The 57,671-nt window shown below is 48.9% G+C and carries 46 protein-coding genes and 3 tRNA genes (2 of these 49 cut by a window edge); 17 read left to right on the top strand and 32 right to left on the bottom strand.

Annotated elements, in window-relative coordinates; genetic code table 11:
• The 7 genes in view from DESPODRAFT_RS03960 to DESPODRAFT_RS03930 are tightly spaced (at most 47 nt apart) and all read right to left on the bottom strand, a layout consistent with a single transcriptional unit that may run on beyond the window.
• Positions 1-274, bottom strand: partial view of a hypothetical protein gene (locus tag DESPODRAFT_RS03960; protein WP_004071514.1) — the 5' end (the start) only. 656 nt of this gene lie to the left of the window's left edge; the window shows 274 of its 930 coding nt (coding positions 1-274); the start codon lies at positions 272-274; its stop codon lies beyond the left edge, outside the window.
• Positions 274-1,947: an AAA family ATPase gene (locus tag DESPODRAFT_RS03955; protein WP_004071511.1), complete on the bottom strand. Its 1,674-nt coding sequence runs from the start codon at positions 1,945-1,947 to the stop codon at positions 274-276. Before DESPODRAFT_RS03955 ends, DESPODRAFT_RS03960 begins: the two co-directional genes overlap by 1 nt.
• A gap of 10 nt (positions 1,948-1,957) precedes the next feature.
• Positions 1,958-3,148, bottom strand: coding sequence for a restriction endonuclease subunit S (locus DESPODRAFT_RS18530; protein ID WP_004071509.1), 1,191 nt, complete (start codon positions 3,146-3,148; stop codon positions 1,958-1,960).
• Complete coding sequence (locus DESPODRAFT_RS03945) at positions 3,145-4,797, bottom strand: type I restriction-modification system subunit M (RefSeq protein ID WP_004071507.1); 1,653 nt, start codon at positions 4,795-4,797, stop codon at positions 3,145-3,147. The genes DESPODRAFT_RS18530 and DESPODRAFT_RS03945 overlap by 4 nt, the downstream gene beginning before the upstream one ends.
• A gap of 20 nt (positions 4,798-4,817) precedes the next feature.
• On the bottom strand, positions 4,818-5,657 hold the full coding sequence (gene dinD / locus DESPODRAFT_RS03940) for a DNA damage-inducible protein D (RefSeq protein ID WP_004071505.1): 840 nt from the start codon (positions 5,655-5,657) through the stop codon (positions 4,818-4,820).
• A gap of 20 nt (positions 5,658-5,677) precedes the next feature.
• Complete coding sequence (locus DESPODRAFT_RS03935) at positions 5,678-7,969, bottom strand: type I restriction endonuclease subunit R (RefSeq protein ID WP_004071502.1); 2,292 nt, start codon at positions 7,967-7,969, stop codon at positions 5,678-5,680.
• 47 nt (positions 7,970-8,016) lie between these two features.
• Positions 8,017-9,525, bottom strand: a complete 1,509-nt coding sequence (locus DESPODRAFT_RS03930) for a sigma-54 interaction domain-containing protein (RefSeq protein ID WP_040016173.1) — start codon at positions 9,523-9,525, stop codon at positions 8,017-8,019.
• A gap of 418 nt (positions 9,526-9,943) precedes the next feature.
• Between DESPODRAFT_RS03930 and DESPODRAFT_RS19265 the strand changes: the two genes are divergently transcribed.
• Complete coding sequence (locus tag DESPODRAFT_RS19265) at positions 9,944-10,150, top strand: hypothetical protein (protein WP_004071497.1); 207 nt, start codon at positions 9,944-9,946, stop codon at positions 10,148-10,150.
• Positions 10,151-10,603: 453 nt separating this feature from the next.
• On the opposite strand, the gene DESPODRAFT_RS03915 is transcribed toward DESPODRAFT_RS19265, so the two are convergent.
• The 15 genes from DESPODRAFT_RS03915 to DESPODRAFT_RS03845 form a co-directional block, all read right to left on the bottom strand.
• Positions 10,604-11,392, bottom strand: coding sequence for an MBL fold metallo-hydrolase (locus DESPODRAFT_RS03915; protein WP_004071495.1), 789 nt, complete (start codon positions 11,390-11,392; stop codon positions 10,604-10,606).
• Positions 11,370-13,472: a polyribonucleotide nucleotidyltransferase gene (pnp, locus tag DESPODRAFT_RS03910; protein WP_004071494.1), complete on the bottom strand. Its 2,103-nt coding sequence runs from the start codon at positions 13,470-13,472 to the stop codon at positions 11,370-11,372. Before pnp ends, DESPODRAFT_RS03915 begins: the two co-directional genes overlap by 23 nt.
• A gap of 226 nt (positions 13,473-13,698) precedes the next feature.
• On the bottom strand, positions 13,699-13,968 hold the full coding sequence (gene rpsO, locus DESPODRAFT_RS03905; RefSeq protein WP_004071493.1) for a 30S ribosomal protein S15: 270 nt from the start codon (positions 13,966-13,968) through the stop codon (positions 13,699-13,701).
• Positions 13,969-14,117: 149 nt separating this feature from the next.
• Positions 14,118-15,071, bottom strand: coding sequence for a tRNA pseudouridine(55) synthase TruB (gene truB, locus DESPODRAFT_RS03900; protein ID WP_004071492.1), 954 nt, complete (start codon positions 15,069-15,071; stop codon positions 14,118-14,120).
• Positions 15,068-15,478 carry a 30S ribosome-binding factor RbfA gene (gene rbfA, locus DESPODRAFT_RS03895; protein ID WP_004071491.1) on the bottom strand — a complete coding sequence of 137 codons (411 nt, stop codon included), beginning with the start codon at positions 15,476-15,478 and terminating at the stop codon, positions 15,068-15,070. Before rbfA ends, truB begins: the two co-directional genes overlap by 4 nt.
• A gap of 12 nt (positions 15,479-15,490) precedes the next feature.
• The gene (gene infB, locus DESPODRAFT_RS03890; RefSeq protein ID WP_004071489.1) at positions 15,491-18,460 is read right to left on the bottom strand and encodes a translation initiation factor IF-2; all 2,970 of its coding nucleotides are present in this window, start codon (positions 18,458-18,460) and stop codon (positions 15,491-15,493) included.
• 72 nt (positions 18,461-18,532) lie between these two features.
• The gene (gene nusA, locus DESPODRAFT_RS03885; RefSeq protein ID WP_004071488.1) at positions 18,533-19,906 is read right to left on the bottom strand and encodes a transcription termination factor NusA; all 1,374 of its coding nucleotides are present in this window, start codon (positions 19,904-19,906) and stop codon (positions 18,533-18,535) included.
• Positions 19,907-19,923: 17 nt separating this feature from the next.
• Positions 19,924-20,484: a ribosome maturation factor RimP gene (gene rimP, locus DESPODRAFT_RS03880; protein ID WP_157488405.1), complete on the bottom strand. Its 561-nt coding sequence runs from the start codon at positions 20,482-20,484 to the stop codon at positions 19,924-19,926.
• A 73-nt stretch (positions 20,485-20,557) separates the two neighbouring features.
• A tRNA-Gly gene (locus tag DESPODRAFT_RS03875) sits at positions 20,558-20,633 on the bottom strand.
• A 121-nt stretch (positions 20,634-20,754) separates the two neighbouring features.
• Entirely contained in the window at positions 20,755-23,205 is a 2,451-nt protein-coding gene (gene pheT / locus DESPODRAFT_RS03870) for a phenylalanine--tRNA ligase subunit beta (protein WP_004071484.1), read from the bottom strand.
• A 2-nt stretch (positions 23,206-23,207) separates the two neighbouring features.
• Positions 23,208-24,215, bottom strand: a complete 1,008-nt coding sequence (pheS, locus tag DESPODRAFT_RS03865) for a phenylalanine--tRNA ligase subunit alpha (RefSeq protein WP_004071483.1) — start codon at positions 24,213-24,215, stop codon at positions 23,208-23,210.
• Between the two features lie 20 nt (positions 24,216-24,235).
• Positions 24,236-24,589: a 50S ribosomal protein L20 gene (rplT, locus tag DESPODRAFT_RS03860; RefSeq protein ID WP_004071482.1), complete on the bottom strand. Its 354-nt coding sequence runs from the start codon at positions 24,587-24,589 to the stop codon at positions 24,236-24,238.
• A gap of 84 nt (positions 24,590-24,673) precedes the next feature.
• On the bottom strand, positions 24,674-24,871 hold the full coding sequence (gene rpmI, locus DESPODRAFT_RS03855) for a 50S ribosomal protein L35 (RefSeq protein WP_004071481.1): 198 nt from the start codon (positions 24,869-24,871) through the stop codon (positions 24,674-24,676).
• 130 nt (positions 24,872-25,001) lie between these two features.
• Entirely contained in the window at positions 25,002-25,547 is a 546-nt protein-coding gene (gene infC, locus DESPODRAFT_RS03850; RefSeq protein WP_004071480.1) for a translation initiation factor IF-3, read from the bottom strand.
• Between the two features lie 76 nt (positions 25,548-25,623).
• Positions 25,624-26,175 carry a nucleoside deaminase gene (locus tag DESPODRAFT_RS03845; protein ID WP_004071478.1) on the bottom strand — a complete coding sequence of 184 codons (552 nt, stop codon included), beginning with the start codon at positions 26,173-26,175 and terminating at the stop codon, positions 25,624-25,626.
• A 74-nt stretch (positions 26,176-26,249) separates the two neighbouring features.
• On the opposite strand from DESPODRAFT_RS03845, the gene DESPODRAFT_RS03840 reads away from it, so the two are divergent.
• The 3 genes from DESPODRAFT_RS03840 to pta are packed head-to-tail and all read left to right on the top strand — an operon-like array spanning position 26,250 to position 30,068.
• Positions 26,250-27,338 carry a deoxyguanosinetriphosphate triphosphohydrolase gene (locus DESPODRAFT_RS03840; protein ID WP_004071477.1) on the top strand — a complete coding sequence of 363 codons (1,089 nt, stop codon included), beginning with the start codon at positions 26,250-26,252 and terminating at the stop codon, positions 27,336-27,338.
• Positions 27,339-27,360: 22 nt separating this feature from the next.
• Positions 27,361-27,966, top strand: a complete 606-nt coding sequence (locus tag DESPODRAFT_RS03835) for a YkgJ family cysteine cluster protein (RefSeq protein WP_004071475.1) — start codon at positions 27,361-27,363, stop codon at positions 27,964-27,966.
• Positions 27,966-30,068, top strand: coding sequence for a phosphate acetyltransferase (gene pta / locus DESPODRAFT_RS03830; RefSeq protein ID WP_004071473.1), 2,103 nt, complete (start codon positions 27,966-27,968; stop codon positions 30,066-30,068). The genes DESPODRAFT_RS03835 and pta overlap by 1 nt, the downstream gene beginning before the upstream one ends.
• A gap of 2 nt (positions 30,069-30,070) precedes the next feature.
• Here pta and DESPODRAFT_RS03825 read toward each other — a convergent pair whose 3' ends face one another.
• Genes DESPODRAFT_RS03825 through DESPODRAFT_RS03815 form a run of 3 tightly spaced genes read right to left on the bottom strand, consistent with a single transcriptional unit; the run spans position 30,071 to position 32,566 of the window.
• Entirely contained in the window at positions 30,071-30,976 is a 906-nt protein-coding gene (locus DESPODRAFT_RS03825; protein WP_004071471.1) for a LysR substrate-binding domain-containing protein, read from the bottom strand.
• Between the two features lie 22 nt (positions 30,977-30,998).
• Positions 30,999-31,817, bottom strand: coding sequence for an SDR family NAD(P)-dependent oxidoreductase (locus tag DESPODRAFT_RS03820; protein WP_004071469.1), 819 nt, complete (start codon positions 31,815-31,817; stop codon positions 30,999-31,001).
• A gap of 5 nt (positions 31,818-31,822) precedes the next feature.
• Positions 31,823-32,566 carry a YkgJ family cysteine cluster protein gene (locus DESPODRAFT_RS03815; protein ID WP_004071467.1) on the bottom strand — a complete coding sequence of 248 codons (744 nt, stop codon included), beginning with the start codon at positions 32,564-32,566 and terminating at the stop codon, positions 31,823-31,825.
• A 444-nt stretch (positions 32,567-33,010) separates the two neighbouring features.
• Between DESPODRAFT_RS03815 and aprB the strand changes: the two genes are divergently transcribed.
• The 5 genes from aprB (at position 33,011) to qmoC (ending at position 40,599) form a co-directional block, all read left to right on the top strand.
• Complete coding sequence (aprB, locus tag DESPODRAFT_RS03805) at positions 33,011-33,448, top strand: adenylyl-sulfate reductase subunit beta (protein WP_004071465.1); 438 nt, start codon at positions 33,011-33,013, stop codon at positions 33,446-33,448.
• A gap of 48 nt (positions 33,449-33,496) precedes the next feature.
• Positions 33,497-35,458, top strand: a complete 1,962-nt coding sequence (aprA, locus tag DESPODRAFT_RS03800) for an adenylyl-sulfate reductase subunit alpha (RefSeq protein ID WP_004071463.1) — start codon at positions 33,497-33,499, stop codon at positions 35,456-35,458.
• A gap of 284 nt (positions 35,459-35,742) precedes the next feature.
• A complete protein-coding gene (locus tag DESPODRAFT_RS03795) occupies positions 35,743-37,014 on the top strand; it encodes a CoB--CoM heterodisulfide reductase iron-sulfur subunit A family protein (protein WP_004071461.1) in 1,272 nt (423 codons plus the stop codon).
• A gap of 6 nt (positions 37,015-37,020) precedes the next feature.
• The gene (locus DESPODRAFT_RS03790; protein WP_004071458.1) at positions 37,021-39,357 is read left to right on the top strand and encodes an FAD-dependent oxidoreductase; all 2,337 of its coding nucleotides are present in this window, start codon (positions 37,021-37,023) and stop codon (positions 39,355-39,357) included.
• A 36-nt stretch (positions 39,358-39,393) separates the two neighbouring features.
• On the top strand, positions 39,394-40,599 hold the full coding sequence (gene qmoC, locus DESPODRAFT_RS03785; protein WP_004071456.1) for a quinone-interacting membrane-bound oxidoreductase complex subunit QmoC: 1,206 nt from the start codon (positions 39,394-39,396) through the stop codon (positions 40,597-40,599).
• Positions 40,600-40,738: 139 nt separating this feature from the next.
• Here the strand turns inward: qmoC and DESPODRAFT_RS03780 are convergent.
• From DESPODRAFT_RS03780 to DESPODRAFT_RS03770, 3 genes are all read right to left on the bottom strand, one after another.
• A tRNA-Thr gene (locus DESPODRAFT_RS03780) sits at positions 40,739-40,814 on the bottom strand.
• A 66-nt stretch (positions 40,815-40,880) separates the two neighbouring features.
• Positions 40,881-42,287 carry a DUF3482 domain-containing protein gene (locus DESPODRAFT_RS03775; RefSeq protein ID WP_004071455.1) on the bottom strand — a complete coding sequence of 469 codons (1,407 nt, stop codon included), beginning with the start codon at positions 42,285-42,287 and terminating at the stop codon, positions 40,881-40,883.
• The gene (locus DESPODRAFT_RS03770; RefSeq protein ID WP_004071454.1) at positions 42,284-43,993 is read right to left on the bottom strand and encodes a DUF2868 domain-containing protein; all 1,710 of its coding nucleotides are present in this window, start codon (positions 43,991-43,993) and stop codon (positions 42,284-42,286) included. Before DESPODRAFT_RS03770 ends, DESPODRAFT_RS03775 begins: the two co-directional genes overlap by 4 nt.
• A 119-nt stretch (positions 43,994-44,112) precedes the next feature.
• On the opposite strand from DESPODRAFT_RS03770, the gene DESPODRAFT_RS03765 reads away from it, so the two are divergent.
• Positions 44,113-46,815 carry an ATP-binding protein gene (locus DESPODRAFT_RS03765; RefSeq protein ID WP_004071453.1) on the top strand — a complete coding sequence of 901 codons (2,703 nt, stop codon included), beginning with the start codon at positions 44,113-44,115 and terminating at the stop codon, positions 46,813-46,815.
• A gap of 46 nt (positions 46,816-46,861) precedes the next feature.
• Here DESPODRAFT_RS03765 and DESPODRAFT_RS03760 read toward each other — a convergent pair whose 3' ends face one another.
• Together DESPODRAFT_RS03760 and DESPODRAFT_RS03755 are read right to left on the bottom strand one after the other, a co-directional pair.
• Complete coding sequence (locus DESPODRAFT_RS03760) at positions 46,862-47,581, bottom strand: acyltransferase (protein WP_004071452.1); 720 nt, start codon at positions 47,579-47,581, stop codon at positions 46,862-46,864.
• Between the two features lie 3 nt (positions 47,582-47,584).
• Positions 47,585-48,625, bottom strand: a complete 1,041-nt coding sequence (locus DESPODRAFT_RS03755) for a hypothetical protein (RefSeq protein WP_004071451.1) — start codon at positions 48,623-48,625, stop codon at positions 47,585-47,587.
• Positions 48,626-48,746: 121 nt separating this feature from the next.
• Here DESPODRAFT_RS03755 and DESPODRAFT_RS03750 point away from each other — a divergent pair, with 121 nt between their 5' ends.
• Together DESPODRAFT_RS03750 and DESPODRAFT_RS03745 are read left to right on the top strand one after the other, a co-directional pair.
• Complete coding sequence (locus DESPODRAFT_RS03750; protein ID WP_004071450.1) at positions 48,747-51,155, top strand: 3-hydroxyacyl-CoA dehydrogenase/enoyl-CoA hydratase family protein; 2,409 nt, start codon at positions 48,747-48,749, stop codon at positions 51,153-51,155.
• A gap of 12 nt (positions 51,156-51,167) precedes the next feature.
• The gene (locus tag DESPODRAFT_RS03745; protein ID WP_004071448.1) at positions 51,168-52,346 is read left to right on the top strand and encodes a thiolase family protein; all 1,179 of its coding nucleotides are present in this window, start codon (positions 51,168-51,170) and stop codon (positions 52,344-52,346) included.
• Positions 52,347-52,850: 504 nt separating this feature from the next.
• Here DESPODRAFT_RS03745 and DESPODRAFT_RS03740 read toward each other — a convergent pair.
• A tRNA-Sec gene (locus DESPODRAFT_RS03740) sits at positions 52,851-52,948 on the bottom strand.
• 117 nt (positions 52,949-53,065) lie between these two features.
• On the bottom strand, positions 53,066-53,695 hold the full coding sequence (locus DESPODRAFT_RS03735; protein ID WP_004071444.1) for a 5' nucleotidase, NT5C type: 630 nt from the start codon (positions 53,693-53,695) through the stop codon (positions 53,066-53,068).
• Positions 53,696-53,872: 177 nt separating this feature from the next.
• On the opposite strand from DESPODRAFT_RS03735, the gene DESPODRAFT_RS03730 reads away from it, so the two are divergent.
• From DESPODRAFT_RS03730 to DESPODRAFT_RS03710, 5 genes are all read left to right on the top strand, one after another.
• Complete coding sequence (locus DESPODRAFT_RS03730) at positions 53,873-55,273, top strand: ATP-binding cassette domain-containing protein (protein ID WP_004071442.1); 1,401 nt, start codon at positions 53,873-53,875, stop codon at positions 55,271-55,273.
• 176 nt (positions 55,274-55,449) lie between these two features.
• The gene (locus tag DESPODRAFT_RS03725) at positions 55,450-55,806 is read left to right on the top strand and encodes a cytochrome c3 family protein (protein WP_004071433.1); all 357 of its coding nucleotides are present in this window, start codon (positions 55,450-55,452) and stop codon (positions 55,804-55,806) included.
• Between the two features lie 46 nt (positions 55,807-55,852).
• On the top strand, positions 55,853-56,431 hold the full coding sequence (locus DESPODRAFT_RS03720; protein ID WP_004071431.1) for a lipid-binding SYLF domain-containing protein: 579 nt from the start codon (positions 55,853-55,855) through the stop codon (positions 56,429-56,431).
• A 42-nt stretch (positions 56,432-56,473) separates the two neighbouring features.
• Positions 56,474-57,073, top strand: coding sequence for a transcriptional repressor LexA (lexA, locus tag DESPODRAFT_RS03715; protein WP_004071429.1), 600 nt, complete (start codon positions 56,474-56,476; stop codon positions 57,071-57,073).
• A 4-nt stretch (positions 57,074-57,077) separates the two neighbouring features.
• Positions 57,078-57,671, top strand: partial view of a DUF72 domain-containing protein gene (locus DESPODRAFT_RS03710; RefSeq protein WP_004071427.1) — the 5' portion only. 201 nt of this gene lie beyond the right edge of the window; 594 of the gene's 795 nt are visible here — the first part of the coding sequence; the start codon lies at positions 57,078-57,080; its stop codon lies beyond the right edge, outside the window.

The following is a 57,671-nucleotide window of genomic DNA, read 5'->3' as shown; positions in this document are numbered from 1 at the left end:
GCCAAGAAAGTGTGCCGTCATACGCTGCCCCTTCCCGGCGGATAAGCCTTTCTTTGAGCAGGTCAAACAGGGCTGTTATCATGGGCAGCTCGTTGGTTGAATCAGCGCTTGCAGCCGCCTGTCTGAATAATCTCCTCCAGTTTTTGAGTTTCGGGAACTCCGCCATCATCCTGGATGTCCCCAGGCCGAACTGTTCATAAAAGTATCTGAATTCAGCACGATCCCTTCCCCAGGCCACCACAAGTTCAGGCTCAATCGCATATTCGTAAATCATCAGAACAGCTCCCTGGCGCGCTCGGCAAAGAACCCCTGGGGCCAGGGCCGTTCAAATTCCCCCTCCTCATTGACCGGGATGTGCAGGATTGCAGACCCCTTTTTGCCTGGTTGCACATACAGCACGGCGACCTGATCCGGTTTGATTGGTGTGGCACCTTCCTCCAGTTCATTCTCGGAAGTTTCCCGGATACGGCGCAGAATACGCAGGATGAGATGTTCGGAATGGGTTTCCAACAAAAAAGTGTTGTTATTATTTCCGGCCAGAGCGGATTCGATGAAGATATCGCCAAGTTCGGCCTGCAGGGCCGGGTGAAGATGAATCTCCGGCTGTTCGATGGCAATGATCTTTTCCCGGGCCGCAAAGGCCGAGACCAGGACAGGCAGAACCTGGCTGACGCCGATGCCGACATCACGGTGGGAAACCTGGGTTTCGGTGCGGCGGTCATAAAGGATTAATTCCTGGAAAGCTGCGAATTTTTCTTCTGATTTTTTCAGCCTGCCAAGGATACCATAAAGCTCTCCAAAGTGATCGCCGGAAACGGTCTCACCCACGGCGGTTTCAAAGTCGCTCCAGTCATCATCTATCATGGCGGTTTCAACACCGCTGACAAGATGCTCGTAATCCGCCTCAAGATCTTCAATGGTCAAGAGATTCTTGATGACGAGTTCGTAAGGCGTGCTGAGTCTTTTTGCATCACTGAGCCAGGCGTTGACCTTGTCCCGGACCTCTTTATTGCGGCGGACCACATCCCAGGCATACCCGCCGCCCGCATACCAGTTGATATCGTCATGTTCGGCAAATGCCAGGTGCCGGGCCGGGTAGGAACGAAGGGGCCCAAGATACTGGAGACGATTTATTTCAGAACCCATTACCGTGTTCAATTCCTGTATCAGTTCGTCCAGGGTACGGGGCAGGAAAAACCGCAGCGCCTTTGCCAGATCTTCCTGCCGGTTGCCGCGGCTGACCGGAAACAGGTTCAATTGGCTGCCGGATTGGTCTTCATCACGCCCCTCATCCTTGATACCTTTGGGGAATAAGGTGCCCATGGGGCTGCGCAGGCCTGCGATGATTTCTGCCATGGGCTGTTCCAGAGATTTCAAATCTTCCCCGGAAACAGCCCCGGTGGTGGTAAATCCTTCGAGCAGGGCGCTGATGATTCTTTGCAGCACCGGGTGTTTATATGGAAGTAAATCAAGGGCCATCTGATTGCCGGGCCGCCGGCTCATGCGAAGCAGGGTTTGCCCGTCACTTTCAAGCTCATAGGTCATTACATGGGGAGCGGCTCCCGGTTCAGGCTCATCGGTTTTAGGATCAAGGGGCATGCCCATGGTGAGGGTCATAGTGATGTCGGCCATGGGTTCCATAATCTCCCTGAGACGGCCGGTGAATCTGCCGGTTCCCAGGGTCAGGCCCCATTCCAGACGGCGGGTGATCTCACGGCGGTGAATGTACTGCTTAAAACCGCCAAGATCAATGGAGCTGCCGCCGATATCCGTGCGGAAAAGATCCAGCTCTCCTGTTCGCATGGCCTCATGAGCCATGGCCAGGCTGTGGATGATGGAAGATTTCCCGGCGCTGTTGGCTCCGAAAATCAGGGTCAGCGGTTTGACAGGAATGTTCTGGGTCTTGGCAAACGCTTTGAAATTCCCCAGATGAAGTGATGTGATCATAGCCTATCTCCTATCCGGCCAGAGCCCTGGCCTGGATTTCCATTTCCTGCAGCAGTTCTTTCATATGCGCCTGCCGCCAGGAGGCGGTGAGGTCGCCGGTGAAGGCGCGGTGGAGAAGATTGTTAAATAATCTTTCAAATGTATTAGTGCAATTTTCTCTCGGCATCCTGCTACTCTCTATTTGTTCAATTTTGTTCAAAAAGTGGGCTTGTAAGGGTAATGGAGGTAAAATGATAGGGATTTGCCTTAACCCTTCTTGGTTAATATTTGATTGCCCTGCCGTAGTCCTTATATATTGTTCCATAGACTTTCGTCCGATGGGTGTATTTAAGATTGTGGCCAGGAACTTTGAATATGCTTTTGTTTTATTAATTCGTGCCCTAATTAAATAAGAAGCATAAAGGTATGGATCAGATAGATCAAAAACAGCACAGCGCCCAACGTAATTCCGGTTGCCATTTGTTCTGACGAACAAAATATCGCCTTTTTCAAGCAATAGAGGTTTTGCTTGTTTGTCGCTAATTTTTGCATACTTTAAATCACTAATCGTTATTTGACCGCTGAGGACATTTGGAATACGAAGCACAGGAAAACCCTGAACATAGGTTTCGCATCGTATAGATGTACCATATCGTAAATCCAGTGTCACATCACCAAGGGTACCGGTCTTCCACCCCATCGGATTCGAAGCAGGATCACCGAACATCTTTATAAACAGAGCGGGAAGGATACGCTCTGCCTTTTTGTCCGCTTCGGCCCGCAGTTTTCTCAGCCGGTCTGCCTGGTCAAGGATTTCCACAATTTTACGTTGTTCGGAGGGGGGAGGAAGGGGGATGTGCACTGGTTTTAAAAATTTAAAATGCCTGCTGTACCCATTAGAAGGGATATTAACGGTTTGACAAAAGTAAAAAAAGAATTTTGGGTATAGGAAATCTTTTGTTTGAAGTGCCTTAACTCCATCTGCACCGAGGGCAAAAGGGAAATCAATGTATTTGAATATTCTTGTATGATCTCCAAATAGCACTATCGGGATTTTTCCTTTAAAATATGCCTCATCATTTGTGTAGCCAGCTATCAAATCATGCCCCTGGTCAACAACAGGGACCTTTCCTCGTAATGAAAGAGCCTTCTTCTGTATTTTTGTATTGCCCCCAGTAACATCAGAAATTGCTTTTGAAAAAGGAAGGGTAACCCACTTCATCCTGCTGCCTCCACATCCTTCAACAGTTTATTCAGACCATCCACGATTTTCTGCTCAATTTTCAACACGCCTCGGATCAGATCCGCCGGGTCTTCCTCCGGGACTGCCTCAGCAATCTGGGGTTTATAACGGTTGGCAGTAAGATTGTAATCCGCAGCCTCGATGGTCTCAAATTCAGCCCACCAGTATTTGGGCTCCTGTGAGCCTGGCGGCAGCATGACACCGGCCTGTTTGCCGGGCGGATTCTGAAACTCGGATTCCCTGTATTCAGTCCAGGCGTTCAACAGGCCGGGGATATCATTCTTGTCCGGGGTCTCGGGACGGCCGCCGCCCTGGATCTTGTCCGGGTCATAACCGTCGTTCTTGATCTCATAGAACCAGACTTTCCGGGTGGCCGCCTGTCCCTTTTTGGGTGGGGTTACCGGTTTCCTGAACACCAGGACCGAGGTCTTGACGCCGGCATAGGGCTTGAACACCCCGGCCGGAAGCGACACCACGGCTATGATTTCAAAATCCGTGGCCAGTTTTTTACGCAGATCCTTGTGGGCACCTGTTGACCCGAACAACGCCCCTTCAGGCACGACTACCGCACATCGGCCGCCAGGGGCAAGCGATTCCATCATCAGGGCCAGAAAGAGCAGTTCGCTTTTCTTGGAACTGGTGGGCAGGTCATGGCGGATGGAATCTTTGGGCAGCACCCCGGCAAAGGGCGGGTTGGAAAGGATTACCTTATACCGGCGGTTCAGGTCGTCCTCGGTGAGGCCGCCCATCTCGGACAGGACATTGGCCCGTTTAATAGGGGACTTGCCGATGCCGTGAAGCACCAGGTTCATCATGGAAATCCGCATCATCTGACGGGAGACATCGGTGCCGAAAATGGATGCCTCAAGCAGGCCCCAGTCCGGGATTTTTTCACCGGCCCCTTTTCTGAAGGTCTGGAGATTGGGCATTTCCTTTCTGGCTTCGGCCAGGGTCTGACCCCTTTTTTCCAGCCAGTCCTCCCCATAGATCGGAAGCTCCTGGGGCGTTTCACTGTATCTGGCCAGAAGATAATCCACGGTATCGATCAGAAAGCCGGCCGTACCGCAGGCCGGATCAAACACGGTGTCGCCGATATCCGGGTCGGTCATGGCCACCATAAAGGCCCGGATCTGTTTGGGGGTCCGGAACTGTCCATTCAAGGCAGACTGCCCCAGATGGGTGAGCAGGTATTCAAAGATGTCGCCCTTGACATCGGGCCCGAGTTTCCTGAAATCAATGGTGTCCAGCTCGTCCACCACCTGTTTGAGGACATTGGGGTCGGTGATCTCCAGGACCGCATCCCTGAAGTATTCAGCCACCTGGGGCTCATCCTTGACCAGGGAGGCCATATAGGGAAAGACCTCGTCGCGGATAAAGTCACGCAACTTGTTGCCGCTGTAAAACCTCCATTTGATCCAGCGAAAGCGTTCGGCCTGATCCGGGAAAAGACGCTTGCCGTTCCCTGCTTTGAGTCGGGCCCGTAGCTCGCGGCTCATCTCTTCCTCGTCAAGAAGTTTCAGATAAATGAGATAGGATATCTGCTCGATATAGGTCACGGGGTTGGTCACCCCGCCTGCCCAGAGGATGTTGGTGATCCGGCTGAGTTTTTTTCTTATTTCCTGGTCCAATGAGTTCTCCGGTTTGAAATTTATTTTTCTTCGAGTTTTTTCTGTTCACGTTCCAACTGGCCGATTCCCTTTTGAGGAGAAGGAAGATCTTCCGGCATGGTGCCGCCCAGTTCCTTAATGGTCTGACGAACCTTTGCCCCGACCTCGTAATGGGTCAGATTGGCTTTGGCTTTCCCCTGGGTGTTTTCCCGGCGCAGTTTCTCTTCGGTCTGGGTGGCCCGGAACAGGTTGGCGGCCAGTTCGGTACTGCCCATGTGGTCCAATATCTTCTGGCTTTTCTTCAATTTTTTCCGCTGGTGGATGCCCTTGGCATCCAATCCGCCATACAGTCCTTTGTAACCGTGATTCTGAAAAACGGCAAAATCCAGGGTGGTTTCAACCCCGGCCTGCTGGGCTGCCTCCACCAGTTGTTTATTGTGTTCCTTTAATTCGTTTCTGAGAAAAAGCCGTTTTTCATCTTCTTTGAGTTTTTGAAATACCTCGTCATCCGCCAGCTCCTGCCGCCGAGTCTGAATGGCAAAATAGGTCTGGCCGTTGGCAATTATCGGTTTGGAAGGATCTGCGTTCTGGACGATCAGGTAACAGGCGTAACGGGAAAGTTGATGATCTTCAATCTCTCTTTCAGCTCCGGAACCAATAGAGACCATTTTTACCACTTGGGAAAAATGGTTTTCAGGTCGCTGACCAGAGTTGGCGCAGGATTTAATCGCCTTGTTTATGACCCGTTTAAACTTGTCCCAACTACTGTAATCCAGAACGGCTTGAAGATCACGGGCAAACCAGAATTCCATACCGTCAGTATTCGTTTGTTTCAGGTTTTCAAACGTCTGATGATGCTGTTTCTCAATGTTTTTTTTCATTTTCCCCTCCAGGCCATGAATCAGGCCGTTATACTGAAAACATGGTTGTTAAGATCTTCCACGATTTCCTGCAAGCCCTTCTCACCGAACAGCTCGATACCGATACCCGCGGCATTGAGAATGGACAGCGGCGGTTTGAATAAATCATCCAGTTGCACTTTGCCGGTGGCAATCCCCCGGTTCTTGAGAAGTGACAGATACTGAGCCTGGTCCGGAGCCAGGGATTTGGAGACGAGCCAGGCTCTGAACAATTCTTCGAGTTTTTCATCCCGGCTTTTAATTTTCAAGAGACCGAGTGCGGCCTTTATAAAATCGACCAGACTGCCCACCGGGTTTTTGTATGCCTTACGCAGGTTTTCTTCATTGAAATAGTGCCGGGGACTGTTGAGACGGCGGGCCAGGTTTTCTTCTTCCTGTTCGGAAAGCGGTGTCCCTGTTTTAACCTTTTCGATGACGGGGTCTTCTTCGCTCATTTCCCTGACCATCTTTTCCCAATGGGTCTGATATTCCTTTTTGTCGATCCTCTCGCCTTCGGGTCCCACCTCAATATAGCTTACGGCTTCCAGCCATTCATCATCAACACCCAGCTCGATCAATTCCTTTGGTTCCGGCTTGCCGCCTGATCCGCCCGGCGCTGTAATGCCCTTGCTTCCGCCTGTGAACACGTCGGTGTCCGTATCGTTCCAGCGCTTATGGTTGTTGAAAAAATCGTATATGACAAATTTCTTTTTCTGGATATGCGGTGCCAACCGTGTACCCCTGCCGCGCATCTGCTGATAGAGAATGGGACTCATCACCCGTCGGCACATAACCAGATGCAGGATTTCACGGCAGTCGAATCCAGTATCCAGCATGCCCACGCTGACCGCCACCATGGGGTAGGTTTCCTTCTTGAATTGCCGGATCAATGCATCCGGGTCTGACACGTCTGAGGTGATAACCACGGCATAGTTGCCTTTGTGCTCAGGGTGAAGTTCATTGAGATATTGGGTCAGCCGGGTTGCATGATGCTTGGTAATGGCAAAAACAACGGCTTTCCCGGGACCGGTTTTCTGGCCGGGGGCCAGTTCCTTATAGGACTCCCAGGCCAGGCGGTCAAATTCTTCCATCATAATCCGGTTGGTTTTTTCATTGGTCCACTCCCGCTCGAATTTGGCCGGCTCATAATGTTCTTCATCCACATCCACCCCTTCGGCGATCACCTCGGTAATTCCGGTGGCAAACTTGTATCTGGATAAAAAGCCTGCATCAAAGGCCTCCTGTATGCTGTAGGAAAAATCAGGCTGACCTGCCTTGCAATGATAGAACTCATAGGTGTTGCGGTCGATGTAATTGGCCGGGGTAGCGGTAAGGCCGATATGGAGCGCATCAAACCGGGTCAGGGAGGCCTGCCAGGCTCCATAGATGGAACGGTGGCTTTCGTCCATGACCACCACATCAAAATAACCGCTGGTGTATTCTTGGCAACGGTTGATCATGGTCTGCAAGAGACAAACGGTGATCTGCTTTTCCTGCCTGGCCATGCCGGGCTTGAGCCAGTAACTGCCGTACTGGCTTCCCAGAAGATCCTGAATGGCTTCAATGGCTTGTTTGGCAAGTTGCTCACGGTCTACTAAAAAAAGAACCCTCTCAGCCCAACCGGCCTCAATCAGTCTTTTGATATAGAGCGTCGTCAGATCCGTCTTTCCGGTTCCTGTTGGAAGCTCAATAAGGAATCGCTTTTTCCCAAGCTCAACCGCATGATCAAGTGCACGCATGGCTTCCTTTTGATAGGGCCTTAAAGCACGGGTTTCTCCCTGGCGGATGTAGTATTCCGGGATTTCGATGGTGGCCATGGGCTTCCGGTTCTTTCGAGACTCGACGATTCTCTCCATGTCCCGGCGGGAGTAAAATGAGGCGACAATCCTGGCATCATCGTTGCGGTAATCCCAGAAATAGATCAGCTCTCCATTGGTCAGGAAAATAAAGGGGGCCCCCAGTTCCTGTGCATAGGGAAGGGCCTGTTGCTTGGCCACATACGGATTGATGGCATTCTTTTTGGCTTCAATAACGGCAAGGGGCCTGCCTTGGCTATCCTGAAGAACATAATCCGCCCGGCCTGAAACCGACTTTTTTATTTTCCCTGGGATTTCTTTTTCCCCATAACCGGATTGACTTTCTTCAACCTTAAATTCTGCTGAAAGATCTTGATCTGCACTTTGGATATATACCTCGGTCAACACCTGAGATTTGTCTGCCGGGTCCCAGAGAGCCTCTTTTAGCAAGTCATCTATGAGAATCCTTGCATCAGCTTCAGTCGTCTGTGCACTCATATTTTTATCCTTCATGCGGTTGATTTATAGCAATGAGCATGCCAAACTTATTCAAGCCCATATTTTTTAAGCCAGTTGCTCAGAGTCTGGTAACTTGTCAGGCCCAGTTTTTTAGCAGCTTGTGTCTTATTCCCATGGCATTCTGACAGCCCTCTTTCAAGGTAATGAACCGCTACTGTTTTTATGACTTGAGGAAGATCCAATCCTTGTTCTATTGATCTATTGAGGATGTTTTCAACTCCGTGTCCTCTTTCAGGGACCTGAAGCAATGCCTCCCGGATGTCCTCATCGTCAAGCACTTCATCCAGTGACCATACCGCAGCCCGGGTGAGAGTATTCTGCAACTCGCGAACATTTCCCGGCCATGCATGCTGAAGCATAATATTTTTTGCTGAAGCAGAAATTTTTTTATGTCTATAGCCAGGCTCATTGACTCCCTCCTGATTGATCCGGGATAAGAACTGATCAATCAACAGGCTGATATCCCCCTGTCTTTCTCTTAACGGCGGCAGTTTAATGACTGCCACCGCCAATCGATAAAACAGGTCGTTCCTGAAAGATCCTGCGGCTACCTCCTCAATCAGATTCCGATTTGTTGCAGCAATGACCCTTACATCAACTTTTCGGGTTATTGTTGTTCCAATCTTTTTAACTTCGCCTTCCTGAAGGATTCGAAGCAGTTTGACCTGCATGTCTTTGGGAAGTTCCCCGATTTCATCGAGAAACACGGTCCCTTCATGGGCTGCTTCAAAATGACCGATCCTTGACGAACTGGCACCTGTAAAGGCCCCTTTTTCATGCCCAAAAAATTCAGACTCAACCAATTCTACCGGGATGGCCCCGCAGTTGATGGCGACAAACGGTTTTTCCTTTCTGGGGCTCGCTTTATGGATGGCGCGGGCAAACAGTTCCTTGCCTGTTCCGGATTCTCCTTCGATAAGCACCGGGATTGAGCGAGGAGCAATTCGTCTGGCTTTTACTACGACGCGTGTCATTGTGTCGCTCCGGTGGATGATATCAGAAAACTCCTGAGCATCCGAAGAAAATCCTGCTGCAATCCTTTCAAGGTTTCTGTCTGACTTCCTTAGTAAATCAGGTATAAAATCAGCGGAAATATCAAATGGTATTGATGCGGTACGGACCCCATATTTTAAGGATGACTCGATTATCTCTGCCGGAAAGCGGGTCTTTGAAAGGATAATCCATACAGCAGCCATATGCGGCGTGCCCGGACTAATGTGGAATGTAAGATTAATATCCTCCTTATGCCGTTTCTTTATATCTTCAACAACCCTGACCGCAGATTCATAGATTTCTGAAAAAACAGTGGGGCCGCTCAACTTTTCTTGATACACCTTTATTGGCGATTTTGTTTTGCTTTTTATCCACTGGGTATAGGATTCAGTATCTCCGGATTGTAAATCGCTTATCAAACAAATCTCGTCGTATTCTCTGGATGCAACCGCCTGTGCGATCGGTCCTAAACCAATATCAGAATTATCCTTAGAGGCCTTTATATCCGTAAAACCTATCCAGCATGCTAAAATAGTATTCATGAGGTCATTCATATAAATTATTTTATGAAGATACAAGAAATTTTATCCAAGCGATCAATCTTCTTTAGAATAAACACAGCAACAAATACAGACATGCTGTTTATATATTAAATAATTTCAAATGGTTATTATTGCATTTTCAGATTAAAGATACCGTTGGCACCATTTATGCTGATAGGATTTTTGAATTCAACAAACATAATTTTTAAAAAGGAGTATTCAAGTGGCTACAAATCCACCGACTGGAGATGACAAAAGGCAAGGCGCAGTTAGGAATCGCTCTCAGACTTACAATCCTAAGAATGACAGATGGACAAAACGGGATAAAGAAACCGGGCAATGGATGGATCAAAAATCTGATAACAAACCCTTTAAAGGGGTCCGGAAAGAAAAATGAAATTGTGGAAGGAATTGAATCATGGCTTTGTATTATGTGAATAGAAATCAACAACAGAACGGCGATCATGAGGTTCATAAAACCGGCTGCGTATACTTGCCAAATCCTGAAAACAGAATTTACTTGGGAGATTATGACAGTTGTTATCCTGCTGTTCAAAAAGCGAAAGGTTATTTCTCCCAAGTTGATGGCTGTTATTACTGCGCCTATGCTTGCCATACTTCTTAACTCAAGGCAAAGCGATGACACTCAGTGGGGAGAATACTCCCCACTCGTTTTCATGCACTCTATACATCCAGTTAATTTCTTTTTGTTTATTTTTTGGAATAGTTCGATTGAGAACAAAAAAAGGCAACCACATGGATTTGCCTCTATAAAAACAGGACACCCGGATTCTTCATGATGACTATTTCAGAAACGAAATTTCCCAAATGCAAGGTTCAAAACCCCGAACTATTATTAATAGTTATCACCATCAAACACCTAAAAACCGAAAGCTGATACTCAATATTTATCTCCAATTTTGACCCCACAATATAAGCGAGCGATTAGAGCTTCCATGAGAAGGGTCTTAGATTTAGGGTTTTAGGCCGACTAAGTGCAGTGACTTATAAATACAAGTACATCCTAACCGCAATAAGTGGTCGATGTCAATCTTCCGGCGTTTATCCCGGCCTTGAACTACAGCCAGATCATTTCACCGGGTTGATCCGGTCCGGCAACATGCAGTGCCGTGGACAAAGGATCAAGATTTTTAGAGATCTCTGTGGCTGCTTTTTCAGGAGAATTGTTTTCCTCGCTTAAATGGGCAAGAATCACATGGTCAAGATCCTTATGAAAAACATCTGTCACCAGATTCCTTGCATCCTGGTTGGAAAGATGACCGGTTCGCGACTGAATCCGCTGCTTCAGATGCCAGGGATAAGGGCCGGTCATGAGCATCTCAGGATCATGGTTGGCCTCAATATAGAGCGCATTGACACAACTTAGATGGGTTCGGACAAGATTTGTGACCACGCCAAGGTCCGTGGCAATGCCGATCTTTTTTCCCTGGTGTTTCAAGGTAAGACCTGCAGGATCGCAGGCATCGTGGCTGATGGAGAAGGGGGTGACAGCCAGGGAGCCGATTTCAAAGGCAGCCCCGCATTCAAAAAAATTAAGGCGCTCAATTTTGCCTAAGCCCTGGCAGGCATTAAAGGTTTCTTTCGTCACATAAACAGGAATATCAAACCTGCGGCTCAATACCCCTGCCCCTTTAATGTGATCGGTGTGTTCGTGGGTGATGATGATGGCTTTCAGGTCTTGTGCAGATCTTCCCACAGCAGTCATCCGGCGCTGGGTCTCTATGCCTGAAAGCCCTGCATCAACAAGTACGGCAGTATCCGGTGTGGATACAAAGATAGCATTCCCCTTGCTGCCGCTGGCAAGGGGACACAGGCAGAATGAGCTATTCTCCTGCTTCTTCTGCATCTTTTTGGGCTGCTTTATAGGAAAGCTTTATTTTTCCATCCCGGGTGATATCCAGCACCTTGACCTTGATCACTTGGCCTTCCTTGACCACATCGGTGACCGTCTTAACCCGGTAGTCTGCCAGTTCCGAAATGTGAACCAGACCGTCCGTGCCCGACTTGATGTTTACAAAGGCACCAAAGTCGGTAATTTTTACCACGGCTCCTTCATAGATGGCACCGATCTCCGGATCCATGGCAATGTCTTTAACCATGGCCATGGCCTTGGCGGAATCTTCTTCGTTTTCCGCGGCAATCTTCACAATGCCGTCATCATTCACCTCAATGGTGGTGTTGGTCTCGGCCTGCAGCGCCCGGATCACTTTGCCGCCCGGACCGATGATATCCCGGATTTTGTCCTTGTTGATCTGTATGGATACGATCTTGGGCGCACGGGGAGATATCTCCGCCCTTGCCTCATTCAGGGTATCGAGCATTTTCTGCAGAATGTGCAGGCGACCCCCATTGGCCTGGTTCAAAGCAGTTTCCATAATCTGTCTGGACAGTTCTTTGATTTTAATATCCATCTGCAACGCGGTAATGCCGTCCTTAGTACCGGCAACCTTGAAGTCCATATCGCCGAAATGGTCTTCGTCCCCAAGGATATCGGAAAGGACAACCGTGTTGTTTTCATCAGAGACCAGCCCCATGGCGATGCCGGATACCGGGGCTTTAATGGGCACACCGCCATCCATCAGGGCCAGGCACCCGGAACATACCGTTCCCATGGAAGAAGACCCGTTGGATTCCATGACTTCTCCCACCAGACGGATAGTATATTCAAATTCATCATGGGGTGGAACGACCGGGTTCAGAGCCCTGTGGGCCAAATTCCCATGGCCGATATCCCGGCGGGACGGCCCACCCGGACGCTTCACCTCGCCAACGGAATAGGGAGGGAAGTTATAATGGAGCATAAATGCCCGGGTTTCATTATTGGAGTCCAGGGTCTCGATACGCTGTTCGTCCAGCCCGGAACCCAGGGTAAGGACGCCCAAAACCTGTGTTTCACCACGGGTAAACAAGGCCGAACCATGGGGGCGGGGCAAACAACCCACTTCACAGGTGATCTGACGAACCTCATCAAAGGCACGGCCGTCAATGCGTCTGCCTTCTTTGAGAACAATATCCCTGGAGACTTTTTTCACGGTTTTGCTGAAAACCTCCTTGATCTCTTTGACTTTTTCCGGATACTCAGATTCAAATCGGGCAACCGCCTCATCCTTAAGTGCGCTGATGGCGTTCTGACGCTCAATTTTGGTTTTAATCTGAACCTTTTCATGAACCTTATCCCAGGCCCACGCCTGAACCTTGGCGGCAAGCGCCTCATCCTTTTCCGGCGGTGTAAATATGCGTTTTTCCTTACCCACGGTACTTTTCAACTCTTCCTGCAGAGCTATGGCAGGCTGCATGGCTTGATGACCAAAGAAAATGGCATCCAGCATGTCCGCTTCAGATACGATGTCAGCACCGGCTTCCACCATGACCACACCGGTTTTGGAACCGGCCACGGTCAGATCTATGTCACTTTGTTCCATCTGTGCCGGCGTGGGGTTGGCAATAAACTGTCCGTTCACCCGTCCCACCTTGACACCGGCAATGGGGCCGTTAAAGGGGATGTCCGAAATTTCAAGGGCTGCAGAAGCCCCGATCATGGCAAGAATGCCCGGTTCGCACAATTTATCCGTGGACATCACGGTTGCGATCACCTGGGTTTCAAAATTATAGCCATCTTCGAACAAAGGCCGGATGGGCCGGTCAATTAGACGGGCATTTAACGTTTCTTGTTCCGAAGGCCTGCCGATTTCCCGTCTGAAATAGTTCCCCGGAATTCTGCCCGCCGCATAAATTTTTTCCTGGTATTCAACGGACAGAGGCAGAAAGCTTATGTCTTCCTTGGGGTCTTTGGCAGCCACCGCCGTTACAAGCACCACTGTTTCCCCATATTGAACCGTCACAGCCCCGGAGGCCTGCTTGGCAATTTTTCCTGTACTGATAATTAATTCTTTGCCGCCGATATCGGCTGAAACAACTTTTTCCATAAATTCTCCTGTAAAAAAAATAAAAATCGGGCGGCATAAGGGAGAAAACCAGGCTTAAATATAATAAACCCGCATATTTACCATCAAACATCTCCGTAAGAGCCAAGATTGGTTTGATAGCAAAGATGCGAACTTATATAAAAGCCATTCCCGTCTTGTACCGCCCTGCTGAAAACAAAAACCGGTTTTTGACCCAAAACGCATCAAAAACCGGTTTAAAGTCATTTTATCTTCTGAGTCCGAGCGTCTCGATCAATGAACGATATCTGTTAATATCTTTCTTCTTGAGATAGTCCAGAAGACTTCTGCGCCGGCCGACCAGAATTAAAAGCCCCCGTCTTGAATGGTGATCTTTTTTATGGGCCTTCAAATGATCGGTCAGATAGGTGATCCTGTGAGTTAAAATGGCCACCTGAACTTCAGGCGAACCGGTGTCGGACTCATGGAGCTTGAATTTTTCAATCATCTCCTCTTTGTTTTCTGCAAGTAGTACCACTGTAAGACTCCTTTATTTGGAATAAATAAAAATTCGATGCCATAAATATGCAAACGGTTCACATAAATTGCCTTTTATCCAATATTCCATTCAGAAAAAAGCCAATAAACTATTCAGACATCGAAGACTTAGTCTGATATTTTTACCAGTTACGCATTAAAAACGCAACAATATTTGTATGTTTTCCCGTATTTATCCGGGGTTACAATTGCCAGCAGGTTATCATCGGAATCCAGCACCCGGATATCCAACATACTGTTTTGGGGCTGGTTTTTATCACCGGCAATCAGCAGTGTATCGGGCATGGGAAATTCTGTCACAAACAGAGGCTGGCCATGCTTAACTTTTCCGGCTGTTTCACTGTTTGCAACGATGGCCGGAAGAAAATCCAGACATCTGGACATGCATATAAATCGGGCATCTATATCGGAGGGTGACATTTCTTCAAAGCAATCAAGATCCAGAGCATGCTCAATTTTAAACTGACCGGACCGGGTGCGCTGCAATTCAGACAAATGGGCACCGCACCCCAATGCCACCCCGATATCGTGGGCCAGACTGCGAATATAAGTGCCCCCTGAGCATAGCACCGACATATCAAAAATCGGGTGGCCGTTCGTATCTATACGATAATTTTCCATGGCAATGGACATGATTTCAATGGGCCGGGGCGGCTTTTCAATAATCTGTCCCTGACGGGCCAGTTTATACAGGGGCTGGCCTTTATGCTTCAGGGCCGAATAAGCAGGAGGAATCTGTTCCTGGGGACCCCAAAAGCCTGCCACAACATCTTTGACGTGATCTGAATCCAAGGCGGCAAGAGGAGCGGAAGAAGCCGTGTGCGTGACACGTCCGGTGCAATCACAGGTGTCGGTTTCGATGCCAAGAGTGACTTGAGCATAGTAGCCTTTTACACCTTTTAGAAAATATTTTGAAATCCGGGTGGCCTTACCCACGGCAATGGGCAGGACCCCTGTGGCAAAGGGATCCAGGGTTCCTGTATGCCCGATTTTTTTTACCTTGAGCAGACGCTTGAGCCGGTTGACCACCCCGGCCGATGAGATGCCTTTGGGTTTATTAACAACAAGAATTCCGCTTTTCATTCATCAGGGTGGTCGCAAGACCCTTCCAAAGCACCGGACATATCGTCCTCTCCCCGGTTCTCTCCCTTGGGGGCCGCATCAATCAAGGCATCCAGACGGGCAGCGTTATCAAAAGAGTCATCATGAATAAAGCGCAGGTCCGGCATCAACCGCAGGCCCAGTTTCGGGGCGATTCTTTTCTTAATAAACCCCTTTGATTTCTGGAATCCTTTGAGGGCTTCACGAATTCTTTTTTTATCCCCGAACACCGTAACATAGACATAGGCCAAACTGAGGTCCGGGGACATTTTCACGCCGGATATCGTTGCCATCTCCATTCTGGGATCCTGCATCTTCTTGGACAAAAGCTCTGTTATAGCCTGCTGAATCTGTATAGAGACCCGCTCGGCACGTGTATAGGGTTTCATAGACCTATCCTGCTATCCCTGGTATTTAACTTCTTCAACTTCATAACACTCAATGGTATCACCAACCTTGATATCATTATACTTTTCAAGACCGATACCACATTCATATCCCTGTTCAACTTCCTTGACATCATCCTTGAACCTGCGCAGGGAAGAGAGCCCCGTATCACATTTTATAATACCGTCACGCAGCAGACGCACCTTTTTGCCGCGCACCACCTTGCCTTCCGTAATACCGCACCCGGCAATGGTTCCGATTTTAGGAACCACAAAAGTTTCGCGAACCTCGGCCCGGCCAATGATATTTTCCTGAAAGGTGGAGGGCATCATACCGTCAAGGGCGGCTTTGATGTCATTAATCACATCATAAATGATGTCATAGAAACGCATATCCACATTCTCATCCTTGACCAGCTTGCGGATCTGGGGTGTGGGTCGGACATTGAACCCGATGATAATGGCATCGGAGACAGCAGCCAGGGAGACATCAGACTCATTGATGGTGCCCACACCGGAATGAACGATTTTAACATCCACCTCTTCCTTGGCCAGATCTTTGAGGGAATCATTAAGCGCTTCAATAGAGCCCTGAACATCAGCCTTGACAATGAGTTTAAGCTCTTTGATTTCAGCTGTGCCAAGATTCTCAAACATTTTTTGTAAATTAGCCCGGCTCTTCTTAGCCAGTTCCTTGGCCCGCTGTTTCTGCATACGGTGGGCCGCAATCTGCTTGGCATCCTTGTCTGACGCCACAGCCACAAACTCGTCTCCGGCATCAGGCACGCCGGCCAGACCCACAATCTCAACAGGTGTGGAAGGCCCTGCCGATTCCACGCGGTTTCCGGAATCATCAATCATGGCCCGGATATGGCCGGAATGAAGACCGCACACAACGGAATCGCCGTCCCTTAAGGTGCCTTGTTTTATCAGCACGGTGGCCACAGCGCCACGGCCGGTATCCAAACGGGATTCCACCACGTAGCCCGTGGCCTTCCGATCCGGGTTGGCCCGCAGTTCCAGGACTTCAGCCTGAAGCAGCACCATTTCCAGCAACGCGTCAATGCCCTTACCGGTTTTCGCGGAGACCTTGACAAAAATAACATTGCCACCCCACTCCTCGGACAACAGATCGTATTCGGACAGTTCACGCATAATGCGATCCGGGTCAGCACCCTCCTTGTCCATTTTGTTCACGGCCACGACCACAGGTACGCCTGCAGCCTTGGCATGGTTGATGGCCTCAACGGTCTGGGGCATGACACCATCATCGGCTGCCACCACCAGAATAACAATATCCGTGACCTGGGCACCTCTGGAACGCATGGCGGTAAATGCGGCATGGCCCGGTGTATCAAGAAAGGTGATCCGTCCGCCGTTGGGGGTTTCTACATTATACGCACCAATGTGCTGGGTAATGCCGCCGGCCTCACCACTGGTAATCTTGGATTTGCGAATCACATCCAGCAATGAGGTTTTACCATGATCAACATGCCCCATAATGGTAACCACAGGCGGGCACCATTCCAATTTTTCTTCGTCCTCTGCCTCAGGCGCAACGTTAAGGAGGGTCTCTTCCTCAAAATTTGCCTTTTCCACCTCAAAGTCAAATTCAGCTGCCACAAGGGAAGCGGTATCAAAATCAATGGTCTGGTTCACCGTGGCCATAACGCCCAGACCCATGAGTTTAACAATCATTTCGTTGGCTTTGATGCCCATGCGCTTGGCAAGTTCTGCAAGCTCAATGGCCTCATCTATTTTTACGCGGCGTTTAATTGCTTTAGGCGTCGTAATCTGGGTTTTCTGAAAACCACCTTTTTTACCCTTGGGATCTTTTCTACCCTTTTTCTTCCGACCTCCCCTGCCCTGGTAAAGATCATCTCCCTCCACCACAGCTTTTTTCTTACGCCGCTTTTTCCTGGAACCGGGTCCGTCAGAGGAGTGATCTTCATCACGATTCCATACCCGCTTACGCTCATTAGGAACGGCAGACGGTATAACAAGATCCGGACCTGGGTCATCTGAAGGTATAATTTCCGGCATCGGCTGTTTGCGGACAGGCCGGTCATGATCGTTTCCATTGCCTGAATGACTCTCTCCGGCTTTGATTCGTTTTATATTTTCCAAAACCATGGGATCCGCCACCCTGACGATCTTGGCAGGGGCGGTTTTCTTCTTCTTTTTTTTGCGTTTGGCATGATTGCTGTCTTCTTCCATAGATTCGTCCCCACCTTGCTGCGCAGTATTCTCTTTCTGTTCCATGGCCTTTTTCTGGTCACCACTCACCGGTTCCGGTACTGATTTATCCCCAATGGAATCTGATGAACCAGACGAATCGTCTTTATTTTTACCTTCGGGTTCAGGGGGGACCGCAGATGTTTCTGCGTTCTCATTTTCCGGCTGTTTTAAAACATTCTCATCTTCTACGGAGGGCTTTTCAATTTTTCCTTTAACATCCACAGCCACGTCTTCATGCTCCGCCTCCGGCGACTGTTCAACCTTGGCAGGCTTAATAATTTTGGCGGGTTCACTGGTTCTGGACATAAGCTTTCTGGCAGGCCGTCTTAGATCCCTCTTTTTTTTGGATTCCGGGGCAGTCTCTCCGCCGCCGGTTACCGACTCGTGGGACTGCTCATCCTTAACAGCAGCACCTTCCAGATCCCGAGCTTCTTCCTGATCTTGAAAATCCTGTACAGTCGATTCCTCGGATTCGAATGAATCGTCCATATCCTCATCCTTATCCAGTTCATCGGTCTGGGATAGACGCTTTGTCCTGCGCCTGCGGATCACCGGGGGACGGACTTCAACCTCATTGGAGTGCTTCTTTTTACCCAACAAATTCTGTTTGACAGCCGCGACATCACTGCTATCCAGAGCACTCATATGGCTTTTAGCATCTATTTTCAGCTCTTTAAGCTTTTCAAGAAGCTGCTTGTTTGTCATGTTCAGATCTTTAGCTAACTCGTATACCCTGACCTTGGCCATTCGTTGCCCCCAGTAATCCTCTATAGTTGATTCTTTTGAAATTCATTCCCCGTGTTACCGATGCAACAATCCTTATTCACCTGATTCTTCAACACGTCCATCGTCTTCATCATCAAACGTTTCTCCCTCACCGGCATTGTCATCCAGATTAGTGTCGGGTTTCTTAAAAGAGCCTCGTTTCAGCAGTTCATTCCGGGCCCTTCCCCGCTCATCTTTCATCAGACGCCCGGCTTCTTCTATCATTGCCTGGGCATCTTCCACGGAAATATTTAAAAAGGCCGCAATATCCTCGGGCACAGCATCCATGATATCCAGAAACGAGGAATAACCAGCCTTGAACAGTAACTCTGCTGCCGGCAGGCCCACTGTGGACAATTTCATCAAACTGTCGTATCCCTCCTTGACCTCCCGACTGTACTCCTCTTCACTGGTGACTTCAAGATGCCAGCCGGTAATCTCACAGGCAAGGGATACATTCTGACCGCCCTTACCTATAGCAATGGAGAGATATTCATCATTGACAATCACCTCCATGGACTGATTGTCTTCATCAATGATAACCCTTGCGATTTCAGCCGGGGATAAGGCATTGCAGACAAATCTTGCAACGTCCGGACTCCACTGAACAATATCGATTTTCTCTCCCCGCAACTCCTGGACAATATTCTGAACCCGGTTGCCCTTAACACCCACGCAGGCCCCTACGGGGTCCACATCGGAATCAATGGAGGAGACAGCAATTTTCGCCCTTACGCCGGGCACGCGTGCTGCAGCCCGGATGGAAACAATGCCTTCGGCCACCTCCGGCACCTCGGTTTTAAACAATTCAACCAAAAATTCCGGATGGGTCCGGGATAAAATAATCTGGGCACCTTTGGATTCTTCCAGCACATCAAGGACATAAGCACGGATCCGATCCCCTCGCTTATAGCTTTCCTTAGGCATTTGCTCCCTTGGCCGCAGTACAGCCTCGGCCTGGCCCAAGTTGACAATGATGGCACCCCGGTCAAAGCGTTGGACAATACCGTTGATTATTTTACCTTTTTTATGGATAAAATTCTCATATACGGCATTGCGCTCTGCTTCGCGCATTTTCTGTATGATCACCTGCTTGGCCGACTGAGCCGCAATGCGGCCGAACTCCTCGGTATCCATTCGAATCCCCAGCGAATCACCGATTTCACATTCGGGGTCAAATTCAAGCCCTTCCTCCAGGGTCAGCTCACTGTCGGGATATTCAACCTCCTCAACAACCTCCTTAAAATGGAAAACTTCAACATCTCCGCTTTTTTCATCATAATGGACTTCGATATCCGCCCTTGGGCCGATCTTTTTTCTGGCGGCAGAGACAATGGCCTCTTTCAAGGTAGTAATGAGGATTTCAGCATCAATACCCTTTTCTCGGCTTACCTGATCGATCACCCTTTTTATGTCTGTAATCAACATATTAAACGCTCTCCATTTTACTGACCTGCAAGAATTGCTCTCATGATATTGGTTCCGGAAATATCAAAGGACATGCCGTCTACGGCAATCGTCACAGAATCTTCATTTGTCTTCTCAAGAATCCCGGTGAACTTTTTTCTTCCATCTATAACTTCATGGGTTTCAATTTTAATGCGTTCTCCCTGGAATCTGATAAAATCCGCCTTTGTCTTCAATGGGCGATTTGGGCCTGGGGATGACACTTCCAGGCGGTAAGGACCAATATCCTCAATATGAATATCAATCAGATCCCCAAGTTCTCGACTGACTGCCACACAGTCATCAAGACCAACCCCTTTGGGCTTGTCAATATAAATTCTGACAAATTTCTGCCGATTATGGACAACACATTCAATGTGTACCAGTTCCAACCCCAAAGAATCTATCAGGGGTTCGGCTACAGCCTCAATCCGCTGTTCAACAGCACCGGGTTTTTTGATGTTTATAAATCCCATCTCCTGAAGCAATCGTCCTTTTTCCACAAATACAAAAACGGGCAGATGCCCGTTCCCGATACTAAAACTCTCAAAAATCCTCACCAAATATCAGGCTCAGATCATATCTTTCCCCTAAACAAGTGGAACAAATCTGCCGACCAATACCAAATTAATTTGGAGCGGGCAACGAGGCTCGAACTCGCGACATCAAGCTTGGGAAGCTTGCACTCTACCAACTGAGTTATGCCCGCATTTTAGCGGTTAAATATAACAGGGCGTATTATATTTGTCAACCTCTTATTATATAACTATAACCGCATTTTCTATTTTAGCACCGGTCTCCCGGATCAATGGCAACCATCTACCTCGAAATTATCCAGGCAGCCCAGCGTTAAAATCATTAATTAGCTTCTGGGACAACTGATCATGAATCTTTTTAATATTTTTTTCTGTCAAGGTTTTTGAAACAGAGCGGTAGACTATCCTGAATGACAGGGATTTTTTATCTTCACCAATACTGCGGCCTTCAAATACATCAAAAAGGAAATAATCTTCAATCAAGGCCTGCTGTTGGGCAAAAGCTGAAATGGCATCCATCATGGCGCCGACCTCAACACGCTTTGAGACAATAAAGGTCATGTCCCTGGAAATTGAAGGGAATTTAGGGAGCCCAACTGCCTGAATAGCCTGGGGAACCGATTTTTCAAGACTGTTCATATCTATATCAAAAAGATATGCATCCTGTCTCAAACCAAAGGCTGCTCCCACATCTGAAGCTATTTTTCCAAGCGTACCAAGGATCAGACCGTCTCTCATCACCCTGGCACCATACCCCGGCTGAAAATAGGGACAGGTATGAGCATCAATTTTTTCATAAATCACACCGGAAATCTGAAGCGAATCCATCAATCCCTGTACAACACCCTTAAGATCGAAGAAATCCACAGCTTCCTTTTTGGAATACCAGGTCTGATCCCAGCGGTATCCGGTGATCAGCCCTCCGATCACTTCTACTTCTTCGGGCTGTTCGCCCGGCCCTTTGTCATAGAAAATTTTGCCGATCTCAAACAATTGAAGGGTATCCACCTGTTTGGCCGTATTCCTGGCCATGGCTTCCAGCAGTCCTGGCACAATGGATGTCCTGAGTACTGCCATCTGGTCTGAAATAGGATTTAAAATCTCAACCATCCGGGTTCTTTTATCCGACTCGTCAATGCCCATACGTTCACAGGCATCCTTTCGGATAAAGTTGTAATTGATGGCCTCACAAAATCCAAATCCCGTCATGGCCCGACGAATTTTGCCCCGTAACACAAGGCGCGCGGCAAGGGGCTGGCCCTTGGCTCTCACCAAAGGATAACTGGTTTCAATTTTATTATACCCCCACAACCGGGCCACTTCTTCGGAAAGATCCTCGGGCCGGGCCACATCAACCCTGAAAGAGGGGACATGCACCTGCAGGCAGCCATCTTCCTTTTTGTCAACGCCAAATTCCACAGACGCCAGAATCTGTGCCATCTCATCTGCGGAAAACGAAGTCCCTAAGCGTAGGTTCAACGCCTCAGGGCTCAAATCAATGGTCACAGGTTGAGCCTTGACGGGATTCTCATCAATAATTTCCCTGGCAATGGTCGCCGAACATAACTGAGCCATTAATGAAACGGCTCTCTTCAAGGCGAACATAGTGCCTTGAGGATCTACGCCGCGCTCAAATCTGTGGGAGGCATCCGAACCGATTCCCGTCCGCTTGGCAGTTCGCCGGATGGACACAGGATTAAAATAGGCACTTTCCACCAACACGCGGGTGGTGGCATCCGTAATTTCGGAATTCTCACCACCCATGACACCGGCAATACCCACAGGCTTATCTCCGTCACAGATCATGAGCATTTCAGGGTCAAGTTTGTGGGTTTTCGAATCAAGCGTTGTAAACTCAAGCCTCGCGTCACCGGGTTTTCCGGCTGTTCTTACAATAATTTTGCTTTGGGCAATATTATCATAATCAAAGGCATGCAAGGGTTGTCCGGTTTCCATCATGACAAAGTTGGTGATATCCACCACATTATTGATAGAAGAGAGCCCAACGGCTTCAAGACGCTGTTTTAACCAAAGCGGCGACGGTTCGACCTTGACGTCAAACAGCATACCTGCAGTATATCTTGGACACAGCTCCGGATCCTCAATCTCAACAGAAACAAAATCGTGAATATTCCGGGAATCCATCAGGGCTTCCGAAAACGTCACGTCCGGCAGGGTTACCTTATTTCGGGGCTCTGTAAACGCCCCTATTTCCCGTGCCACCCCGATAAGACTCAGACAGTCCGGCCGGTTGGGGGTCAGATCAATTTCAAAAACAACATCAGCCAGTTTCAAGGCTGATTTAAGGGGGGTTCCGGCAACAAACTCGCCCTCAAGATCCATGATACCGGATGCGTCATCCGCAAGCATCAGCTCAGCAGCCGAACACAGCATACCGTGGGACGGTTCGCCCCGCAGCTTGCTTTTCTTTATTTTGAAATCACCGGGCAGCACGGCCCCAGGCAGAGCACAGGCAACATACATGCCTTCCCTGACATTGGGCGCACCACAGACAATGGGAGAAAGCTCTCCTGTTCCAATATCGACGCCACAACAGGTAAGCGTCTCAGCATTGGGATGCTGATTTGCCTGTACAACCTGGCCGACAACCACATTGTCCAGGTAATCATAAAGACTTTCCACCCCATCCACTTCAAGACCGGCCATGGTCAGTCTGTCGGATATTTCCTGGGGATCAAGATCAATGGGAATATATTCACGCAACCAGCTTAAACTGACTTTCATAATTAGAACTGCCCTAGAAAACGCATATCGTTTTCAAAATATTTTCTGATATCATCAATTCCGTACTTGAGCATGGCAACCCGTTCCATACCAAGGCCAAAGGCAAACCCCGTATACGTTTGGGTATCATAACCCACGTTTTCAAACACAGCCGGGTGGACCATACCGGCCCCCAGAATTTCAATCCAGCCGGTCTTCGAACAGACCCGGCAGCCTTTGCCCTTGCACATGACACATCGCATATCTACTTCAGCACTGGGTTCGGTAAAAGGAAAAAAACTGGGCCTGAACCGCAACGAAGTATCCTTATCAAAAAACTGCTGAACAAACGTGGTCAGCACCCCTTTAAGGTCGCCAAAAGAGATGTTTTTGTCCACCATCAGGCCTTCAACCTGATGAAACATAGGGGTATGGGTCAGATCCGAGTCACAGCGGAACACCTTACCCGGAGAAATAATGCGCACAGGCGGGTCGGTTTTTTCCATCACCCGGGGCTGGGAACCTGACGTATGGGTTCTCAAAACGATATTTTCAGACAGATAAAAGGTATCCTGCATGTCCCTGGCCGGATGATACTGAGGAATGTTCAGTGCCTCGAAGTTATAATAATCGGTTTCAACTTCCGGACCTTCGGCAATGTCAAACCCCAGACGCAGAAAAATACCGCAGATCTCTTCTATCACCTGGGTAATGGGGTGCAGGGCACCTTTTTTCACCATACGTCCGGGCAAGGTGACATCAATACCTTCAGTATCACCTGCGGCACCGGCTTCCAGATCAGACTGGGCATGTTTTAACGCTTTTTCAAGCTTTACCTTGAGCAGATTACCATTTTTCCCCGCAGCAGGGCGTTCATCCACCGGAAGGGATGGAATATTACGCAAAAAAGCTGTGAGCACCCCCTTGCGACCCAAAAAGTGGATGGAAACAGACTCAAGGGCTTCCTTTGAATCCGCCGCACGGATTTGTTCCAGGGCCTGTTTTTCAATGTCTTGGAGATTGTTTTGCAAGGTTCCCCCGAAAATACGCTTTAGTTCAATTTGGCAGACGCCTGGGAAGCCAGCTGGGAGAATCCCGCGGGATCGGATACAGCCAGATCAGCCAGAACTTTTCTGTCCAGTTCACTGCCCGTAAGTTTTAGTCCGTTCATGAACCGGGAATAGGACAATTCATTCATCCGTGCACCGGCATTAATACGTACAATCCATAATTTCCGAAAATCTCTTTTTTTTGCCCGGCGGTCTCTATAGGCGTACATTAATGCTTTATCCACTGAATCGGCAGCAGTTCTGTAAAGCTTGCCTCTTCCACCCCTGAAACCCCTTGCCAGCTTAAGCACCTTGTTGCGGCGTCTTCTTGCTTTGAATCCTCTTTTAACTCTCATTTTTTTACACTCCTTTATGTACCATCAGCCAACCGGTACATTGGCCGGCTTCCATATCAATATTAAAAACGCTGCAAAGCCTCACTAACCGTAAGGCAGCATCCGGCGAACTTCTTTCATATCAGAACCGGCAACAATCTGGGGCTGGCGAAGACTTCTTTTCCGCTTAGTGGTTTTCTTTGTCAGAATATGACTGGCATGGGATTTGCGAAACTTGTATTTACCTGACCCGGTTTTTTCAAACCGTTTGGCAGCCGCACGGCATGTCTTAATTTTTGGCATTACTAAATCTCCTGAAGGTTCGAACTATTATAAAAACTAAAGGCGGTATATACATGATATACCACCACACATAAATATCCCTTGGCACCAGAAAGCCGATACAAAAAGACGAAAAACAGATAACCGGTGATTATTTAGGACCAAGCAGCATAGTAATGAACCGCCCTTCAAACTTGGGAAACTGTTCCACCTGGGCAAAGTCTTTGCTCATTTCCACTATTTTTTCCAAAATGATATTGGCCTGTTCCTTGAGCATAAACTCACGACCTCTGAAAACCAGGGTTATTTTTACCTTATCACCATTGGAAATAAATTTCTCCATGTGCCGGACCTTGGTTTCAAGGTCATGATCGTCTGTTTTAGGACGGACCTTGATCTCCTTGATCTGAACACTTTTCTGCTTTCTTTTGGCTTCCTGTTTTTTCTTAGTCAGCTCGTATTTATATTTTCCATGATCCATTATTTTGCAGACAGGAGGCTTGGCCTCCGGCGACACTTCAACCAGATCCAAAGCTTCGCTTTCAGCAATACGCAACGCCTCAGCAATAGGCAGAACCCCTATCTGTCCGCCATCAGAACCGATAACCCGTACCTCAGTAGCTCTGATCCCCTTATTCACTCTTGTCTGATCCTGCTTAACTCGCTTAGTAGATATTTTAACCTCCCGCCGCAGCAAAAAATTTTAATCATGTCAATATGACAAGCATAACCTTTGGATTATATATACACTATGCATACAAATCAAGATTTATTTATTTTATTTCTGAATTACACCCCTGTTTATTCCCGGACTCACGCCGTTGATCAAGCGTATATGACTCCAGCAGACTGTCCTTCCAATATAAGTTAGCATCTTTATTAAAAAAATCATGAAAAAGATCAAGACTTTTTTTACGCAGCACATGGGGAACGACCGTAATCTGCGCATCCCTATATAAGGGTGCCAGATGCCGCCTGTCCAGGCCGGTCCCCCCACCCATCACATCTTCATAGGCAAATACAACAGTCCGGATGCCGGCCAGAATAATTGCGGCAAAGCACATCAAACAGGGCTCCATGGTACAGAACAGCACAGCCCGTTCCGGGATAAACCGCACATCCGAAGATTCAAGGGCCTTAAGCGCACGTATTTCTGCGTGGTCAATTTCACTGAAAAAAGATAGATCCCCCGACGTGCCGGCCCTGGCACCCGAGGCAATCACCCGATCATCTTGAACAATCACGCACCCCACAGGAAACTGCCCCTGATCAAAGGCTTTGCGAGCTTGTTCAAGGGCCTGCTCCATAAAAATCTCGTAATCCAAAAACACCCCTTTCTTGATTTTTTTAATAAATGCTGTATTTAATTTTATTTTTATTTTATTTCAATACTGTTTTGATGAATACAACAATACCCCAAATAAAACAAAATCCCAGTATACGGGAAATCTTCCAGCAACGGGAGCACAATTTCCTGTCAAAATACGGCACCCCAAGTACCAGCGCTGAACGCAGACACCCAGATGTTACCCCCAGTAACATCAGAACACCCTTTCAGTTAGACCGGGACCGAATTGTATACTCCAATGCCTTCAGGCGTTTAAAATACAAAACCCAAGTTTTTTTATCGCCGTTAGGAGACCATTACCGGACCCGGCTCACCCATACCCTTGAGGTTTCTGAAACGGCAAGGAATATTGCCCGGGCCATGCGCCTGAACGAGGACCTTGCCGAAGCGGTTGCCCTTGGACATGATTTAGGACATACACCCTTTGGACACGCCGGAGAAACCGCCCTAATTGAGGTATACACCTCCCGTTTTACCCATTCCGACCAGAGCTTAAGAGTGGTGGATGTATTGGAAAACAGAGGGAAAGGCCTCAACCTTACCAAGCAGGTCAGAGACGGCATTCTGAAACACTCCAAGGGATTCGGCAATATTATTCCGGCCACGCCAGGAGAAACCGCGTCCACCATTGAAGGACGAATTGTACGCGTGGCAGACATCATTGCCTATCTGAACCATGATCTTGATGATGCGCTCCGGGGCAAGGTGATCTCCAAGGACGAGGTGCCTGACATCTGCATCCGAAAGCTTGGCACAACCCACGCTGACCGCGCATCCACAATGATGGAGCAGCTGGTTTACAACAGCGGCCCCCAAAATGGAGAATTCATTTTAAATATGGGTAAGGAGACCATGGAAGCCATGACAATCCTAAGAAAATTTCTCTTTGAAAAAGTGTACCGCTCACCGGCCGTGCATGGAGAATTTGTAAAGGCAAAAAAAGTAATTATCGGTCTTTACACATATTTTATGGAAAACCCCGACGAGATGCAAAAAGAGCTGGAAAAAATGGAAATGGCCCCATGGGATTCAGCAAAAAACACACTGAACCGATCTGTGTGTGATGTCATTGCCTCCATGACCGACCGGTACGCACTTAAATTGTATGCGCGTCTGTTTTTTCCCAACCCACTAGTTTAAAAGATACTCACCAAGGACGCCAATGACAGTCATGATGGATATCCCGGAACATTTTTCACCCCTGGCCCAGCTTTACCATGATATGGATAAGGCATGGAACCAGGTTGCGCAACAATATGGATTTCAATGCAAGGGCTGTCAAGACAACTGCTGCCTCTCTCTTTTTTTTCATCATACCCACGCAGAAGCATCTTTTCTGCAGTTTGGATTACAGACATTGTCTCCCAAAGACCAAAAGCATGTGTTAACGCTTAGCCGGGACTATTGCCGCCAAACCTTTTCTGACTCTGCGGAAAAAGACAATCCGGCGGCATCCAAAAAAATCCCCTGCCCACTGCTCAAAACGGGCAGGTGCAGTCTTTACCACTTTAGACCAATGATCTGCCGGCTGCACGGACTGCCCCATGAGCTTCACAAACCCGGATTTAATGTCATAAAAGGACCAGGCTGTGATGCCGGAAAATTTGACCGCCGTACATATATTCCTTTTGACCGGACCCCGTTTTATAAACAGATGGCTGTTATAGAAATGAATTTCAGGCAGTTGACAGGTAAAACCGGAAAAATTAAAAAAACGATTGCTCAGATTCTTCTGAATTATAAGCCAATTTATTTGGAGAAAATTTAATGTCAAGCGGTTTATATATCACCGCCACCCAGGCGGGCGCGGGTAAATCAGCCATTGCACTAGGCGTAATGGAAATGCTTTTTCGAAAACTCGAACATGTAGGCTTTTTCAGGCCCATCATCACCAAGGACCCCGAAGATGCCTGGGATCTGGATATTGAACTGATGTCCAGTCAGTACAACCTTGACCGGCCTTATGCCACCATGTACGGCGTCACCCAGAATGAGGCCGACCAGCTTTTAAGCCATGGCAAAAAAGATGAGTTGCTTGAAAAAATTATCGAAAAATACAATGATGCCAGGGAAAAATGCCGCTTTATCCTTTGCGAAGGAACAGATTTTGTATCTTCCACCACCGGTGTGGAGTTCGACATCAATGCGACGATTATCCAGAATCTGAACTGTCCTGTACTCCTGGTGGCTGATGCCCACAACAAATCCATGGAAGAGGCTGCCACGCTTACCAGTATGACCTTAGACTCCCTGGGAAGCAAGGGGTGTCATATTCTGGGCACCATCATTAATCGAGTGAGGCCCGCCGACCTGTCCGGTATCATTGATTATTTCAAAAAAACCGGACTATTCCCTGATCAGCTGATATATGCCGTGCCCGAGGAAGAGGCGCTGGCCAACCCAACCATTGCCGAAGTTGCCAGTGCTCTGGGCGCAAAAGTACTTATTGGAAGCAATCAGCTCTATCGGCATGCACGGGGGTTTACCGTTGCTGCCATGCAGTTGACAAACCTGTTAAGCAGAATTGACCACGGCACCTTGATCATCACCCCGGGAGACCGGGCCGATGTAATTGTGGGCTGCATGGCAGCCCAGTCTTCGGATTCCATCGCAAATATTTCCGGCATCATTTTAACCGGCGGTCTTGTACCTGAAGGTCCGGTATGGGAGCTTATAAAAGGCCTTCCCGATGCCGTACCCGTGATCAGCGTCACCGAAAACACGTTCCCCACAGCCCTGGCCGTGGAAAAAATCAGAGGTTCGATTTCCCCGTATGATGACAGAAAAATCACCCGGGCTCTGGCACTATTTGAACAGCACGTGGACATTGAGCGGATGATGAATAAAGTCATCACCACAGACGCCACTATCATGACACCGAAAATGTTCGAATACGAACTTATCCGTAAAGCCCGGATGTTCAAAAAACGGATTGTTCTGCCCGAAGGAAATGAAGACCGCATATTGCGCGCCGTGGAAACCATTCTGCGACGCGGAATTGCCGACATTACCCTTCTTGGAGATGAAAAAAAGATCCGTCACAAAATCAGGACGCTTGGCCTGCGTATGGAAGGATTTGAAATCATCAATCCCGGAAAATCCAAACTGCTCAACACTTATGCCGAGGTCTATTGCGAATTAAGAAAGCACAAGGGCATGACCATTGAAAATGCCCGGGACCGGGTGGCGGACGTCAACTATTTCGGCACCATGATGGTACACATGGGTGATGTGGACGGCATGGTATCAGGCGCTGTCCACAGTACCGCCGCCACCATCATTCCCTCATTTGAAATCATCAAAGCCAAAACCCCCCAGACCCCGGTATCCGGACTGTTTTTCATGTGCCTGCCACACAAAGTCCTAGCTTACGGAGACTGTGCCATCAATCCGGACCCCAATGCTGAACAGCTTGCAGAAATTGCCATTACCTCCGCAGAAACAGTGAAAATGTTCGACATTGAACCAAGAATCGCAATGCTCTCATATTCCACGGGCACCTCAGGCAAAGGCAAGGATGTTGACAAGGTCCGGGAAGCCACCAGGATCGTACAGCAAAAGCGCCCGGATCTGCTCATCGAAGGTCCCATCCAGTATGATGCGGCCATAGAACCCGATGTCGCAAAAACTAAAATGCCGGACTCGCCTGTGGCCGGCAGGGCAACTGTTTTTATTTTTCCGGATCTCAACACAGGAAACAATACATACAAGGCGGTTCAACGCTCCTCCGGCGCCGTGGCCATTGGCCCGACCCTGCAGGGTTTAAACAAGCCGGTAAACGACCTGAGCCGGGGATGTCTCGTAACCGACATTATCAACACAGTGGCAATCACAGCCATCCAGGCCGCCGAGCAGGATATGAAACGTTAGGGTCAGTGGGCGTGGAGCTGGTTTTCGTATACCGCCTTATACCGCTCTTTTGTATAATACATGAATTCCTGAAGAACAGATGAAAAGTATTTATCCTTATGCCAGATCGTATAAAATGAACGGGAAAATTTAAAATCCTTTATTCTGAGACGAAACAACTGTCCGGACAAAAGCTCATTCATTACGGAAATTCTGGACAGACAGCTTAACGCCCCCTTGTTTCTGAGTACCGATTTCACAGCTTCCGTATGACCTACTTCCAGGAAAGGCTTAAACCGTTTTTTATACTTTTCTATATGATAGAGGAAAACCTCCCGGGTGCCGGACCCCTCCTCCCGAAAAATCCAACGCTTAGATAAAAGCTCGTCCATGCAGTAATCTTCGTTGCGAACAAGATCCGGGTCACCCGTCACCACATAGAGTTCATCTAGGCCAAGCACCTCCCGCTCGATTTCAGTGCTGTTGTAGTCTGCTTCAACAAACCCGATATCCACGTCACCGTCTTCAATAAGCTTGCCGATCTCTATGGTATTGCCGGTTATTTTTTCTATACGAACCCCTTCATACAGCTCGGCAAATTCATAAATAATCTGGGGCAGGATATAATTGGCAATGGATGAACTGGCACCCACCTTGATATCTCCCACCAGAGCCTGGTCCCGAAACATGGACTCGCTTTCCCGCAGACCAAAAACAAGGGGATCAACCATCCTGAAAAAATAGCGCCCGTTTTCATTGACCACCAGCCGTTTGTGGATGCGGTCGAACAATAGTTTCCCCAAGGTCTCTTCAAGGGTTTTTATGGCCATGGACACTGCAGACTGCGTCAGGCCGAAATCCTTGGCCACCTGACTTAAATGGGGTGTTTTCACAAGCGCAAGAAATAGTTCAAGTTGCCTTAATGTCAACAGTATACCTCCATATAAATACTCAAACGATACCCCGGGGCATTGGCGGCACCCGAGCCCCGCCCAGGACAAACCCTCCGTCTATACGCAGGGTCGCACCGGTCATATAGGGGGCATCCCTGATAATAAAATTGACTGCTTTGACAACATCGGAAATTTGCCCGGTCCGACCTGCCAGGGTCTGATCGATCAAAGACTGTTTTTCCGCATCCGTGAGCACTTCCCGCCACCCCCGGGTCCCCTGGGCATGGCGGGTTTCAAATATACCCAGCATTAATTCGTTCACCCGCACTGACGGTGCCCCCATCCTGGCCCATGTTTCGGTGAGTACACCAATCCCCCGGTTGGCGGCGGAATAGCCCTCGTTGAAAACCAGGGCGGCAGGACCCGATCTTCCGGTGATGGCCGCCACGGAAGAAATATTAATGACAACCGCTTCATCGCCGGCCTTCAGCAAAGGAAACACCGCTTCAAAAATCCAGCGTTTGGCTTTAAGCGTTGTTTCAATCTCAAGATCCCACTGATCTTCAACATATGTGCCGTGAACCGTAGGCCATCCGCCGCGTTCAATGTTATTCACCAGAATGTCCAGGCGTCCATACCGATCTTTTATAAACGTTGCCAGACCTTCAATTTCATCAGTTTTACGCAAATCTGCATTTATTATATTATGCTGGGCACCTGTCCTCCCAAACGCTGCCTCCATATCACAAAAGGCATCCGCCCAGTCATGGCGGGTAAGGATAAGGCTTGCCCCCTGCCGGGCAAGGTCCAGGCCAATGCCTTTGCCGATTCCTTTGACCGCCCCAAGTACCAGAGCCACTTTTCCTTTGATTTCCATAATTTTCAGCCCTGAATTTCCAAATCTTTGCCAAACAACTGGTATTTTATCCAGGCAATACCGAAATTAAGCAGGCTTAGGTCATCAGCCACAACCTTCTGCACATATTCCACAGAAAGATTTGTTGAGGCAAGAAGCCCTTTTTCCTTAATCTGAATTTTGAAATCATCCAGATCATACAAAGCCATGTAAAAAATATCTTCTTCAGCACCTTCCAGTTTTCCGGGCCGGATCTGGTTTTTAAGACTGATCAGTTCAAGAATTTTATCATTTTCCGTATTGTGGTCGACCACATTCTGACCTTGGAGCCATTGGGCCACGGTTTTATTATCCCGACCGCCAAATCCTTTGCAGTGCTCTTCTTCAATCAAAGCAAAATACTCGACATATTTCCCGGTGCCCCTGTCCTTTACAACGGCACGGGCCAAAGGGTACATGCGGCATGATGCGGGGCGGTCATGATATATGGAACACCCTGAATCCGTGACAAAGGGGCAGGCATGGCCGGTGGCTGGATTGGCCTTAAAGGTAATCACCGGCAGACCGGAACCGGGACCGGTATGCCGGGATGTATATTCCCGAAGAAACTGTCCGGACGGCAATTTTACAGCATTTTTCATTCTCAGAATATCATAGGGGGTCAGTGCCTGATTCAGATCCCTGCAGCACTGATTAAAACAAGGATTATCCGCACTGCAGTTGAATTGCATAAGGTCATCCAAGCCGACCGGCAACATCTCATCGTTCATTTTTTTTCCTTTATTATTTTAAAATTATGCTATAGAACGGGTGATTAATAATCGTCGGCGGATAACCTACCAGGATCCAACCGGTTTTTCCAGATGATTTTAATGGATGCATTCACAAGATATAGTGCCGAACTTGTCCAAAAAACATATATATTGTCAAAGGAATAATCATTCAAAAAAATTGAAGAAATCATTAAATCATTTTTTTTGAATTTTCTTGACACAGACCTTGTCAGGGTGTTATTCCCATATCATTTGTTTTGAGGAAGAGGGCTTATTTGATGAGATTCAAAACTGAGCAGACCCATCTTCCTCGGAATCCAAATACTTTAAATTACAGGCCTTTCATTTTTTTTGACGGGCCTTAATCTGGATAGATACAAATTGTCGCACAACGGTATTTGTGCAATTTTGATTAACCTACATTTTATGGAGGTATTTTAAATGCCATCTTTTGTAATCGCAGAAAAATGTGACGGCTGTAAAGGCGGGGATAAAACCGCATGCATGTACATCTGCCCCAATGACCTGATGGTTCTGGATGCAACTGCAATGAAAGCTTACAACCAAGAACCGGATCAGTGCTGGGAATGCTACTCTTGCGTAAAAATCTGCCCCTCCCAGGCCATTGAAGTAAGAGGCTACTCTGACTTCGTGCCCATGGGCGCATCCGTACAGCCCATGATGGGTACTGAGGACATTATGTGGACTTGTAAGTTCAGAAACGGCGTTGTAAAACGCTTCAAGTTCCCCATCAGAACCACTCCCGAAGGCGAAGCCAACGCTTATGAAGGCCTGAAGGGCAAAGACCTGTATTCAGGCCTGCTGTCTACTCAGGAAGCCGATGGTATGGAACTGAAAGCTCCCACCGAGCTGGCATAGGTTGCTTAAATTTAATTCTGATACTTATAAAATTTTTGGAGGTATATAATGGCATTACCTAACAAACCTGCTGGTGAAATTAAAACCGTTAGAGAGCCAGAGGTAGAGAAGAGAGACGTTGATGTTCTAATCATCGGCGGTGGCATGGCTGCCTGCGGTACTGCATTTGAGATCAAAAAATGGGCTGACGACGACACCAAAATTCTGCTTGTCGACAAAGCCGCTCTTGAAAGATCCGGTGCTGTTGCCCAGGGTCTGTCCGCCATCAACACCTACATCGGCTCCAACAAACCTGAAGACTATGTCCGCATGGTTCGTAACGACCTGATGGGTATTGTTCGTGAAGACTTGATCTTTGACCTTGGCCGTCACGTTGACGATTCCGTACATCTGTTCGAGGAATGGGGACTTCCCATCTGGAAAAAAAGCGACGATGGCAAAAATATGGACGGAAAAAAAGGCATGAAATCCGGTACGCTTAAAGCCGGCGCCACTCCCGTTCGTACCGGTAAATGGCAGATCATGATCAACGGTGAATCCTACAAGAGAATCGTTGCTGAAGCCGGTAAAAAAGCCCTTGGCGACGAAAACATCCTTGAAAGAGTTTTCATCGTTGAAATCCTCAACGACAAAAATGATCCCAAAAGAGTTGCCGGTGCCGTTGGTTTTTCCGTACGTGAAAACAAAGTCTACATCTTCAACGCAAAAGTTATAATGGTTGCCTGCGGTGGCGCGGTTAACATTTACCAACCCCGTTCGGTTGCAGAAGGTAAAGGCCGTGCCTGGTATCCCGTATGGAATGCCGGTTCCACCTACACCATGGCTCTGAGAGCCGGTGCTGAACTCTCCATGATGGAAAACCGTTTCACCCCGGCCCGTTTTAAAGACGGTTACGGCCCTGTTGGTGCATGGTTCCTGCTGTTCAAAGCAAAAACCGTTAACGGTCTTGGTGAAAACTACGCCGGTTCCGAAGATGCCAAAGCCGAGCTTGCAAAATACGCTCCTTACGGAACTGCTGCCGTAACCCCGACCTGTCTGCGTAATCATCTGATGATGAAAGAATACAAAGAAGGCCGTGGTCCCATCATTATGGAAACCACCAAAGCACTTGCTGCTCTTGGCGAAACCATGGACAAGAAAGAACTCAAGCATCTGGAATCAGAAGCCTGGGAAGATTTCCTTGACATGTCCGTTGGTCAGGCCGGCCTGTGGTGTGCAACCAATACTGAGCCCGAGAAAAAAGACTCAGAAATTATGCCCACCGAACCGTACCTGCTGGGTTCCCACTCCGGATGCTGCGGAATCTGGTGTTCCGGTCCCGAGGAAGACTGGGTACCTGCTTCCTACAAATGGGGTTACAACAGAATGACAACCGTTCGCGGTCTGTTCACTGCCGGTGACGGCGTTGGCTGCTCCGGTCATAAGTTCTCTTCAGGATCTCATGCAGAAGGACGTATCATTGCCAAGTCAATGATTCAGTACCTGAAAGCCGAAGGCGACAAGGTTTCCGGTTTTGCTGAATCCGACAAAGAGCTGGTGGACATGGTTTACTATCCGGTATACAACTACCTGGATAACTTTGAATACACCACAGCAACAGACGTAAACCCCAAATACTGCAAACCTGCCGGCATGGCTATGCGTCTGATGAAGATGACCAATGAGTATGGTGCAGGTACCGGTACTTTCTACATGACCAACGGCAAATCCCTTGAAGTTCTCATGGACCTGTTCGAAATGTTCCGTGAAGACCTTGAGAAAGTTGCTGCCGGCGATCTGCATGAACTGCTCAGAGCATGGGAAGTTATCCATCGTCTCTACACAGTTCAGGCTCATACCCGTCACATCCAGTTCCGTGAAGAATCCCGCTTCCCTGGTTTCTACTACAGAGGCGACTTCATGGGCCAGAATGACGAAGAATGGTTCTGCTTTGTTAACTCTTCTTATGACAAGAAGACTAACGAGTGGACTCTGAAAAAAGAACCCTACGTTAAAATCATCTCCGACTAGTGCGGTAAGACGTTTTAACCTAAGGATGTCTTGATATGAACCTCCAGGTGCCGGCTTACCGGTGCCTGGAGGTTTTTCAGATTATGCCTGCCCGGCCCTGTCTCCTTTTTCGCAAGCTTGCGAACAAACGGATTATAGGTTAATTTGCAGTCTTGCAAATAAGGAGATCAGGATGCCGACCCCGGGCTTAAACCGAATATAATTGGTTTTGCCAGAAACCGGCATACAAAATTTGGAACTCATACACAACACAACTACACAACTCAAATGCACGGAGGGACAGCATGACTACAGAAAATTCAGCCCCGGTAAGTGGAAGCATTATGGTGGTTGGCGGTGGAATCAGTGGCCTGACAACCGCTTTGGAAGCTGCCGAAGTGGGCTACGAAGTCTTCCTGATTGAAAAGGAAGCTTCCCTTGGCGGAAGAGTCTCCCAGCTCAAGCACTACTTCCCCAAACTCTGCCCGCCTACCTGCGGTCTTGAAATCAATTACAGACGACTCAAAGACAACAAGAACATCAAGGTGTACACGCTTTCCGAGGTACAAAAGGTTGATGGCAAGCCTGGAAATTACACCGTTAGCGTAAAAACCGCACCCCGGTATGTAAACAGCAACTGCACCTGTTGCGGTGAATGTGCAAAAGTGTGCGAAACTGAAATCAGCAATGAATTCAACTTTGGCATGGATCGCCGCAAGGCCGCATATCTGCCGCACAACATGGCCTTTCCCCAGCGATATGTCATGGATCCGGCCATGAGTAAGGATGACCGGGAAAAGGTCAAAGAAGCCTGCAAATATAACGCCGTTGATTTTACCATGGAAGAACGCACATTCGACCTGAAAGTCGGTGCCGTTGTATTCGCCACCGGATGGCAGCCCTATGATGCCACCCGCATTGACAATCTTGGTTTTGGCCGTTACCAGAACATCATCACCAACATGATGCTGGAACGGTTGGCATCTTTCAACGGCCCCACCGAAGGTAAAATCATCCGCCCGTCCGACGACAAGGCACCTGAAACCATTGCCTTTGCGCAGTGTGCAGGTTCCAGGGATGAAAACCATCTGCCCTACTGCTCATATATCTGCTGCATGGCATCCTTAAAACATGCCACATATATCAGGGCCCAATATCCTGATGCAAAAATTTACATATATTACATTGATCTGCGGACTCCCGGCAGAAAATACGAAAATTTCTATGCCAAACTCAAGGCGGATAAAAACGTATTCTTTGTCAAAGGCAAGGTTGCGGAAGTCAGTGAAGAGAGCGGGACCGGCAACATCAACCTTGTGGCCGAAGATACCATCTCAGGTGAAAAAATTAGACAAACCGTTGATATGCTGGTGCTGGCCACCGGAATGCAGCCCACCTGCGCCATTGATAAGCCCGCAGCTGATCTGACCTTTGATGACGAAGGCTTTATTATCAATGACTTTTCCAAAGGCGGCCTGTTTGCAGCAGGGTGTGCCAATAAACCGGCCGATGTTGTGACATCCAACCAGAATGCAACCGGCATGGCCCTTAAAGCCATTCAGACTCTGAGGAGGTAACAAACCATGGATAAAAAATACGGCGTATATATCTGTACAGGCTGTGGTATCGGCGACACACTTGACATGGAAGCGTTAGCAGGTGTCCCCGACAACGAGGGCGTCAACTGCACCACCCACCCCTTCCTGTGCTCCAAAGAAGGTGTGGCACTCATTCAAAAGGACATTGACGATGGCAAGGTAAACGCCATGGTTATCGGCGCTTGTTCCCGCCGGGTGAACTTTGATGTATTTAACTTCCCCGGATGCATTATTGAACGGGCCAATCTAAGGGAAGGTGTGGTATGGCCCCATTCCCGGGAGACCTACCCAGCCCTGACCGAAGAGCAGAAAGATGATGGAGAAAGCTTTGACCGGATCCAGATGAAGGCCCAGGACTATATCAAAATGGGCATGATTCGCCTTGAAAAAGTTAAACTTCCCGAGCCTTACCAGACACAGTCCTTTTCTAAAAAAGTGCTGGTTATCGGCGGCGGTGTAACCGGTATGTCTGCAGCCCTGGATGCTGCCAAAGCCGGTTATCAAGTGACCATTGTAGAAAAAACGGCTGCCCTTGGCGGATATGCAGCCAAACTGCGCGCGCAGATGCCTGTTCAGCCTCCCTTTGAAACCCTTCAGGCACCTGTGGTGGATGCACTTGTCCAGGAAGTTGAAGGCAATACCAACATAGATGTGAGGACCAACTGTTTGGTGGCACGTATTGCCGGCCAGCCGGGTGAATTCACCGTAACCATGAAAAAACCCGGTGAAAAAATTCCCTTTGACGTACCCTTTCCGCTGCCTCCTGAAGAGCTGGTGGATGAAAACGGCAAGGAACTGGATGCCGAGGCTGCCCATCAAAAATACCTGAAATACAATGAAGGCAGAGAAGATATCCTTTCCCTTGATCCGAACGGAGAGCTTTACGGCGCCGTTGTTCTGGCTGCCGGCTGGCGGCCTGATGTCCTGAAAGGCGAAGCATACGCTCATTTGTCCGTGGACAATCCTGACGTGGTCACCAATGACGAATTTGAATTGATTGCAGCCAAGGGTAAAATCCTGCGTCCCTCCGACGGTAAGGAAGCAAAAAGGGTTGTATTTATCCAGTCTGCCGGCAAAGATGAAGACGACAGCGATTTTGAATACGCCGGTTCCGTAACTTCCATGGTGGCTTTGAAACAAGCCCGTTATGTCAGGGAAGATTATGCTGACGGCAAGGCCTATGTTATTTACCAGCACATGAGAACCCCAGGTCTGCAGGAATATTTCTACAAGGCCATGCAGCAGGATGACGGTATTTTCATGACCAAGGGTGCCGTCACCGACGTTACAGCCATGAGTTCAGAACTGATGGTAACAGCCAAAAACACACTGCTTGGTGAGAACCTGGTGCTTAAAGCGGACTTGGTTGTTGTGGCAAGCGGTATGGTTCCGGTCACCAAGGATGACCCGGTTATCAACCTGGCCTACCGCCAGGGCCCCGGTTTCAGGGATAATGATATTTTCGGGCAGTATGCTGATTCGAACTATATCTGCTTTCCTTATGAAACCCAGAGAACAGGTATTTACGCAGCCGGTACCGTCCGCCGGGCCATGACCATTGAAGAGTCCATGGAAGACGCAACCGGTGCAGCACTGAAAGCTATTCAGTGTATTGAAAGCGCCAACCGCGGCATGTCGGTTCACCCCCGTTCCGGTGACTTGACTTATCCGGACTTCTTCTTCCAGAGATGCACCCAGTGCAAACGCTGCACGGTTGAATGCCCCTTCGGCGCCTTGGATGATGACGCCAGAGGAACCCCAAAAGCCAATCCCACCCGTTGCCGCCGCTGCGGCACATGCATGGGTGCCTGCCCGGAACGTATTATCTCCTTTGCCGATTATACCATCGACAGTATCGGTTCTCAGATCAAGGCCATCACTGTTCCGTCTCAGGACGATTATAGTGAACCGCCCTTGCGTTTTCTGGCACTGGTATGTGAAAACGATGCATACCCTGCATTCGACATGGTGGGTATGAACCGTGTGGACTACTCACCGGATGTCCGGGTGATTCCCGTTCGCTGTCTTGGTTCCGTGAACACCATCTGGATCAAGGACGCTTTGGCCCAGGGTCTTGACGGCGTTATCCTCATCGGTTGCAAACACGGCGATGATTACCAGTGCCATTTTGTCAAAGGTTCCGAACTTGCTGAAATCCGTGTGAAAAAGATCGGTGATGCGCTTGCTTCACTGGCCCTTGAAAACGAACGTGTTGCATTTGCGGAAGTCGCCATTGATGACTATGATAAACTGCCCCAGATCATCAACGACTTTGTTGAAGAAGTGGACGCACTTGGCCCGAACCCGTTCAAAGGATTCTAACGACGGCATATAAACTTAATGGAGGTATCTAGTACTATGAGTACCAATTATCTTGCCCAACCTGATCTGGGATTCATTGCCGAGCTTAGAAGTCTTGGCGGAGAAACCCTTAAAAAATGTTACCAATGCGCCACATGCTCCGTGGCCTGCCCCATTGCTCCTGAAAACAGCCCCTTCCCCAGAAAGGAAATGATTGCTGCCTCATGGGGTCTTAAAGACAAACTGATCTGCAACGGTGACATCTGGCTGTGTCACAATTGCGGTGACTGCACGGATATGTGCCCCCGTGGCGCAGCTCCCGGTGATGTACTGGCAGCGATCCGCTCTGCAGCCATCACTGAATACGCAACCCCCAAATCCCTTGCCAAGGCTGTAAATGATCCGTCCAAACTGCCGCTTCTGCTTGGGATTCCGGCTGCCTGGTTTGCGCTTCTTGCCATTATCACAATGGGCTTTGGCGGCACCATGGAAAAAATTTTCCATTTCCTGTTCGGTGATGCCCTTGGCGGACGCCTTCACTGGTCCCATGCCCATGAAGGTGCAGAACATGTTATCGCTCATGCCAACTTTGTATCCACCTGGTTTGTGGATATAACCTTTGTTCCCCTGGCTATTTTTGCAACTGTTGTTTTCTTTCTTGCCCTGAAACGCTTCATTGTGGACATTCATAACAATGCGGTTCTTGAAGGCAAAACAGACAAAACCAGCCTTGATTACAAAGCCCTTTTAATGTCTATTAAAAATGTCATACCCATGATATTGAAACATAACAAATTCACCCAGTGCGGATCCAACAAAAATCGCGCCACCCCGCATATGATGGTGCTTTTTGCCTTTATCGGCCTTTTCATTGTAACAGCAGTATGCGGCATCATGCTTTACGTAGGCGGTTATGCCGGTCCTTATCCCCAGCTTAACCCAATTAAATGGCTGGCCAATATCGCAGGTGTTGCCCTGGTCATTGGTTCAGGCATAATGATCAAGAGCAGACTTACCAACAAGGAACAGATCACAACTTATAAAGACTGGTTCATTCTTGGTGTTGTCTTCGCATTAGGCCTTTCCGGTATGCTTACGGAAATGGCCCGCCTGGCTGAAATCGCATGGCTTTCTTATTTCTTTTACTGGATACACCTGATTGCCATCTTCAACCTGTTTGCATTCCTGCCGTACTCAAAAATGGCCCATATTGTTTACCGTACGGTTGCCATGGGCTATGCTGATTACGCCAACAGAAAATAGCTTTTAATCAGTACAATTGATTAAAAGGGGGCTGGTTTTTGACCAGCCCCCTTTTTTTTGCTTTCCTCGTAACAATCTTACGCTTCACCCACAAAATAAAAAAGGCTACAGAGAGAACTCTGTAACCAATTGATTTTACTGGAGCCGGCGCGCGGATTCGAACCGCGGGCTTTCTCATTACGAGTGAGATACTCTACCAACTGAGTTACGCCGGCACCTTTGAAAATGATTTATATCAGGGCGAACCTGGAAATTCAAGAGATTTAACTCTTTAGGACTCTTTAGGGATTGATACGCCTTTTAAGGATATCTTCCAGTAAAGACGCCACCAGCAGACCAAAGGCCGGCGAATATTTTTTGCCGGATGTTGCACTTTGCTTCCGGCAGGCTTTAAAGAACTCCATGCAGACCCTGTGCTGCTTTGGTGTCAAAAGCGTGGATATGCCTGCCTTTTCTCCCTTGGAAACAAACTGAGATTCCGCTTCAGGCAGATCACGCCTGCCATGGGCCCGCCGGCTCATGTAGGTGTAATAGAGCAATGCCCGGTCCAGAAGAATGTACAAAAATTGAATATTTTCATTGGGGCCCACCTGGATCCGGTCTCCCCCAAGACCCGATGAGGCTTTGGCCAGACGCCGGATCCCCATAAACGCGGAGCCTGCACCCACGGCAGAACCAATGGCTGTAAAAACACCAAAGGTCAGTCCGGCAGCAGCAGCATCCAGCACCGCCCCAAGAGTTCCTCCCAGCACAGCACCGACGGTGGCAGCCTGGGTTCTGGTCAGGCCCAGCATCTCCCAGGTCTGTTCTGAAAACAGATCATGCCTGAGAATGGAACAGGCAGGCAATGGATAATCATAGAGATGATGACGGAACAATGAGCGGATGTGGCCAAACATTTTGTGTTCAATATCCCGGATTTTCTCCTGATATTCCCGGGTAAGATTTTCCTTGAGCGTCACGGGATCCATGTCGGCTTTCATCTTGCGGGACAAAGAAAAGGTCAAACCCTGTTCCATGCCATGGACAATATAGGCACAAGCCATGCGGTTACGTTTTTCCCATTCCATGTTAAAGGCCTGGATCACCCCTTCCATCAAAGGTTCAATGTCCTGATCAATGGCTTTAAGGCTTTCCAGAAGCCGGATGCGTTCATAAAAATCGGCCTGGTTGGAATTAAAGATCCGAATCACGTTGAAAAATTTGCGGAACTCTTCCTTCCATGCCTCGGTATTATCCCGGGTATCGGATTTTGCATTGATAACGGCCATCCTGGGCCGTCCCGTAAGCCGCAGAATCTCCATCTCAGCCAGATCATCTTCCCGTACGGGCCGGGAACCATCCACCACATAAATAATGCCTGCCCCATTGACCACCGGTGTCAAGAGTTCACACTCGTCGGCAAAAAACGGGTTATTTTCATGCTCCGCAATGAACCTTGCCACCATATCCGGTCCGGGATTCTTTCTGAACCAGGCCAGGGTTTGCCGGGGCACCTGGAAGCCCGGGGTATCGACAAACCGGATGATCTCTTTGTCATCCATGGTCACGGAATAGGACTTGGACACCCTTGTTTCACCGGGTACCGGGCTGACCTTAATACGGTCGTCTTCGGTCAGGGTGGACACCACCGAGGATTTTCCCTCGTTGGGGTGCCCTAAAACGGCAAATTCAGGCAATACCATCATAGCGACATCCACCTTTCAATGGCCATCAGAGGATCGTTGAGCTGCTTTACGGCACTCTTCCACACCTGGAAATTCACATCAGAAGGCGCCACATCTTTCTCACCCTGCTCCATTGTCCGGATCATGACAATCCACAGGGGTAAATCAGGAAAAGTCTCACGGATTTGAACAAAATAATAAAGCAGACCACGGATGGGCGGCTGCCAGACCTCCTGAAGCACGATTAAATGCACCTGACCCAAATCCTTGACATGAGCTGCTATCTGATCCTGGTCTTGATCAAAATCAAAATGGATGCCAACGGTAGCGGCAACATGGAGACCAAACTGCTGTTCGAGACCGGCCCGAATCTGTTCCATATCATTTTCCTCAAAACCCATGGCCGATCCAAGCACAAGTGCACCGGGCGTATTCTTTTTGACACGGGGTTCATCCGATACAATCGGAGGCCGGGGCTCAGATTTAACGTCAGCTTTAGGTTCAGGCTTTGCCTCTGGCTCTGGCTCCGGCGTGTTTAAAATCGCATGGGGTTGAGGCACAACAATCGGTGATTGATCTTTTTCCACCACAGGCGCGGGTTCCGGTCTGGGCAAAGGCGCTCTGAACTCAGCCCGGGAACCTCCGGTCTCTTTGATGTTCATCCCCATGCGGGGGGAGCGCATCCGCATCAGCAGACGCTGGTACCCGGGCCGGGACAAGTCAAATCGGGCAAGGGCCAAGGTCCTGGCAGTATGGGCAAATCCCACCAAAACAACTCTGGGAATAAGCGCATAGACCATCATCCCCATGCACAAAAACGGCCACCAGGCAGCCAGATGTTCGCTGGCAAGTCCGGCCATGCCTTCCTTGAGCACAATCCGACTGCCTTCTATTTGCTCAAGGGTGGGCACAAACATATCAGGCATGACCCAGGACCAGGGCAATGCCAGCCAGCTCACCAGGCGGTAGACACTCTCCCCAGACGTCAGAAGTGTGGATTGCCAGCCAAAGGCCAGATCTGTAACCATAATCCTGAAAAAGGTGCCGCCAAGCGCCCCGACAGAAAATCCCAGCGCCCCCAGGGACAAGGCAATGAACACCAGCCAGAACAGAATACTCCGGAAGGGCCGGGTATCCAGATGCAGCAGATCACCGCTATTTTTGGAAAATTGGGGAAAATGCTTTTGAAGCGGTGCTGTCAATTTCTGCAACCGTCCCATGAATTTATCAATAAACAAACGCATCGACAATCGGTGCAGCACGCCGGTCCAGCCCGACTCGGCAGGGCCTGACCGGAACTGATGCAACCCCACCAGCGCGGCAGATAGGCAAAGCAATGCCGGAAACAAAATAAACACAGTAATAAACAAAGTCACATTCACAGGCCGACTGCCATGGTAAGCCAGAAACGAATATGCACACAAACCTCCGGCAGCCAGGCCACAGGCAAACATCCCCCTGACAATCCAGGTGTAAAAAGACTCAAATAACGCACCAGGAAGCTTAGCTCCGGGGTCTGCGTTGTCGGTCTCTTGGAAAAACAACAGGCGCCGATATTCCAGCCATCCTGCAATCAGTCCGGCATCATCCAGACGGTCGCCATTTTTAATCCGGCGGAAGATATCCCTGTCCCGGGACGCAATGGCCTTAGTATCAATATTTTCCTGGTCTTCATCCAGGCCCAGGAGAAAATCAAGATCAATAATATCTTTAATAGGCAGAATCATGACTATTCTTTAACAAATTACCATCGTTTTCACAATCTGTGTTTAAGGAGACGCCAGCCTGCAAACAATAAAGTTGAAAATGTGTATTTCCCTACCACTTTTGTGTATAGTCATTTTTTATGAAAACCTACACCAAAATCCTGCTTCCGACCCTCCCGCTTGTGTTTTTCTTTCTGGCGACAACCATTGTGATCACTTACCATTTTTCTCAGAAAGCCCTTCTTGATCTTGGGGATATCTGGCTTTCCACGCAGTTAAAGATGGCCATGGAAATAATTCGGGAACAAGAAAAAATTCTTCATGACTACGGCCTGGAAAGCGTCCCGGCCGGCATTGCCAAGGCAAAACAGGACGCAACAGCCCGTATCCGGAACATCGCCATCGGGAATACAGGATTTGTTTTTATAATGGATCGCAGCGGAGCTATTATCTCCCATCCCAATAAATACCTTAATGATACGGACCTGAGTCGAGAAGAATGGTTTTCTTCTCTGACAGATCAGGGGGGCAGAAAAATTATTGACCTCTCAGGGGAGCGCCTCCTTGTTCGATTTGGGTATTTTACACCCTGGAAATGGTACGTTCTGGCGGTGGATCCCACAGATGAGGTGTTCGGCGGCATCAATCGGATTCAGCCCTATCTGTATGGATTGTTTATTTCAATCGCCATTATCATCTCCCTGGTTTTGATGTTTTTTACCGCACGCCTGACCCGTCCGATCAAGGCGCTTCTTTTAGGCACCCAGGCCTTTGGCAAAGGCAACCTTGACACCAGAATCGATATTGAGTCCGATGATGAATTCGGTCTTTTGGCAAAAGAATTCAACCGGATGGCATTCAGACTCCAGGACAGTTTATACGCATTAAAACAGAATGAAGAGCATTTCAGAGCGTTAATTGAAAATGCCACCGATATGATATGGATTCTTGACCGGGAAAGGGTTTTCCGCTATGTAAGCCCGTCTACATTCCGGATTCTTGGATATCAGCCCAAAGCACTTATAGGCCGTTGTGCTCAGGAGTTGATACATCCCCAGGAAAAAGAGGAATTAATCGAAATATTCACACTCAGGCCAGACTCTTTGGTCCAGACACATCCAACAGTCATACGGTTCAAACACGAGGCCAATGACTGGCGCACGCTTGAATGTATTTCCAAAAATCTCATGGATCACCCCACCATCAAAGGGATGGTTATTAACCTAAGAGATATCACTAAACGCAAACAGGCGGAACAAGCCCTGAAACGGTACCAGCAGGAATTGGAAAACCGGGTACAAAAACGTACCAGAGAACTTCAAACAGCCAACAAAGCCTTGAACAACGAAATCCAAATCCGCAGACAAAAAGAAAATGAACTGGAACGGGCAAACCGGGTAAAAAGTGAATTTCTGGCCAATGTCAGCCATGAAATCCGAACACCCTTGAACGCGATTCTTGGGTTCAGCGAACTTTTGGAAACAATGATCACTGAAAAGCAGCAGCTCAGTTACCTTTCAGCCATTAATACAGCCGGAAAAAACCTTGCCGGCCTGATCAACGACATACTTGACCTGTCCAAAATGGAGGCCGGCAAACTGAAAATTAACCGGAAACCGGTCCTCTTAAACTCATTGTTCAATGAAATATACAGACTGTTCAAAATAAAACTGAAAACAAAAAATCTGAACTTTTTGATTGAACTGCCCCAAAATGACACAAGCGCCCTGGCCCTGGATGAAATGCGTTTGCGCCAGGTCATTATCAATCTGGTGGGAAATGCCGTGAAATTCACCGAATTCGGCACAATATCCCTTAAAGCACAAATTCGTACAAACCCGCAAAATGAGGAAAATTGCGTAGATCTTATTATCCAGGTGGCAGATACAGGTATTGGTATTTGTGAAACCCAGCAGGATAAAATATTTGAGGCGTTTGAACAGGCCTCGGCCGGAACCAGCCGGAAATTCGGCGGCACGGGCCTCGGGCTGGCCATCTGCAAACAGCTTATAGAGCTTATGGGCGGAAATCTTTCCGTGTCAAGCAAACCGGAGCAAGGCAGTCTGTTTACCATCTTCATGCCGGGTGTTAAGCAATATCACACTGACATTCTTGCACCTGCACAAGCAAACAAATCAACTTGGGCCAGCATGAAGTTTGCCAAAGATCGGATTCTTATTGTGGATGACCAGTGGGAAATCCGGTTCATGCTCAGGGAAGTCCTGGAAAAAATCAATCTTGAAGTCATTGAAGCGGCAAACGGGCTCCAGGCGCTTGAGCATGCCAAAGCCCAGAAACCTGCGCTGATATTCATAGATCTGAAAATGCCTGAAACAAACGGTATGGAAACCGCAGCACGTTTGAAAGCAGACCACGACATTGCCCATATTCCCATATGTCTTATGACCGCCGGCATGACGCCATGGTCCGAAGATGAACTTGAATCCCGGGGATTTGCCTGTACTATTGCCAAGCCCATCGCCATAGACAGCCTGATGGCCGTTTTAACACGGTTCATCAAGCCGGTGTCTGATTCAGCTCAGAAAGCTGCTGCGCCAAGGCCCCTGGACACCCTGGACAAAGAGAGCCTGCCCGACCAATTCTTGGCCAGATTGCACAAGGATATTATCCCGCATATTCCACAAACCCAAAAAGCAATGAAAATATCCGATATCCAGCGATTTGCCGTAAGGATCACTGAAACCGGAAAAGCCTTTAACGTCGAAGAGTTCAAGACATTTGGAAAAGAGCTTTTCCAGCTATCTAAAACCTTTGACATTGAAAAGATCCAGACCTGCCTTGAATATTTTATCCAGACCATGAATCGGATAAGTCATATTTGAACGACTCGTTAGAGGCGCCGTCCAAACAGGGATTTGCCTTCAGGCATCAGTCCCTGCCGGGTGCAATAAGACTGCGAATCCACCCCCAAAACGTATTTCCTTTCAGGCACTCTTTTTCAGCAGCCGCCAGAACCATTGTCATCTTTTCCGTATCGCCGTACCGGTCTTTACGGGTGATGATTTCCCGGGCAGGATCAAGTTCCCGGATGACCCTGGCGGGGTTGCCTGCAGCCACAGTATTGGCCGGAATGTCGCAAGTGACAACAGCACCTGCGCCGATGATGGTATTTTCCCCAATGGTTACACCCTTGCACACAATGGCGGAATCTCCGATCCACACATTTTCGTTCAGCACCACCTTTGACCGAGTGGCAGGCGGCAACGATCTGTCGTAAATACCGTGCCAGTCTGAATCCGTAATATATGCGTTGCTGGCCAGCATACATGAGTCTGCAATACGAATGGAATTGGCCGCTGAAATCCGTACGCCCGGAGAAATCAGCACATGGTCCCCGATACGGATACCGTCAATATCTTTTTTTTCGGACCACACCGTCAGCCGGGTTCGTTTGTCCGGGCACCCCAGCAGGGTCACATGACTGCCGATGGAGATGGGGGCGCCGAACAATTCAATATACCAGGGTTTAATTATATAAGGGTGAGGTCCCAGGGAATTGAGCTGAGGAACAAGATAACGGCGGACATAAAAATCCTGGAGCCGGTACCAGGCCTGTTTAATATAATATGGGCGTTTATCGCTGATCATCGCTCAAAATTTAAACGTATAACCGTTCCAAGCATCATGATCAAACAAACGCGCCCCAGGGGTCAGGCCATACAGGGCATCGGCCGCCATCAACACCACGGCATTGGTCCAGGATATCTTATCCTCGGGCCAGACCACCATATCCGGATATGTGTAACCGCACCAGAAAGTTTGGTCATCAAACACCCGGTTGTGAATCCAGGAAAAAACGATCCCGGCCTTTTGCCGACGCCCCATGGCGTGAAGCGCAAGCACCAGCTCCGAGGTTTCTGCAATGGTCACCCAGGGCTGGTCGGACACACAGCGGCATCCCTGGCCCTCAATGACATATTTATGCCAATATCTGTCAATACGTGCATTGGCCCTCTCCGCCTGCAATGCCCCGGACAGTATTGGGTAAAACCAGTACATTGAAAATCTGGACTTGGACACGTTATAGGTAAAAATATTTTCCCTGATCGATCTGCCAAGCTTTTTAAGCGCATTCACCCATTCCGGACGGTCACGGCCCAGGATAGCGGCAATGGCCAGGGCACATTTCAGGCTCATGAATATGGAAGATGAGCCGGACAAAAGAGACATGGGGTCAACCTTTCCCACGGGGCTTTTTGCCCAGTAAATCTCTCCTGTGACCGCCTGAAGCTCTAAAGCAAACCCAACGCCCTTTGACATGATCGGCCAGAATTTTTCCAGATCAGCCGTATTCTCTTTTATCAAAAACTGATGAAACAGCCCCACGGCCAGATAACAGGCCATGTGGCTTTCAGTGGTCCGGTCCTCGGGAACCGAATCTATATAGGATGAATACCAGGAGCCATTTTCATTCTGCAGGGCGGCCAACCAGTCGAGGGCAGCCATTGCCTGGTCATGAAAACCGCCGATATTCAGACCCATGACGGACTCCACAAGATCCCAGGGGTCTGTTTTCCCCCCGATATGCCAGGGGATGTCCCCATTTTCCCTTTGAAGACCGGCAATCATACGGGCGACTGAGCCGGGGTTCAGAGACGAATCAGGGTGTAGCGTTGCATTTATCCGGTGCATTGACTCTCTTAAAAAATAATAATATCCTTTGTAAAAACAGGGCCAAAGTATCAAACCCGCATCTATTTTACAAGATTTATGCAAACAAAACTGAATGGTCCTTCAGATTGAGGAGAAAATCATGGTAAGAAAGATCAGAAAAGCAGCAGTCATCGGATCCGGAATCATGGGCGGCGGAATTGCCGCCCTTCTTGCCGGTGCCGGTGTTGACGTGCTGCTGCTGGACATTGTCCCTTTTGATTTAACTAACGAAGAAAAGAACGACCCTGCGGCGAGAAACCGCATTGTTCAGGCGGGCATGCAAGCAGCTCTGGCGACAAACCCCTCTTTATTTTACAGCAAAAAAGACGCCTCGCGCATCAGCACGGGAAACCTGGATGATGACATTGAAAAACTGTCTGAATGCGACTGGATTGTTGAAGTGGTCGTGGAAAACCTGAAAATCAAACGGGATCTGTTCAAAAAGGTCGCCAAAGTCAGAAAAGAAGGCACCATTGTTACCAGCAACACCTCCGGGATTCCCCTCAAGGATATGAGCCAAGGATTTGCCCAGGAGTTCAAAGAACACTTTATGGGCACCCATTTCTTCAACCCGGTCCGCTACATGCACCTGCTCGAACTTATTCCCGGCGCTGAGACCAAATCCGAGGTCATGGAGTTCCTTGCCCGGTTTGGCGAAAGAAACTTGGGCAAGGGTATTGTCTGGGCCAAGGATACCCCGAACTTTGTGGGCAACAGAATCGGCGTTCAGGGAATTGGCGCCTGTATCAAGTTCATGCATGAAGACAAAATGACCATCCCCGAAGTGGACGCCCTGTTCGGACCGGCCCTGGGCCGCCCCAAAACCGCGATTTTCAAAACCACGGACCTGGTTGGCATTGACACCATGAGCCATGTGGCCAAAAACTCCTATGACCTGTGTCCGGACGACGAGCAGCGCGATACACTTGTCCTGCCTGAATTCATCTCCACAATGGTCGATAAAAAAATGCTGGGCAACAAAACCCGGGGCGGTTTCTACAAAACAGAACTGACCCCGGAGTGGAAAAAACTGCGCAAGGTCCTCAATATTGATACCCTGGAATATGAAGACCTTGAAAGACCGACATTTCCCTGCCTGGACGAAGCCAGGAAAAAAGCCACCCTGAAAGAGAAACTGACCTGTGTACTCAAAGGCGACGACAAAGGCGCCCAATTTGCCTGGAAATGCCAGGCAAATGCCTTCCAGTACGCAGCCAACCGGGTGCCTGAAATTGCCGATAGCATCGTCGAAATCGATAACGCCATGAAATGGGGCTACAACTTTGAGATGGGACCCTTTGAAACCTGGGATGCCTATGGCGTTGAAGAAGCGGTTGAACGAATGAAAAATGAAGGTCTTGATGTCCCGGCCAATGTGACCCAGATGCTGGCCAAGGGCAAAAAATCTTTTTACAAACTTGAAAACGGTATCCGCTACTACTTTGATTTTTCGTCAGGCGAATACAAGGCCGTGCCGGTTTCTAAAAACATGGTTTCCATTGCTGCCGCAAAAGGCAACAACAAAACCGTTTTTCAAAATGCATCCACATCGCTGGTGGACATTGGAGATGAGGTTTTCTGCATTGAATTCCACACCAAGATGAATGCCATCAACGGCGAAATCGTTGACGCCATCGATAAAGCCCTTGACTATGTCGAAGAAAACGGTGCCGGCCTTGTTATCGGCAATGAAGCCGGCGGTATGCCCGGTGCATTTTCCGCCGGCGCGGACCTTTCTTTTGTATCCAAACTGTGCCACGAAAAAAAATATGCGGAAATTGATGCTTTCCTGGCAAAAGCCCAAGTTGGCATCCAGAAAGTCAAATACGCACCTTTCCCCGTTGTTGCCGCACCTTACGGAATGGTCCTAGGGGGTGGCTGCGAAACCTGCCTGGGCGCGGACCGCATCGTTGCCCATACCGAGCTATTCATGGGTCTGGTTGAAATCGGCGTGGGCCTGCTGCCTGCCGGCGGCGGCTGCATGAACCTGTGGAAAAAATATATGGATGCCCTGCCCGGCAGAACCGTTAAAGAGGTGGATCTGGCCAAATTCTTTGTCCAGGTATTCATGAAAATCGCCATAGCCGCCGTATCCATGTCAGCCGCCCAGGCCCGGGATAACGGGTTTCTCGGTCTTGCCGACCGGATCGTCATGAACCGTGACAACCTTGTGGGCGAAGCCAAGAAAGAAGTGCTTAAGATGGTGGATGACGGATATGTTCCCCCACTGAAAAAAAAGCTTAAAGTAATTGGCAATGCCGGTCAGGGCATGGTGAATGCTGAGATCTTCAACCTGCTTAACGGCAAATTTATGAGCGAATATGATGCTTTTCTGGCCAGACGCATTGCCTATGTCGTCAGCGGCGGGAATACCGGCGAGGGCAGCGAGATTGCTGAAGAAGCCATCCTCAAACTCGAACGTGAGGCATTTGTGGACTTCTGCAGGGAAGAAAAAACCATTGCCAGGATCGACCATATGCTGAAAACCGGGAAACCCCTTAGAAATTAGGAGAAATGAAAAATGAGAGAGGCATATATAATACAATCGGTACGGACCCCGGGCTGCAAGCAAAAGAAAGGGTTGTTCAGCCAGACCCGGCCCGAAGAGCTGATTTCCTTTATCATGAAGGAAGCCGTTGAAAGAACCCCCAACCTGAAACCCGAAGACATTGACGATGTCATGCTGGGCTGCGCGTTCCCCGAAGCGGAACAGGGACTTAACCTGGGCCGGATTGCGGCTAAAATGGCAGGCTTCCCGGACAAGGTATCCGGTGCCACGGTGAACCGGTTCTGTGCATCCGGCCTTGAAGCCATTGCCCTGGCCTCGGTGCGGATCTCTGCGGGCTGGTCGGAAATCTGCATTGGTGCGGGCTGCGAGTCCATGACATTTGTACCCATGGGCGGCAACGTTCCCCGGCCCCATCCTGAATATTGCCAAACCTATCCTGAAATGTATGTATCCATGGGGATCACCGCTGAAAACGTGGCCAGCCGATACAACATCTCCAGAGAAGATCAGGATATCTTTGCCGCGCGGTCCCAGACCAAGGCCATGGCAGCCAGAGACGGCGGAAAATTCACTGAAATTGTCCCTACCCCGGCCTACAGATATGTTGTACAGCCTGACGGCACATATAAAAAAGAATTTTTTATTGTTGAACATGACGACGGCATCCGGGCGTCTACACCGGAAGGGCTGGCCAAACTGGGGGCGGTGTTCAAAGTGAACGGTTCCGTGACTGCCGGTAACTCTTCCCAGACCACGGACGGGGCGGCAGCCACCATCGTCGCGTCCAGGGAAAAGTGTGAGGAACTTGGCCTCGCCCCCATTGCCAGGTTGCTTGGGTATACCACTGTGGGCTGCAAGGCGGACGAGATGGGCGTAGGTCCCAAATATGCCATCCCCAAAGTGCTTAAACAGGTGGGAATGACCATTGACGACATCGACATCTATGAAATCAATGAAGCCTTTGCCTCCCAGGCGTTGCATTGCATCCGGGAAACCGGCCTTGCAAAACACATGGATAAAATAAACATTCACGGCGGGGCCATCGCCCTTGGACATCCTTTGGGATGCACCGGCGCCAAATTGACCGCCACATGCATTGCCAATCTCAAGGAAGTCGGCGGCAAATATGGTATTGTTGCCATGTGTGTCGGCGGCGGCATGGGTGCCGCCGCCCTATTTGAAAAACGTTGAGCGTCAGCAACGCTTTTTTAACTCGTGAGTCGTAACTTTGGGAGGCAATATATCGACGTACTCCTTCCCTTAATGTTCCAAATTTGAGACCATGGGAGCACTTTCGACACGGTTCATTCAAGCTTTGGCAAAGCCGTTTCTGGATCTGGCACCAGCTTCTCCGGCAAAAGACCTGGTTTGAGCATTTTTTTCTTGAAACGGTACTTTTGAATTTCCCGTATTATCGCTCCTGGTCCCCGGACAGCAGCCAGATTCCATGGGTAGAAATATTGGTGACTTCAACTCCTGAAATGTTTTTGCCAAGCGGCTTTAAACTGCTCATAATTATCCTCGATTTTCAATGGCATTCCCGGCAGCGTTACCGCCTTGTTGAACCCGTCTGTCTGGAAGGTGGGCATAGCGTTTGGAGTATGGAAAATGTTTTGGGGTGAGAGGATGCAGGAAAAACTCTATCAGAAAATCATTAAAAAAACGGTTGAACTGCTTACATAGTGCTTACAAAAATGGCGGAAGCACATGGGAATCGAACCCACCCGCGAGGGTATCAGCCCCGCACATCGGATTTGAAGTCCGAGGGCCCCACCAGTGAGCCGCGTGCTTCCGTAGTCTTACATACAATACAAAATATACTTTTAGCTCATTGCTTGTCAATTTCTTTTAAAGGCCCAACAAATATGTGCGTTGCAGATATTCGGTTTTTCGTTCCGGCCTTAAATAATTTATTCGGTTCCTTCAAGTACCACTTCTTTGACCATGGGAAAAATTTCGTTCCAGGACGCACATCGAACCAAGTTGTCATGTCTGATGCACTCCCGGTTCCAGGGCTTGTGGATCAATGCCGTGGGTACCCCCATGTTCCGGGCTAGAAACAGGGCCATGTCCGGGGAATCTTCCACAGCCAGATCGTAAGCCATCATGGATAACTCCTCTTTTGAAATGGCCAGGCAGAGGTCATTTCCGGGGCGGTTGTACTTATCCACCATGATGAATCCCCTGAAAGGCACATCATTCATTTCAAGCCAGGCCAGAGTTGCTTCCTGGGTCGAGGTGGGACGGCCTGTTACAATATCAATGATGTGCCCCATATCAGTCCATGTCTTCAGGGTTTGAACCGCTCCTTCCACCGGCTTAAATCCCATAAGAAAATCAGGCTTATGAACCAGGTCAAAAAAATATTTGAACTCATCATCCGTCAACTGAAAACAATGTTTCAGATCAAAACCGGTCAGGTTTTCAAAAGAGACGGTTTTGCCGAACTCCTGGGCCACGACATCCGGATAGGTTTCTGTGGTCCTGGACACGACATCATCCACATCCACATATATGGTTTTGGGTTGAAAATAGTTCACCTGTCTGCCCTCTTTTATTGTGCATTCAACACGGCATTATTTCCCACAAAAGGCTTTTAGCAGAATATCAGGCGTTTTGCAAAATCAATTGTTTAAATACAGAAAAAGCGACCCAGGCCCTTCCTCCATAGAAAATTCAAGCTTGCCGAAATACCATAAACCTGATTGAATACGGCCATGAAACTTGAAAATATAAAAACACCTGATTTAAATATTCCTTTATTTGAAGCGGCGCCCGGCCAGTTCTGGTGCATTTTGGGCCAAAATCGATCCGGCATTGACTCTTTTTTCAGCCTGTTGTCCCTAGACCACGCAAAAATTCCGGATACTGAAATCTGTCTGCCCAAAGATATGGGGATTTTTTCCTTTGCCGGCCAGCAGGAGGTTTTTGAACAGGAACTCAAAAGTGATGATACCGATTTTATGGACCGTCTGGACCCGGGTACGCCGGCCCGGGCCTTTATTCATGATCCGGATCAATACACAGATATGATCTGCGCCTTTGGCATGGATCATCTCCTGGAGCAGGGGTATCGACAACTATCCACGGGCCAGACAAGAAAATTGCTGCTGCTGTCCAGGATATCTTCGGGCAGCCAATGGCTGTTGATACAGTCCCCTTTTGACGGCCTGGACAAGGCTGGCTGCAGGCAGCTTGATATGGCACTGGATCATTGCAGGGGGTGCGGAATGGGTATTCTGGTGTTTGTTTATGATCCCGGGGACATCCCCGCCGGCGCCACCCACATTGCGGTGATTGAAAATGGGCAGATGCCATTTAAGGGGTCTCGACAGGAGATATTGCCCAGGCTTTTTGAATTGCAGGGACAGGCGAATTTTTCAGCGGACATCAATGATCTGAAACCTGTAAAAAATACTTTTTCCGAAAATGCTCTCCCCGGAGAAGTGCCTCAGACAACGGAATTGGTCAGACTTGAAGACGGACATGCGAGTTATTCCGGCAAGCCGGTTTTTTCCCATCTTAACCTGTGCGTAGCCCCGGGCGACCATACCTTGATTTCAGGTCCTAATGGCTGCGGCAAATCAACCCTGCTGCAGGTGATTACAGGCGACCATCCCGCATGTTACCGGAACAGCTTGTGGCTGTTTGGCATTCGTCGGGGTACCGGGGAGTCCATCTGGGATCTGAAAAAAAGGATGGGCATTGTCAGCACGGATTTTCATCGTAACTACCGGGTGGCCGGAAGCGTCCTGGATTGTGTGATGTCCGGTCTTTATGACACCATTGGTATATACCGGCGGCCAGGGCCTGAAGACGAAAAAAAAGCCATGGCCTGGCTGGAACGTACCAGTCTGAGGGATAAGGCAGGCTCCCCATTCCGTACCCTTTCCTATGCAGACCAGCGACTGGCGCTTATTGCCAGGGCTCTGATAAAATTACCCGATCTTCTGGTTTTGGACGAACCTACCCACGGGCTGGACCGCGCCAACCGCAATGCGGTCCTGGATTTTTTAGGTCAGGTGGCAATGGAAAAATTAAGCACCATTTTATATGTCAGCCACAGGGAGGATGAATTCAGGGACTTTTTTGTCTCCCACATTCGAATGGGAAATTAAGGGACATACCTCTTGTCTTGTGCGTTGCCTGTTGGATGGTCATAACAGGTTCACTCAACACTCAATATACAGGCTCATTTTCTTGTTTTTTTCCAAACATCTGTGGTAATAATTGGTCAGATCTTTTCAAGTCTCTTAGTCCCTTAATTCGGTAACATTAAAAAAAGGACAAAAAAATGAACAAAAAAGTGATTACAACTTGTCTTGCTGCCTGCAGTCTCATTGCAGGCCTGTCGTTGATCCCGGTATCCGGCATAATGGCCCAGGATAACGGTCGCCCTGAACTGACCCTGAATGGCGGGAGCAAGGGGCCGATTCCCTTTAAACATCAACTTCACCAGACCATTGTTAAGGATTGCGCCGTTTGTCACAAGGATTTCGGAAAAAAACCGGGTACTTTGGATGAGGCAAAAAAAATAGGTGCGCTTAGACCACAACAGGTGATGACTAAGACCTGTATTGCGTGCCATAAAGCAAAAAAGAGAATCGGAGAAAAATCCGGTCCTACCAGTTGCAGCGGCTGCCACTCCTGACAGGATTGCCGAACATACAACCCCAACCTTGAAAGGAGAGTGACCAATGAAATCCACAAAATTTTTCATTATTGTACTGTCAGCTCTTTTAGCTCTTTTTTTTACTGTTCCGGCGTTTGCGGATTCGTACACCAATACGATTAATGTGTTTAAGAGGGCCGAAGCGGTTCAGCCCTTTTTTGACAGCTGCTATGGATATGCGGTATTTCCGATAGTGGGCAAGGCCGGCATTTTTGTCGGAGGCGCCTATGGTCAAGGCCGGGTTTATCAGGATGATCTGATCACCGGTACTGCCACCATTACAAAAATAACCCTTGGTTTTCAGCTGGGTGGGCAGGCTTTTTCCGAAATTATCTTTTTCCAGGACAAACGGGCCTATGATGAATTTACCGACGGATCATATGAGTTTGATGCCTCAGTTTCAGCCGTAGTGGTCACTGCAGGGGCCCAGGCCAAGGCCGGCAGTGACGGTGGAAGCGCCGGGGCCAGTGCCGGTCCGGCAACTGGAATACAGGCAAACACAGGATATTACAAAGGTATGGCTGTATTTATCCACGCCAAAGCCGGTCTGATGTATGAGGCCGCTATTGGCGGGCAGATATTTGACGTCACCCTTTTTAAATAAAGGTTTGTCTACATAACGATAGAAACAAGCACAGCTCAAGTGATGGCATGTTCATCGCTACTTGGGCAATCCGGAGAAACCCCAAGTCTTAGAGGTATGGCCAACAGCCTTGACATTAGCCATGCCGCCGTGGCACAGACCCTGAAATTGCTTGAAACCAAAGGGTATATCCGCAGACTGGGTCGATACAGCAGAAACATTGTTATTCTGGATAAGCCCGGCGCGATGAATGCGGAACATCGCAAAAAGGTTGTCCCCATTGTAGGTCGGATCACAGCCGGACTACCCATCTATGCGACCCGGGAGTGGGACGGAAGCCTTATGGTGGATGACGCCCTGTTTCCCGGCGATAACCTGTTTGCCTTGAAGATCCAGGGGCAGTCCATGAAAAATGCGGGTATCCTTGACCGGGACATTGCAATCTGCAGACCCCGGCAGTATGCCGTGGACAGGGAAATCGTGGTGGCACTGATCAATGGAGAGGAAGCCACGGTCAAGCGTTTTTTTCTGCACCCCGACCACATTGAACTGCGCGCGGAAAACCCTGCTTTTCGTCCTCAAACCTATGGTTTTGACGATGTTATGATTCAGGGCAAGGTGATTGGCATCATCCGCTCTGCCCAGGTTATGGACGAGGAATAAACCGGTGGACAGACTGTATGCAGGTACCAGCGGCTACGCTTATTCGGAATGGGTCGCCGAAGGGGTTTACCCGACCGGCACCCACGCTGCCGGTATGCTGTCGGCCTATGCAGAAATGTTTAAGGCCACGGAACTTAACTACACCTGGTACCAGATGCCCAAAGCCCGATCCCTGGAGCGGATGGCAGCCCAGGTCCCCCGGGGATTCAAATTCAGCGTTAAGCTTACCCGCACCATGACCCATGAAGTGGACAAAACCGCCTGGATTCGGGAAGTATTGACGTTCCGTCAGGGCATTGCCCCGCTGGAAGCGGCAAGCTGTCTTTTGTGCATACTGGTCCAGCTGCCGCCTTATTTCTCGCGCACTCCGGAACGGAGAATTTACCTGGCAGCCTTGCTGGATGAGCTTTCAGGTCTGCCGGTGGCCGTTGAATTCCGGCACTCCTCCTGGGTCCATGACAAGGTGTTTTATGAGTTTGAACGGCGGGCCGTCACCTTGGTGACCGTGGACGGCCCGGACCTGCCCGGCTTCTTCCCAAGACTGGATATTGTTACCAATCCCCGGCTTTTCTACCTGCGGCTGCACGGCAGGAACAGC

The sequence above is a fragment of the Desulfobacter postgatei 2ac9 genome, assembly GCF_000233695.2.
Classification (GTDB): domain Bacteria; phylum Desulfobacterota; class Desulfobacteria; order Desulfobacterales; family Desulfobacteraceae; genus Desulfobacter; species Desulfobacter postgatei.
The sequence above is the reverse complement of the archived record's forward strand: the minus strand, read 5'-3'. Positions and strand labels throughout refer to the sequence as shown.

Coding starts and splice junctions, on each gene's coding strand:
- DESPODRAFT_RS03770 (WP_004071454.1), bottom strand. CDS start 43,993: ATGATTCTGCCTATTAAAGATATTATTGATCTTGATTTTCTCCTGGGC.
- DESPODRAFT_RS03725 (WP_004071433.1), top strand. CDS start 55,450: ATGAACAAAAAAGTGATTACAACTTGTCTTGCTGCCTGCAGTCTCATT.
- DESPODRAFT_RS03840 (WP_004071477.1), top strand. CDS start 26,250: ATGAATACAACAATACCCCAAATAAAACAAAATCCCAGTATACGGGAA.
- DESPODRAFT_RS03760 (WP_004071452.1), bottom strand. CDS start 47,581: ATGATCAGCGATAAACGCCCATATTATATTAAACAGGCCTGGTACCGG.
- aprA (WP_004071463.1), top strand. CDS start 33,497: ATGGCATTACCTAACAAACCTGCTGGTGAAATTAAAACCGTTAGAGAG.
- nusA (WP_004071488.1), bottom strand. CDS start 19,906: ATGTTGATTACAGACATAAAAAGGGTGATCGATCAGGTAAGCCGAGAA.
- DESPODRAFT_RS03820 (WP_004071469.1), bottom strand. CDS start 31,817: ATGGAAATCAAAGGAAAAGTGGCTCTGGTACTTGGGGCGGTCAAAGGA.
- rbfA (WP_004071491.1), bottom strand. CDS start 15,478: ATGAAACCCTATACACGTGCCGAGCGGGTCTCTATACAGATTCAGCAG.
- aprB (WP_004071465.1), top strand. CDS start 33,011: ATGCCATCTTTTGTAATCGCAGAAAAATGTGACGGCTGTAAAGGCGGG.
- infB (WP_004071489.1), bottom strand. CDS start 18,460: ATGGCCAAGGTCAGGGTATACGAGTTAGCTAAAGATCTGAACATGACA.
- DESPODRAFT_RS03720 (WP_004071431.1), top strand. CDS start 55,853: ATGAAATCCACAAAATTTTTCATTATTGTACTGTCAGCTCTTTTAGCT.
- pheT (WP_004071484.1), bottom strand. CDS start 23,205: ATGAAAGTCAGTTTAAGCTGGTTGCGTGAATATATTCCCATTGATCTT.
- DESPODRAFT_RS03750 (WP_004071450.1), top strand. CDS start 48,747: ATGGTAAGAAAGATCAGAAAAGCAGCAGTCATCGGATCCGGAATCATG.
- DESPODRAFT_RS18530 (WP_004071509.1), bottom strand. CDS start 3,148: ATGAAGTGGGTTACCCTTCCTTTTTCAAAAGCAATTTCTGATGTTACT.
- DESPODRAFT_RS03765 (WP_004071453.1), top strand. CDS start 44,113: ATGAAAACCTACACCAAAATCCTGCTTCCGACCCTCCCGCTTGTGTTT.
- rplT (WP_004071482.1), bottom strand. CDS start 24,589: ATGAGAGTTAAAAGAGGATTCAAAGCAAGAAGACGCCGCAACAAGGTG.
- DESPODRAFT_RS03790 (WP_004071458.1), top strand. CDS start 37,021: ATGGATAAAAAATACGGCGTATATATCTGTACAGGCTGTGGTATCGGC.
- truB (WP_004071492.1), bottom strand. CDS start 15,071: ATGAAAAGCGGAATTCTTGTTGTTAATAAACCCAAAGGCATCTCATCG.
- dinD (WP_004071505.1), bottom strand. CDS start 5,657: ATGAAAAAAAACATTGAGAAACAGCATCATCAGACGTTTGAAAACCTG.
- rpmI (WP_004071481.1), bottom strand. CDS start 24,871: ATGCCAAAAATTAAGACATGCCGTGCGGCTGCCAAACGGTTTGAAAAA.
- qmoC (WP_004071456.1), top strand. CDS start 39,394: ATGAGTACCAATTATCTTGCCCAACCTGATCTGGGATTCATTGCCGAG.
- DESPODRAFT_RS03815 (WP_004071467.1), bottom strand. CDS start 32,566: ATGAACGATGAGATGTTGCCGGTCGGCTTGGATGACCTTATGCAATTC.
- DESPODRAFT_RS03955 (WP_004071511.1), bottom strand. CDS start 1,947: ATGATCACATCACTTCATCTGGGGAATTTCAAAGCGTTTGCCAAGACC.
- DESPODRAFT_RS03775 (WP_004071455.1), bottom strand. CDS start 42,287: ATGATGGTATTGCCTGAATTTGCCGTTTTAGGGCACCCCAACGAGGGA.
- DESPODRAFT_RS03730 (WP_004071442.1), top strand. CDS start 53,873: ATGAAACTTGAAAATATAAAAACACCTGATTTAAATATTCCTTTATTT.
- DESPODRAFT_RS03795 (WP_004071461.1), top strand. CDS start 35,743: ATGACTACAGAAAATTCAGCCCCGGTAAGTGGAAGCATTATGGTGGTT.
- DESPODRAFT_RS03915 (WP_004071495.1), bottom strand. CDS start 11,392: ATGCAGAAGAAGCAGGAGAATAGCTCATTCTGCCTGTGTCCCCTTGCC.
- DESPODRAFT_RS03755 (WP_004071451.1), bottom strand. CDS start 48,625: ATGCACCGGATAAATGCAACGCTACACCCTGATTCGTCTCTGAACCCC.
- DESPODRAFT_RS03935 (WP_004071502.1), bottom strand. CDS start 7,969: ATGAGTGCACAGACGACTGAAGCTGATGCAAGGATTCTCATAGATGAC.
- DESPODRAFT_RS03745 (WP_004071448.1), top strand. CDS start 51,168: ATGAGAGAGGCATATATAATACAATCGGTACGGACCCCGGGCTGCAAG.
- DESPODRAFT_RS03835 (WP_004071475.1), top strand. CDS start 27,361: ATGACAGTCATGATGGATATCCCGGAACATTTTTCACCCCTGGCCCAG.
- DESPODRAFT_RS03930 (WP_040016173.1), bottom strand. CDS start 9,525: ATGAATACTATTTTAGCATGCTGGATAGGTTTTACGGATATAAAGGCC.
- DESPODRAFT_RS19265 (WP_004071497.1), top strand. CDS start 9,944: ATGGCTTTGTATTATGTGAATAGAAATCAACAACAGAACGGCGATCAT.
- pta (WP_004071473.1), top strand. CDS start 27,966: ATGTCAAGCGGTTTATATATCACCGCCACCCAGGCGGGCGCGGGTAAA.
- pnp (WP_004071494.1), bottom strand. CDS start 13,472: ATGGAAAAAGTTGTTTCAGCCGATATCGGCGGCAAAGAATTAATTATC.
- lexA (WP_004071429.1), top strand. CDS start 56,474: ATGGCATGTTCATCGCTACTTGGGCAATCCGGAGAAACCCCAAGTCTT.